This window comes from Halalkalibacter alkalisediminis, from assembly GCF_028610705.1.
GTDB classification, from domain to species: domain Bacteria; phylum Bacillota; class Bacilli; order Bacillales; family Bacillaceae_D; genus Halalkalibacter; species Halalkalibacter alkalisediminis.
Genome location: NZ_JAQQWT010000005.1, coordinates 102,631 through 160,301 on the forward strand (window position 1 = coordinate 102,631; position 57,671 = coordinate 160,301).

A 57,671-nucleotide genomic window follows, 5' to 3' on the forward strand; every position below is an offset into this window, starting at 1 on the left:
GGCAGTGGCTCCACTCGTTGCGCGCCTTTTTGAGAAGACCGCTCAAAATGGCTTAAAAGATGGCAACGGCTCCGCTCGCACTTCCCGTAATAGCAAAAAAGGGAAAGGGCAAACTCTTGGCCTGCTCTTTACCTTAATCTCCTGTGACGCGATATGCGGTGGCAGTGGCTCCACTCGTTGCGCGCCTTTTTGAGAAGACCGCTCAAAATGGCTTAAAAGATGGCAACGGCTCCGCTCACTGCTTCGTTGATATACAAAAAGGTAAAAAGCGACCTTTTTGTATATCAACTACACCAAATTCGATTTCAATGGAGCTGGTGCGTCGAGGTTTTCAATTTCTTCGTCAACCTGTTCTTCTACACGTTCTACATCTGCTCCTAGAGCTTGGAGTTTTTTTGCTAAATCGACGTATCCACGGTCGATGTGTTTTAATTCTGTGACGCGAGTGATTCCGTCTGCGACAAGTCCTGCTAGGATGAGGGCAGCGCCTGCTCGTAAGTCAGTTGCCGCTACTTCTGCTCCTTGGAGCTTATTAGGACCTGAAACAATCGCTGAACGTCCTTCAATTTTAATGTTGGAGTTCATGCGACGGAATTCTTCGACATGCATATAGCGGTTTTCAAAGACTGTTTCAGTGATCACACCTGTTCCATGCGCTTGCAGGAGTAGGGCCATCATTTGTGCTTGCATGTCGGTTGGGAAGCCTGGATGTGGCATCGTTTTGATGTCGACTGGCTTTAACTTTTTTGGGCCGACTACGCGTAATCCATTTTCCACTTCTTCAATATGAACGCCCATTTCACCCATTTTGGCAATTAAAGGACGTAAGTGTTCAGGTGTTGCACCTTCTACTACAATGTCACCTTGAGTCATTGCCGCAGCTACCATAAAGGTTCCTGCTTCAATGCGGTCAGGGATGACTGTATGCTCCGCACCAATTAATTCTTTCACACCTTCAATACGAATTTCACCCGTACCTGCACCACGAACTTTTGCTCCCATTGCGTTCAAATAGTTCGCTACGCAGACGATTTCTGGCTCTTCTGCAGCATTTTCAATGATTGTCGTTCCTTCAGCCAAAGTAGCGGCCATCATGATATTCTCCGTTGCACCAACACTTGGGAAGTCTAGATAAATTTTTGCACCTTGTAAACGTCCATCGATGCGTGCTTCAATAAATCCATTTCCGATCTCAACAGTTGCTCCCATTGCTTCGAAGCCTTTAAGGTGCTGATCAATTGGACGTGACCCAATCGCGCAGCCTCCAGGTAATGCGATTCTTGCTTTTCCTACACGAGCAAGAAGTGGTCCCATGACAAGAAAAGAAGCTCTCATCTTGCGAACATATTCAAATGGTGCTTCTGTCTTTAACGTGTCACAAGCATTCACATGAAAGGCTCCGTCTTTATAGTCAACTTTAATATTCAAGTTTTTAAGAACTTCCTTCATTGTGTATACATCTGCCAATTTTGGCACATCATATATGTGGCTTGTGCCGCGGCCTGCTAGGATTGATGCAGCAATAACAGGCAGGACCGCGTTCTTAGCGCCCTCTACCTTAACTGTGCCGCGTAGCTGATTGCCACCCCGGACAATAATTTTTTCCAACGTATTCCCCTCCGCGTCTAAATTATAGTCTCTTCTCTATCATCAATATTCAGTGGTAATAATAGGCGTTCCTATTGTCACCGTTGTCCCAGCGCCCAATCCTTGATTTCCTCTAATCGCAACCTGGATATTCATTCTCGTCCCGTTCGTTTCAATGTAAGGTGTCCAATCAGGATTATAAGCGGAATAAGAGACAAACAACTCTTCATTTAGTGCTTCTACCGTTTCTGCACCTAGATGCTGAATCCAAGTTTTCGCCCTTTTTTCTATATCTTTTGAACTCGACCTGTCGTTTGCTTGAATCTGAACATAGGTTGTTGGGCTATCCATTTGAAGTTCCTGGATTCGCTCTTCAACTAATTCACCTACTATATTAGATTCAATGACAGATCCATTTGTTCCAAACACCTCATAAGTGACTAGGTGAGTAGATCCATTCTGGTTTGGTGTTGGATATGCGAAAAATTGTAGAGATTCAGTTAGTCCATTTGGTCCTACATATGTAAAGTGCGCCTTCCATTCCGACCCCTCTGTTAAAAGAGACGTATTTTCCCAACCATTCCTTTCAAACGAAGCAACTTCTTCCATAAAATCCTCTTCAGTAGAAAGCCTTGCTTGAACTCGCTCATCTCTAAGACGAATTCTCCACTCATTAAGTTTCATGTCTTCGTTGTTTTCCACCAGTTGATAAAACTCGTTTAATGGTTGTTGATACGTCGGAACATCATTTGCCCCTTGAACATGTGCATACCCTACTATTGAAAAAACTAAACCAAATACAACTAACCGCCATGCAACCATTTATGTTCTCCTCCCCAAGAAAACGTTTATTACTATCATTTTTACCAAGAGGAGGTTTGCCATACATGGAAGTTGTAGTCATTCCTCGACAAAACCCTATTCAAACAAAAACCTGAGCATTTGCGATGAATGCAGGTAGTCAAGAAAAAATGAGCTGAGCAACTGGGCAATGGCAATCGTAACGATTATCATTAATACCTTTGCCTTCGGACTATTTGGTTCTTTGACAAATAGATCAAATCGAAAAGATTGTAATGCCCACCATGTAACAGCCAAGAAAAAGACACTTGCAACAATATGTACAATTGCTTGTTGTCCAAATCCGTCGAACATTGTCATTACTCCCTACCGCTGATCAGCTTTTAATTAGGCTAAAATCTTTTTCTATTGTTTTTCAGAAATCAGCCCATTTTCCATCATAACTGATACAAAATAAAAAATCTATAGGAGAAATATGTGTTTTTGTAGTTGTTCGGACCTATTTTTTCTCAGAAAACGCTTACTTTTTTTAAAAGGGCAAAACAAAAAAATAAGACACTGTCCTTGTGTCTTATCATTTGTTAAGCGCACAAGAATTATGTCTTATTTTGTCGTTATTTATTTACCCGCAACATCTAAGCGATTCATCGCTTTTTTCAACGAAAGTTCAGCACGTTTGAAGTCAATCTCATCAGCACGAGCTGAATCAATTCGCTTTTGTGCTCTTTCTTTCGCTTCACGAGCGCGGTCTACATCAATACCTGAAGGCAATTCAGCAGCCTCTGCTAAAATCGTCACTTTGTCAGGACGGACTTCTACAAATCCACCACTAACCGCTACTTTTTCCACAGTGGTGCCTTTTTTTAAGCGTACGGCTCCTACTGTTAATGGAGCCACTAACGGAATGTGATAAGGCAAAATACCTAGTTCGCCCTCAACAGTACGAACACTGACCATATCAACATCGCCGTCATACACCTTGCCATCAGGAGTTACAACACTTACTTGAATTGTCGGCATTGGAAAACCCTCCTTAATAGAGGTTGTTCAAAAAGGAATCATACCCACCTTTTTGAACAATCTCGAAGCAATGAGCGGAGCCGCTACTCGAGGCGCAAGAAGCACTCACGCCTAAAGAGCGAAGCCATTGCCTAGCTAAGATAAAGAGAATGTCTCTCTTATCTTAACTAGCAATTACGCCATTTGTTTTGCTTTTTCAACTACTTCTTCGATACGACCAACAAGGCGGAATGCATCTTCAGGAAGGTCATCATACTTACCTGAAAGAATTTCTTTAAAGCCTTTTAGTGTTTCTTTTACCGGTACGTAAGACCCAGCTTGACCAGTGAACTGCTCAGCTACGTGGAAGTTTTGAGATAAGAAGAATTGGATACGACGTGCACGAGCAACAACCAATTTATCTTCCTCAGATAACTCATCCATACCTAGGATTGCGATGATATCTTGTAATTCTTTGTACTTTTGAAGTGTAGATTGAACTTGACGAGCTACTTGGTAATGCTCTTCTCCAACAATCTCAGGAGATAGGGCACGTGAAGTAGAGGCAAGTGGATCCACGGCAGGGTAGATACCCATTTCAGAAAGTTTACGCTCAAGGTTCGTCGTTGCATCTAAGTGAGCAAACGTCGTTGCAGGAGCTGGATCTGTATAGTCATCGGCAGGTACATAGATGGCTTGAATCGATGTAACCGAACCAACTTTAGTTGATGTGATACGCTCTTGTAATTGACCCATTTCCGTTGCAAGTGTTGGTTGGTAACCAACGGCAGAAGGCATACGTCCTAATAAGGCTGAAACCTCTGAACCTGCTTGTGTGAAACGGAAGATGTTATCGATGAATAGAAGTACATCTTGTCCATCGCGATCACGGAAATGCTCAGCCATAGTCAAACCAGAAAGAGCAACACGCATACGCGCTCCAGGCGGCTCGTTCATTTGACCGAATACCATGGCCGTTTTCTTAATAACGCCTGAATCTGTCATCTCGTGGAAAAGGTCATTTCCTTCACGAGTACGCTCACCAACACCAGCAAATACCGAGATACCGCCGTGCTCTTGAGCGATGTTGTTAATAAGTTCTTGGATTAGAACCGTTTTACCTACACCGGCTCCTCCAAATAGACCGATCTTACCACCCTTGATGTATGGTGCAAGAAGGTCAACAACCTTAATTCCTGTTTCAAGAATTTCTGTTTTCGTAGAAAGTTCTTCAAACTTAGGCGCTTGACGGTGAATCGGATCACGCTTTACGCTAGCTGGAATTGGGTCATTTAAATCAATTGCTTCACCAAGAACGTTGAATACACGTCCAAGTGTAGCTTCACCAACAGGCACAGAGATTGGTGCGCCTGTATCTACTGCGGCAGTTCCACGAACAAGACCATCCGTTGAATCCATCGCAACAGTACGAACTGTATTGTCACCAAGGTGCAAGGCAACTTCAAGCGTTACGTTAACATCAACAGCATTAATTTCAGAGCCAACTTGCTCAACTGTTAATGCATTGTTGATTTCAGGAAGGTTTCCGTTATCGAACTTAACATCGACAACCGGACCCATTACCTGAGTAATGCGACCTTTATTCATTTTTCTGTCCCTCCATTCAGGTACTAATGCCGTTTGCATTATATGTCCAAGCTTAGAAGACTTATCTATTAAGCCTTCTTAAGCTACAAAAAATCTTCTATTCAAGCGCCGCTGCGCCACCAACGATCTCCGTAATTTCTTGCGTGATCGCCGCTTGACGAGCGCGGTTGTAGACTAACGTTAAATCATCAATAAGAGCGGTAGCATTGTCTGTTGCCGCGCTCATTGCCGTCATACGTGCACCAAATTCACTTGCTTTTGCATCAAGCAACGCACCGAAAATCAGGCTTTCTGCGTATTGTGGCAATAAACGTTCTAAAATGGCTTGCTCTGATGGTTCATATTCGTACGTAGTAGTCGTTGTTCCTTCACCGATATCTGTTAAAGGTAATAGCTTCTGCTCGGTTACTTCCTGTGTCAATGGACTCACAAAATGGTTGTACCATACGTATAGCTCATCAAAAATACCGTCAGCAAACATCTCAACCGTTGTTCTTGCAATGTTTTTGATGTCGTTAAAATCTGGTTGGTCAGGAAGTCCAGTGATTTCTTGAATAACTGGAAGGTTACGTTTCTTAAATAAATCACGTCCGATACGCCCCATAACAACAATTCCGTACTCATCTGGTGATTTATGACGTTGTTCAATTGTTTTAAGAAGCGAACGCGTAAGACTGGCATTGTATCCTCCAGCTAACCCACGGTCAGACGTAATGACAATATAGCCCGTTTTCTTAACCGGACGCTCTTGTAGCATCGGATGAGTTGCTTCAGTCGAAGAAGAAGCAATACTTGCCACAACCTCACGAATTTTTTCCGTATAAGGTAGAAATGATTGTGCGTTTGATTGTGCACGATTCAATTTCGCAGCCGATACCATTTGCATCGCCTTTGTGATTTGTTTTGTCTTCTTCGTTGAGGTAATACGCGCCTTTATATCTCTCATTGAAGCCATTTATTTTCACCACCTTTTCGCAAAACTAAAACGAGTTACCCTGCATGAGAGGATTCGCCTGAATTGAAGCAAGTTCAATTCGGGGTAGCAGGCTAGAAGCCTGCTAGAATGCTCTATTAGTTACTAGGTACAAACCCTTTTTTAAACTCACTAATCGCAGCTTTGAACTCATCTTCGTCAGGAAGATTTCCAGTTGTGCGAATATGGTCAAGAATTTCTTTTTTGTTGTGATCAAAGTATGTGAATAACTCTGACTCAAAACGTAATACATCTTCAACCGGGATATCATCTAAGAAGCCTTTTGTTAAAGCATAGATAATCGTAACTTGGTACTCAACTGGTTGTGGTTTGTGAAGATCTTGTTTCAACACCTCAACCGTACGTTGTCCACGATTTAACTTCGCTTGCGTGGCACGGTCTAGATCCGATCCAAACTGAGCAAATGCTTCTAATTCACGGTATGCCGCTAAGTCTAGACGCAATGTACCAGCAACTTTTTTCATTGCTTTGATTTGCGCTGAACCCCCAACACGTGATACAGAAAGACCTGCGTTAACCGCTGGACGAACACCAGAGTAGAATAGATCTGATTGTAAGAAGATCTGTCCATCTGTGATCGAAATTACGTTTGTTGGAATGTATGCAGATACGTCACCAGCTTGTGTTTCGATGAAAGGTAGAGCAGTGATTGAACCTGCGCCTTTTGCATCACTTAACTTCGCTGCACGCTCTAATAAACGGGAGTGTAAATAGAATACATCCCCTGGGAATGCCTCACGACCTGGAGGACGACGTAGCAATAATGAAAGCTCACGGTAAGCAGAAGCTTGTTTCGTTAAATCATCATAAATGATTAACACGTGCTTGCCATCGTACATGAACTCCTCACCCATAGTTACCCCTGCATATGGAGCTAAGAATTGCATCGGTGCTGGATCAGATGCACTAGCAGATACAATGATTGTATAGTCAAGAGCACCACGCGCACGTAATGTATCAACTACACCTGCAACGGTTGTATCTTTTTGTCCGATTGCTACATAGATACAAATCATATCTTGATCTTTTTGGTTCAAGATCGTATCGATCGCAATCGCCGTTTTACCTGTTTGACGGTCACCGATGATTAACTCACGTTGACCACGACCAATTGGAACCATTGTGTCAATTGATTTAATACCTGTTTGAAGTGGCTCATGAACCGATTTACGATCCATAACACCTGGTGCTTTGTTTTCAATTGGACGTGATTTAGATGTAGAAATAGGACCTAAACCGTCGATTGGTTGTCCTAGTGCATTGACAACACGACCAAGTAATTCAGTACCTACAGGAACTTCCATGATGCGTCCAGTACGTTTTACTTCGTCCCCTTCACGGATTTCCGTGTAAGGTCCTAAGATAATGATACCGATGTTGTTCTCCTCAAGGTTCTGAGCCATCCCCATTACCCCGTTTGAGAATTCAAGAAGCTCACCAGCCATAACGTTCTCAAGGCCATGAGCAAGTGCGATACCGTCACCAACACGGATAACTGTACCAACGTCTTGTACTTGAACATCAGACTGAAAATTTTCAATCTGCTGTTTTATAAGAGAGCTAATTTCCTCTGGTTTGATGCTCATTTCTTTCACCCCTATCTTCTACTAGCGTGTTCCGGCCAAAAGCTTGCGCCCGATTTGATCAAGCTGCGCTTTTACCGTTCCGTCATATATGCGATCTCCAATACGGACCTTAATGCCTCCGATTAGATCTGAATCGACAATGTTTGTTACTTCAAGATGCGATTTCTTTGCCTTTTTCGCAAAAATTTCCGCAATATGATCTTGCTCTTTCTCAGATAGCGGCTTTGGCGAATACACTTTCGCTTCCGCTACGTCCTGAGCTTCATAAGCTAATTCTTTAAACTTATTAATCATTGGAACAAGAATATCCGTTCTTTTACGCTCAATAAGAAGCAATAGTGTATTTAATGTCATTTCACTTAAAGCTTTCGTGAAGTTCTCTTGAATAAACGCTTGCTTTTGTTGATTCGTTACTTTCGGATGACTTAAAAGCGAAACGAATTCAGGAGTTGATTCAACAACTGCCTTTACTGTTTGCAGCTCTTCGTTTACTTTCTTTAGGTCATTTTTTTCTTGTGCCAATTGAAACAAGGCGTAAGCATAACGATTCGCTACTGCTAGATTGCTCATAGCTTATCGCCTACTTCTTTTAGGTAATCTTGAACAAGCGCTTCTTGTGCTTTCTCATCAAGTTCTTTTTCAATCACTTTTGATGCGATTAAGACAGATAGACCTGCCACTTGCTCACGAAGAGCTGTAACAGCTTGCTCTTTTTCACGTTGAATTTCTGCTAAAGCAGAATCCTTTAAACGCTCTGCATTTACTCTTGCTTGCTCTAAAATATCTTGACCTTGTTGCTCGCTAAGCTTTTTAGCTTGTTGAATGATTTCTTGTGCTTCAAGTCTAGCTTTTTCTAACTCTTTACGTTGCTCTACTATAAAGTTCTCAGCCTCTTTACGATTCTTTTCAGCTGAGTCCAGGTTCTCATTTACGATTTGTTCACGCTTTTCCATTACACCCAATAAAGGCTTAAGTGCAAATTTACTAAGGAAAAAGAGTAGTGTAAGGAAGGCAACCAATTGATAAAGAATTGATCCCCAGTTAATATCAAAACCCACTTCGATTCACTCCTTTCTTGGATGTGAAAATAAACAATAATTTATTTAAGAACATTACTTTCATTCATTACATGACGATACATAAGGAATGGCGAAGGTCCGAGAACCGAACTGTCGCCATTCACAAGTTATCTTGCTCGTCCTAAAGAACGAGCTCACTTGAATTATTGGAATAATAGTAAGAAAGAGATAACGATCGCGATGATCGGAACAGCTTCCGCAAGAGGTACACCGATGAACATAAGTGTTTGTAGAGTACCTTTTAGTTCTGGTTGACGTGTTACACCTTCAAGTGTTGCTTTAACGATAAGTGCTACTGCGATTGATCCACCAATTGCTGCTAAACCTGCTGCAATTGCAGCTCCTAATAATGCCATGATTAAATTTCCTCCTTAGATTTATCTATGTTTTTTTATTATATAGAATGTCCTCGTAAAAGGACGGTTGTAACCTGATCTTAATGATGCTCAACTTTGTGAGCCATGTAAACCATTGCAAGCATCGCGAAGATATACGCTTGAAGCGTACCGATAAACATACCAAACGCCTGCCAGATTATCGTTGGAAGGAACCCTCCAAACAATCCTATTAAACCTGATGTCCCTAGTCCAACTAGTAGTACCATCAGAATTTCCTTTGCATATACGTTACCGAAAAGACGCATTCCAAGCGTTAACGTATTTGCAAATTCTTCAATGATTTTGAACGGTAAAAGGAAAGGTACCGGACGAACATAGTCCTTGATGTACTCTCCAAACCCTCTAATCTTAATTCCATAATAGTGCGTCATGATGATCACGAGCGCTGCCATCGTTAATGTAAGGGCAGGATCGGATGTTGGTGATTTCCACCAAACCTCATGCGTCGATTTATTATAGATTTCAAAAGGAATTCCTAGCATATTTGCCACAAAGACATAGAACAAGAGCGTGAAAGCGAGTGCGAGAAATTGACCGCCCACTTTCCATCCCATATTGGCTTTGATGATTCCGCGAACGAAATCAATCATCCACTCTAGGAAATTTTGCAAACCAGTCGGGCGCATTGCTAGTTGACGTGTTCCAATAAAACAGATTAAGAATACGATTAGACATGCAACAGTCGTCATTAAAACTGTAGACATATTGAAGGACAACCCAAAGTACTCCCTAATGGGTGATATATGATCCATTAAATTTTCACCTCTTTCTACCAGATTCAATAAGTATATCTGCCATAATAATGACATAAATCAGGGCGAACCCTGTAATGACTGAAATTAGATGGAGTTGATCTGGAAATTCAAGCGCTAGCCATACACACAATATCGCCAAACCAATTCGAATTAACACACCAAATGTGGAAATAAAATAACTGAACACAGTGAATTTCTTTAAGCCTGTGGCAACGGACCCAACAAACTTTGCTTTCCTAAAGGTTGTCCAAAGACTTAGAAAGCTAAAAATGAGTCCAATCGTAAGACCGAGGAATTGAGGTTTGAATGAACTAAGGACATAACCGGTCATAAAAATCAAGATTAATAAGGAGACCATTACTGTGTAGCGTTTCATTTTTCCTTCTAGTGACATCATTGCTATTTCCCGTCTCCTATAAAAGGTTCAATCGCTCTGTAAACTCCGTAGAACCCCGTGCCAAGTCCCAACAACAAAAAGGTAACGAGGAAAAACGGCTTGGCCCCAAACTGGTTTCCTAACCAGAGACCCATAAACACTCCACTGACAGTTCCACCTACAATATAAGATGAAATGATAGAAACAAGTACCATGGCACGCCAAGGGCTACGTTTACCACCTGTCATTAAGCGTCCTCCTCAAACTGTTGTTGCGCTTCATAAACCTTTATATGTAAACCTTCTCATTATACCCTTAGTAATCGTACAATAGTGAAAACCCTGTGTCAATGCGATTTGTCATTAATTCGACGGTTCATTTACCATGTTCACATAACTGTCAAAAAAGCTCACATTCAGTGGACAATGTGACCAATTTGACTAGACTTTTTTTCTTAGGCTCGTATACAGGGTGAGACTTGTAATACCATTGCTTCATTCGTCATTCATTGTTTTGACCTCACCTCAACAAATCCAGACCTCATCTTTTGTCAAGAAAAGGTCTGGATTTGTTATTTTTATTTATCTTCTAACACTTGCGCTCCGATGACAATCGTTGATTCAATCGTGTCTTCTTTTCCATCCTTACGCGCATAGACTAGAGCCTTATACACTCCATCTGGTAAGTCAAGCTCCTTCCACTCTTCCCCTACCATTCCCCGCCCAACATCTTTTTTCGTGTCAAGGAAGCGAATAAATTGGAAGGTATCTGGATCATATAACGCAATGCCCATCTCCTCGGCTCCTCCTGGTAAATAAAGCTCATAGCGATATTCACCTGGATGATCTCCGTGACCGAAGTTAAAAGCCATCGCTCGAGGATAGTTCGGTTCTTCTATAAAAAAGACATAAGGGACAATAATTGGATCTTCTCCACCTCCAATGACAATTTCGCCATGATGGATGCCTTCTGCAAGCACAGCTGGAAATAGATCTAGCTTTACGTCCACTTCCGTTTTGTCTCCAGGTTTGAGTGTTGTCGAAAAAGGAACTTCCCATTGCAAACCATCCGGAGCTTGAAATGGCGGTTTCACATGGTAGGTCCGGGTCTTATCATCATGATTTTCGATCGTGAAGGTAACCATTCGTTTCTCTCGCGGATCGTCCTTTGTGTATTTTCCAAAGGTTAGTGCCCCAGGATATGCAAGTGTTTTAGCTTGAACGGCTTTATCTACTTGCAGTCTCCCCGCTCCTTGCTCGTATGGGTAATACGGCTCGCCGTCTGCTTTTACTAATTGCTTGGCCGTATTCATCATCGCTGCTTTAATTTGCACAGGTGTCCAATCAGGGTGAGCTTGTTTAATAAGTGCTGCAGCCCCCGCCACATGAGGGGCTGACATGCTCGTTCCATTTAAGCCAAGATAGCCTTTTGGAACCGTACTATCGATCGAGACACCTGGCGCGACTAAATCAGGCTTGACTTCCCACGTTTGTGTGACCGGCCCTCTTGAGCTAAATGGTGCAATGAAATCTTCCTCGTTTCGATAAATCGTTCTAGCATATTGCTTATCTTTTTCGTTCTCTAGTTGTTCAAGAATCCAATCGCCATCTTCCTTTGAAATACTAACAACTGGAAGCTTGATCCCTTGTTCAACCGCGCCTACAAAAGCCCCTGGAAGGTTGTTGTATATGAGCACCGCCTTCGCTCCAGCCTTTTGCGCAGCCTTCGCTTTTTCTGCAAAAGGAATCATCCCTCTTTTGATAAGCACAATTTTATTTTCAGCCTCTACGTCTTCCCACTCATCCTCTAATCCATAACCAGCTTCAACAATTTCAAAGTCACGTTTTAACGTCCAAGGAAGTGTCCCACCGATCGGGTATAGCGTCACTTCTTTTTCTAATCCGGCTATGGTCACATAAGGTGTTTTTAAAGGAGGAGCTGAAGCCCCAACCGAGATCGCTTTTGTGGAAGTTCCCGGCGAGCCCACGGTCCACATATTCGGTCCACTGTTTCCGTTGGACGTGACGGCCACAATGCCTTCTTCCACTGCTTTATCGAGCGCAATACTCGTTGGCCAATCCGGTCCATTCACGGTATTACCAAGTGAGAGATTTAACACATCGACTTCATCGTCGATCGCTTTTTCAATCGCTTCAATGACTTGCTCCGTTGTCCCTTGCCCGCCTGGACCGAGAGCACGGTATGCATATAAATCTACTTCCGGCGCGACGCCTTTTAGTTGCCCATTAGCGCCAATGATCCCGGCGACATGCGTCCCATGTAAAGTCGGAGGTCCTTGTGAAGCAATCGTCTCCATCGGATCACGGTCATAATCAACAACATCATAACCACCCTTGTAATTAGCTTTTAAATCAGGGTGGTTGTAATCGATTCCTGTATCAATGACCGCTACTTTAATCCCTTTTCCGCTCAGGCGCTCTCCACTAGGATCAAGCATCCCACGCATTTCATTTCCACCGATAAAAGGCACACTGCCATCTAAATTCGCTTTGTATTCCACGACTTTATCTACACGTTCTATTTCATTAAACGACTGAAGCATGTCCACTTCACTTTCTAGTAGCTCAATGGAAAATCCGTTCAACGTTCGCTTAAATGTTTTTCGAATCTTGCTGTTCGGAAAAGCAGTTGATACAGCAGCAACCGCTTCCTCCACTTCCCCAGATGCCGTCACAATGACGACCACTTTTTCATCTGTATGCTCCTGTTCTCCCATATTTGGAATCTCAGGAAAAGTGGCAGCGAATCCGGTATTGATATTCATCGTAACTAATAGGATCGTTAACCAGCACATCAAAACATTTTTCATATCCTTAACCAGCTCCCCCACCGTTTTGCATATATGGTTTAGTATGAACAGAAAAAGAAAAAACATGTATGAGATGGTGGGATGTGGGTAGGAACGGCGACTTCCACAAGAATACGGCAACTTCTGACTAGTTTTCCGGCAACTTAATTCTGGAATTCAGCAACTTTTCTACCCTTTCCGACAACTAGACTCTCGCATTCGGCAACTCCTGGCCACATTCCGGCAACTCCAGCAAAAAAAGAGGCTGATTCCTCAGCCTCTTCGCGCACATATTTATTTTGTTCCAAATAAGCGGTCTCCCGCATCACCTAAGCCAGGAACGATGTAGCCGTGATCGTTTAGTTTCTCATCCATAGCCGCTAAGTAGATGTCCACATCAGGGTGCGCTTCTTTTACGATCTCAACACCTTCTGGAGCGGCTACTAAGCACATTAATTTAATGGTTCTAGCTCCGCGTTTTTTCAAGCTATTAATGGCCTCTACAGCAGAACCGCCTGTTGCGAGCATGGGATCGATTACGATGAATTCTCTTTCTTCAACGTCCGTTGGAAGCTTCACGTAGTACTCAACTGGTTGAAGCGTTTTGGGATCACGGTAAAGACCAACATGTCCGACTTTCGCTGCTGGAATCATGCGAAGAATTCCATCGACCATACCAAGACCTGCACGTAGGATCGGCACTAACCCTAGTTTTTTACCGGCAATTGTTTTGGAATTAGCTAGTCCAACCGGCGTTTCTACCGTAACATCTTGCGTCGGTAAGTCACGCGTAATTTCAAATGCCATCAAACCAGCAACTTCATCTACTAGCTCACGGAATTCTTTTGTGCCTGTTTTTTTATCACGAATATACGTTAGTTTATGCTGAATTAACGGGTGATCAAACACGAAAACTTTACTCATTAGCTTTTTAGCTCCTTTTACGATCTATTATCTCCTACAAAATTCTACATAAAAAGCCTGCGCCCTTCAAGTTTTACTGTGATAAATTCTTTATTTCATTAATTTGTAATGTTTAGACTACTTAAGCACTCATCAAAATCTCCTGACAGATCTTGTGAATTAGACGTCGATAGAGATGCTTTTCTTCATAAACCCGTTCGCTGTATAGGAACGATTGTCCAGATCTATCTAACGTTTCGCCATTTAAACCATCCACCAGATTTACTCACAACAGGCACACAAAAATAAAGCCGGACCTCTACAGGCCCAGCTTCACATTTCTTATAGATGCGTGTACATCGGGAATTTAGCTGTTAATTCAGCAACACGAGTACGTGCTTCTTCTAGTTTTTCTTCGTTCTCTACATTTTTCAATGTTAAAGCGATAAGAGAACCGATTTCATCCATTGCCTCTCCGTCAAGACCGCGCGATGTAACAGCTGCTGTTCCGATGCGGATACCACTTGTTACGAATGGGCTTTCTGGGTCGAATGGGATTGTGTTTTTGTTTGTAGTGATTCCCACTTCATCAAGTGCTTTTTCAGCTACTTTTCCTGTAAGGCCTAACGAGCGTAAGTCTAGAAGAAGAAGGTGATTGTCCGTTCCACCTGATACAAGGTTAATGCCTTCACTCTTCAATTTTTCACCTAAGCGTTTTGCGTTGTCAATGATTGCTTGACCGTAAAATTTGAACTCAGGAGTCAACGCTTCACCGAAAGACACAGCCTTCGCTGCAATCACGTGCATGAGCGGGCCACCTTGAATTCCTGGGAAGATCGATTTATCGATTTTCTTACCGAATTCTTCTTTACATAAAATCATTCCACCACGAGGACCGCGAAGTGTTTTATGTGTAGTCGTTGTTACAAAATGTGCGTGAGGAACAGGATTTGGGTGCAAGCCTGTTGCCACAAGACCAGCGATATGCGCCATATCGACCATTAAATAGGCGCCTACTTCGTCAGCGATCTCACGGAATTTTGCAAAATCAATCTCGCGTGGATATGCACTTGCCCCTGCAACGATCAACTTCGGCTTATGCTCTAGTGCTAACTCGCGAACTACATCGTAATCAATGTACTGAGTTTCTTTATCGACACCATACTCAACGAAGTTATAAAGAACTCCACTGAAGTTAACTGGGCTACCGTGAGTTAAGTGACCACCATGAGAAAGATTCATACCAAGAACGGTGTCACCAGGCTCTAAGATTGTAAAGTAAACGGCCATGTTCGCTTGTGCACCTGAGTGCGGCTGAACGTTTACGTACTCAGCACCAAAGATTTCCTTTGCGCGATCGCGAGCTAAATCCTCAACGATATCAACATACTCACAACCGCCATAATAACGACGGCCAGGGTAACCCTCTGCGTACTTGTTTGTTAAAACTGAACCTTGTGCTTCCATAACAGCAGCACTTACGAAGTTCTCTGATGCAATGAGCTCAATTTTATCGCGTTGGCGACCTAGCTCCTGTTGTACAGCTTCAAATACTTTTGAATCTTGATTTTGTAACGTATCTTGTTTCATCTCTATTCCCCTTCCAACTCTATATCTTTCGGTTTTCAAACAAACACAACATCAATTCGCTTCTATATTAACATAAATCACGCGTTATTTCCGTACGAATTTAATAAAAAATTAAATTTTATTCATGTTCCTCTGTTCTTTCATAGACAGCACGGATGCCACCGATGAGTTTTGGTCTTGTAACAGCCATTGTCACATGCGCTTCTCCGACGGTTTTGACCTTGCTTCGAAGGGGGACTGCGACTTTTTTTAAGTGCATGCCAATCAACGTGTTACCAATATCCATTCCAACATCAGCCTGAATCGACTCCACTAACACCGGGTCTTTCATTTTTCGAAATGCATATGTAGCCATCGCTCCACCCGCTTTACGAATTGGAAAAGCCTGAACAATCTCATACCCACGTGATAGAGCGGTATCTCGTTCGACCACTAGCGCTCGGTTTAAATGTTCACAGCATTGAAAGGCAAGCTGAACCCCTGTTTTTTCATGAGCTTCCATGAACGCAGCAAATAAGGCCTCGGCAATTTCATAGGAACCATTTGAACCAATATGCTCTCCGGCGACCTCACTCGTGCTTGTCCCAATTACGAGAAGGGTATCAGCCGTCAGTTCATAAGCTTGATTCAAGTCCTCTATTAATGTGTTCACTTGATTCGTTTCAAATGACAAGTCCATCCCCCCTGCCTCCTTCAGATGGTTTTGCTTTTCTAAAAAAACACTCATAGCAAGTATTTTTCCCTTCATTACGCTTCGTAATTCGTAATTTTACTAACACGATTCGCGTGACGTCCACCTTCAAATTCTGTTTCAAGCCAAACACGGGCAATTTCCCGCGCAAGACCAGGACCAATGACACGCTCTCCCATCGCAAGCACATTTGTATCATTATGTTCACGAGTGGCTTTCGCACTGAAAACATCGTGAACAAGCGCACACCGAATTCCTTTTACTTTATTAGCGGCAATCGACATCCCAATGCCTGTCCCACAAATAAGAATACCTCGGTCATATTCTCCGTTTGCTACTTTTTCAGCAACCGGTAAGGCGTAATCTGGGTAATCAACCGATGTTGCACATTCACAACCAAAGTCTTCGTAGGCAATATTCATTTCATCCATTAATTGTTTGAGCTCCTCACGGATGTTCATTCCGCCATGATCTGATGCAATCGCAATTTTCATTGTTCTGCCCCTCCTTTTAGTTACCTGTCTTTTTTCGTCAGTCTTACGTAGTAAATCGCTCGATTGTTGCCTTTAAATTTTTTGCTTGATTAGATAAGTCATGAGCCATTTGCTCCATCTCGTTGATGGAAGTCCCTTGCTGTTCCGTCATTGCTGAGATTTCAACGGAACCAGCTGACGTCTCTTCTGCAATCGCCGCAACTTCTTGCGATTGATGAGTCGTCGTTTGAATGGATTCCATTTGACGATTAATCATCTTGGAAATGTCTGTGATAAACGAATCGACTTCGTTGACTGACTTTTCCACTTCACAAATAGCTTGATTGGTTGCCGTTCCCTGCTCAGATTGTATCATCGCCACTTGTACTTGATCGCCGATTTGCCGAGCCACATTTTTCACTTCAGTTTGGATATTGTGAATGAGATTGGTAATACCTTGGACTGCCTTAGCACTTTCATCCGCTAAATGACGAACTTCATCTGCAACAACAGCAAAGCCTTTGCCGTGTTCCCCAGCACGAGCTGCTTCAATGGATGCATTCAGCGCTAATAAATTGGTTTGACCGGCAATATCTCCAACTAGAGAGATAATTTCGCCTACTTCTTTTGCTTGTTTTTCTAAGCGTTCCACGGCAAGGAGTGATTTTTCGTTATCAGAAGCCAACTGACGGATTCCTTCTACAAGTGAATTCACAACCGTTCTACTCTCTGCTAACGTACTTACCATCCCTTCAGACGAAGTCTTTGATTCATTCGCTCGAGCCTGAACCAGCGTTGCAATCTCCGTAACTTCTTCCATTGATTCCGCCGTGTTTTGAATGGCATATGCAGTATTTTCTGCACCTTTAGCAATTTCATCCATCGTTTGGCCAATTTGAGTCGCTTTTGTTGCTGCAAGCTCGCTAGCAGCTGAGATCTCAGCCACCGTTTGATTGGTCCTATTAAAGTTTTGATCAATATCTTTGACCATGCTCCGCAAACTCGCTAACATTTCATTATAAGCCAGTCCTAACGCGCGAATCTCATCATCTGATTTTGAGACCATTATGTCCTCTTGAATATCACCCGCCGCTGCTCTTCTCGCCGCTTCTTCAACCTCACGAAGTGGTTTTGTCAAAAGCGGTGCCGCGATAAACCCTAAAAATCCACTCCAAAAAACACCTTTAATGAGTGTAAAAAGAACGATCACATTACTACTTAAGCCCAAAATTTCTTGTAAGGAATCAGCTAAAAAGAAAATGAAAATAGCACTAAATCCAAATGTGACGATAGCCAGTCCACTGATGCCGATCACGAGCTTCTTACGAATACTCGCCCTATACGATGTTTGTCCCCCTGCCACCTTGTTCCACCTCTTTAAGATTCCTCTTTTATTTTTCTCGTTAAACCATCTAAACTTGCTTCAATCTCTTTTGCAGTTTGTCTATACGCTTCTATTGGTCCACCGATTGGATCGGCAATATCAGGGTTAGGCGTATTGGGATCGACATATTCTTTTAACGTAAAGAGATATTCGCTTACTTGAGGAAAAAAAGTTTGAATCATTTGCTTATGCGAGCTCGTCATTGTTAGAACGAGGTCCGCCCACTCAAGCAACTCCTCCGTTACATGTTTGGAACGATGATTTTCAACGATTCCGAGTTCCGACAACACCGCTTTTGTTCCTTCAGAGGCTGGACTGTCTGGAAATGCCTGTACCCCTGCAGATTTCACCTCGATGTCTTCCCCTACGCGTGAACGCAGCAGCACTTCAGCCATCGGACTTCGGCATGTATTACCGGTACAGACAAAAAGCACTTTCTTCATGTTGTAAAACACGTCCTTCCTTTACGTCAAATACGTTTTTCCTTATCAAACAAAGCCTACAATGATGACAAATGACATTGCCAAAGTACCAATCCCCTTTTATCATTTGCTACAAATGTAGTCATTGCTTTTTGTTCCCCATTGATTAAATTTATCTTATCATACCGCCCTTCAAAACGGTATACAAGGCCTCTTTTGAAAAGTCGTTTTATGACAGTTACAATATTAACTTTAGCCCAAAACCGATCAAGATAAAACCACCAAGTAACTCACCATAGGTCCCTATGTATTTGTGAAACCTAGATCCTATCATTAATCCAACCCATGATAAAACCATACTAACGAAACCAATCATGATAACCGTTAAAGCCGTTTTAGCGCCTAAAATTCCAAAGCTTAGACCGGCTGAAAAGCTATCCAAACTTACACTTAACGCAAATAAGATAAGCCCTAAACCAATCGGTTGCATCAATCGTTCGTCCTCATCGGATTTAAACGTTGCCATAACCATTTGTAAGCCTATAATAAGTAGAAGTCCTCCACCAATATACGTCGCGATCATCCCAAAATAATTCGATAACAGCTTTCCTGTTACCATTCCAAGCAGTGGCATCAAAACGTGAAACAGACCGATCGTCACTCCTATATGAAAAATCTGACGCAAACGTAAACCAAGCATGCCCATACCGAGTGCGACTGAAAAGGCATCCATTCCCAATGCACTTGCCATTATAAAAAGTGTAAACATTTCGCTCATCTCTCCCCACTCCCCGAACATGCTATTTCAATGTATGCACGTCCAAAAAGAAATAGACAACCTATCTTGAAATTGGTTGTCTAAGAGATCAAAATTATTTATTTTTCACCATTTATATTGGCACTTCATTCATCTGTTCTACTCCCTTTTTTCTTTGTAATCTTACAACGTTTTTCCGTCTAAATGACTTTTCCACCTGCCGCTTTTTCTAAGCGATTCATAATCGCTATGCCTATGTTTTCAGCTGGAAACGTCTCTGAAAAGATGATTTCAGCCTTTTCTTCGTCAAATGTTCGCAAGCTTTCATAGAGTTGATTGGCCACCGTAGCTAAGTCTTGTCTGCTCCCACAGCTTACAATGACATCAGCCGTATACGACCCTTGATTATCTTTTGTCGTTAAAACCCCCGTTCGCTTCCCTTCCGCTTTCGCTTCAGCTAATAAGCTTGGAATCTGCTTTCGGTCGCGGACAAGAATCAACGTTCCATTTGGCGCGTAATGGGTGTATTTCATCCCGGGTGAGAGCGGGGCTTCATCTGTTGATTTTAAAGAAGGGTCGACTTTGATTTCTCCAACTAACGCTTCGATGTCTTCGATTGTCACGCCACCAGGACGATATAAAATCGGAATCCCCTTGGAGCAATCAATGACCGTTGATTCAAGACCAACACCCGTTTGACCTCCATCTAAGATCCCTGCAATTCTCCCTTTTAAATCATGAAACACGTGCTCCCCACTCGTCGGACTCGGTTTCCCAGAAAGATTTGCACTTGGTGCGGCTACGGGCACATTGGCTTGCTTAAGCAATTCAATCGCTACCGGATGATCTGGAATTCGAATTGCAACCGTGTCTAAGCCGGCCGTTACACTTGTGGCGACCGATTCTTTCTTTTTTAAAATGATGGTTAAAGGACCTGGCCAAAAATGATCCATTAATTTTTTCGCTAAAGGCGGAATATCTGTCACAAGCTCGTCCAACTGTTTTACACTAGCAATATGGACAATTAACGGGTTGTCACTTGGTCTGCCCTTCGCCTCAAAGATTTTTTTAACAGCTGTTTCCTCTAAAGCGTTGGCACCAAGACCATAAACCGTTTCTGTCGGAAAAGCGACCACTTCCCCTTTTGTTATCCACATAGCTGCTTCCTTTATATGTTCACTGTGTTGACGCTCATTTAAAAAGTTGTCCACAGCCCAAAAAAAAGTTTGTTTATAACTCACGTTTCATCGCTCCTATCTCTTCCATTTTGCAAGTGTTGTCAAACGATGTCAATAAAAGAGCAAAAAATCGACATAAACCCTTGTTATTTAAAGCTTTTAGCTAGTATATCCAATCAAAACGATACGCCATTCGACAAATTTCGAAGACGCGAACCAAAAAAAGTTGTCCACACCTGTGGGCAACTTGTGTATAACTATGGTTATTTATCCAGTTATCAACATCTTATTCCAATAATGAACAGGCCCAAACTTTCACATCAGCCTTTGCATTTCTCTTGAAATGTGGAGAACGACTAATTTGTTCCGGAACCTCCTCTTTTTCAATTTCCCTGAACCCAAGTTGATGAAAAAGGGCATTAGTTCCTTTTGCACAAAGATAAATGGTTTCCATATTTTGCTCTTCTGCATATTTTAATGTTAATTGTAAAAATTCTAAGCTCAGCTGAGCGGTCCAGATCGGCGAGTCTAAGACAAGAGAACGTAAAAGACCTTCTGTTTCATACTGCTCAACCCCGACTGTTCCAATTAAGTTTTGATCCTCATCTTCGACAACAAGGAAACTCTCTATATATTGCTCAATTCCTTCATCACGTAATCCTGCTTTTGCCACCAATCTTTGTATTGGTAGCATGTCCTTCTCTTTCGCTTTACGAACGACAATTCCCATAAGCTCCACCCTTTCACAGTACCTTACTTCATCTGTATGCGGAGCTTGTACCGATTATGCCTTTTCTGAAGAAAAGATTCGATCCATAATACTAGAAAACAATTCGACTACGAAAAACGCGACCTCAACCTCTTCTTCTGATTCATCTACTTCAACTGGCTCTTCTGCACTAACCTTCCCCGTTTCCGTCGCTTCTCCATTAGCCATATCTAGAAAACATAAGGGCGGAAACAACACACACCACCAGTTCTCCCCGTTTCCTTCACCTAGCGTAATCAACACAGCATCATACAAACCAGCTGGATACACGATGTTTCCATACAACTTCGTCGGAAATTGAACCTCTGAAAAACTCACTTCATACGATTGATTCAGCCCCATATTAGCTAACTCTTGTTCCACAATCTCTTCAATCATTACTAGATTGTCTTCAATCGTCGTTTTCGCTTCATCTAAATCTTGTATATCGAAGACCATTTCTGTAATCGCTTCATTTACACGATCACGAATATCACGCTTTAACGCTTGATCTCGAATCGCATCACTATTAGCTAAAATCCGTAATCGAATCGCCTCTTCTTGACTCACTTCCTGATGCAAAGACGCCACCGCTACAGCATTTTCAGATTCCCAACTAATTAATAGAACAAACAAAGAGAATAATAGATATATAATAACATTTGGTTTCAATTTAACGCACCGCCCTTTCACAAACCATTGTGGTCAGGAAGGCGTTTCTTTAAACCTATGATTCTAGATTTTTAATAAAAGGTTGAACTTTACCTTTTATTAAAGATTCTATGCAATGAGCGGAGCCGCTGCCCATGTTTTAAGCCTTCTGAGCGGGCTTCTCAGAAAGCGCGCAGCGTACGGAGCCATTGCCACCGATCGAAGGGGGTTTTTTCATACATTCTGAAGCGAGAAATAAAGTTGATTGAAACTTAACGGACATACGTTCCGCTATTTGCGAAAAAAGGGCTATTTTCATAGGACAAGCGGACACCAGGGCCGCTATTTACCAATATCCCTATCAAAATAGCCTCTAATATGTTAAATAAGGTCTCTCATGTCCGCTAAACTAAAAAAACACCCGTTTTCGTGCAAATAACGGCTCTCATGTCCGCCAAACTTCTCTTCCTTATTTTTCCACCCTCATATCCCCATAAGCAAACACCATACGTTCTTTTCCATTTATATCGTGTTTCACTTCCGTTTCGGCTAAAGGGAATATTGCAGCTAACATCTCTCGAACGACTTCTGCTTGTCCCACACCGACCTCAAAGGCCACAATGCCTTTTTCATTTATACAAAGCGGCAATTCACTCATGAAGCGACGATATAAATCAAGTCCGTCCTCGCCACCGAATAAAGCAAGATGCGGTTCATGCTCTCGTACATGGATCGCTAAGCTTTCGGCGTCACTTAACGGGATGTAGGGAGGATTGGACACTACGATATCCATTTTCGTTTTTGCCGCAAGTAACGGTTCGAGCAAGTCCCCTTGTAAAAAACTCACCTTTGCGTGTAGCGATTGTGCATTGCCTCTCGCAACGGTTAACGCATTTTCTGAAATATCGATTGCTTGAACATGTAGCGATGGGTCTTCAAGCGCTAATGTAACCGAAATCGCTCCGCTTCCTGCCCCAACATCGACTAGTTGTACCTGTTCATTTTCAAAAAATTGCTTTTTCAAGTCCAATACAGCAACGACGAGTTCCTCTGTTTCAGGTCGTGGAATTAGCACATGCTCACTCACTTGAAAACGTCTACCGAAAAACTCTTCGTAGCCGATGATGTGTTGAACCGGAACACCACTTGCATAGCGTTCAAGATCTATTTTTAATTGCGTAAAATATTGGTCCTCAAACGGATCCTGCAGCCTCATCAACAGCTCCGTTCGGTTGACTTGTAAGTAATGACGAATGAGCCAATCTGCAACGGGCTGCTCCAATTCGCGTTCAGCTAAAAAAGAAGAAGCCCAACGAAGGGCCTCCTGAATTGTGATAGGTTTCATCTTAATCTTCAGCCCTTTGCATCGCTTCTGCTTGCTCTTCTAAAATGAGGGCATCAATGATTTCATCAAGCTTACCTTGTAAAATTTGCTCAAGCTTTTGAATCGTTAACCCGATACGGTGATCGGTTACACGGCTTTGCGGGAAATTATACGTACGAATACGCTCAGAACGGTCACCGGTCCCAACCGCTAGCTTACGATTTTGATCGTACTCCGCTTGCACTTCGCGGTTGATTTTATCATACACACGAGCACGAAGAACTTTCATCGCTTTTTCTTTGTTCTTGATTTGTGATTTTTCATCCTGACATGATACAACTGTATTTGTCGGCACGTGCGTTAAACGAACCGCTGACATCGTCGTATTAACACTTTGTCCACCAGGTCCACTTGAAGCAAATGTATCCACGCGAATATCTTTATCATGGATTTCCACTTCAACTTCTTCTGCCTCAGGTAAAACCGCTACCGTAGCTGTCGACGTATGAATACGTCCACCTGATTCTGTTGTCGGAACACGTTGAACACGATGCGCTCCATTTTCATACTTAAGCTTCGAGTACGCTCCAGCACCATTCACACTAAAGATGATCTCTTTAAAACCACCAAGTTCAGTCGTCGTTGATTCGATCACATCGACCTTCCATCCTTGCGCTTCCGCAAAACGGCTGTACATTTTGTAAAGATCTCCAGCAAACAGCTGCGCTTCATCTCCACCCGCAGCTCCGCGAATCTCAACAATAACGTTCTTATCATCATTAGGGTCTTTCGGTAAAAGGAGAATTCTCAAGCGAGCCTCAAGCTCTTCTTTACGAGTGGATAATTCATCAATTTCTTCTTTTACCATCGCATACATTTCATCATCTAGCTTTTCTTCAAGCATCGCTCTCGCATCTTTATGTTGCTCGTTTGCTTCTTTATATTCACGATACGTTTCGACCGTTTCCTGAAGGTCGGATTGTTCCTTTGAATACTCCCTTAGTCGTTTTGAATCATTTATAACATCCGGGTCACTAAGCAATTCGTTTAGTCGATCATAACGATCTTCCAATGATTGTAATCGGTCTAACACGGCTATTCACCTCATTAAAATTTCCAGTCTATAACAGTCTAATTATAGTATACAGAAGGGGTTGGGTCAATGTGAGTCGAAACTGATCTTATGAATAGTCTCCCCCAATTTTGCTTATCTAGAACGAAAATGGGGTATTGTACTAATAAAAGGAGTGAGTCTTTATGAAATATGTCATTATTGGCGGTGACGCAGCTGGGATGAGTGCCGCTATGCAAATTGTTCGAGCAGACGATGAGGCCGAAGTCACCACGCTTGAGATGGGCGCCGTCTATTCATATGCACAATGCGGCTTGCCCTATGTGGTTGGCGGCGTCATCGACTCATTTGATTCTTTGATTGCACGTGATGTCGAGACGTTTCGAGAAAAATATGGAATTGATGCACGGGTCAATCATGAAGTCACTTCGGTTGATATGGAGAAACAAACGGTTTCCGGCGATGGATTTGAGCTAGAATACGACAAATTACTCATTGCTACAGGCGCAAGTCCCGTTATGCCTCCATGGGATGGCACCGACCTAGATGGCATACATACGGTCAAAACCATCCCTGACACAAAAGCAATTGTAGAAGAGTTGGATCACATATCTCGCGTGGTCATCGTTGGTGGTGGTTACATCGGACTTGAGATGGCTGAGAACTTTGTTGAGATCGGAAAAGAAGTAACCATGATCGAGCGCGGGCCACGGTTAGCAAAAATTTTTGACGAAGAATTATCCGAGAACATTCACGCGGAAGCCCGGAAGCATGGGATTACGCTAAAATTTAATGAGTCAGTTGAATCTTTTGAAGGTGAACAGCGTGTTCAGCGTGTGATCACCGACAAGGGAGTCATTGATGCCGATCTTGTTGTGGTGGCAGTTGGCGTGCGTCCCAATACGAGCTTCTTAGACGGAACGGGTATTCACCTGTTTGGCAATGGTGCAATTAAAGTAAATGCCTTCATGCAGACAAATGTTGAGAATGTCTATGCAGCAGGCGATTGCGCGACGCAATATCACCGGGTAAAGGAGCGCGATGATTACATCCCTCTTGGCACACACGCCAACAAGCAAGGTCGTTTAGCCGGACGTGCGATGGTCGGAAACCCTCGATCGTTTCAAGGCATTGTCGGGACATCGATCATTAAATTTTTTGATCTGACTTTAGGACGAACAGGATTGGCTGAATCTGAGATAAAAGAGATGGGCTATCCTTTTAAGACAATCGCAGCCTCAGTCCGTCATATCGCTGGCTATTATCCAGATTCTAAGAAAATGGACATTCGTCTTAGCTATCATGAAGAAACGGAGCAGCTGCTCGGAGGTCAAATTATCGGGGAAGCCGGTGTCGATAAACGGATTGATGTGCTTGCGACCGCCCTCTTTCACCGCATGCGCGTGTCAGAGCTTGAAGATCTAGATTTGGCGTACGCACCTCCTTATAATGGAGTTTGGGATCCGCTTCAGCAAGTAGCACGGAGGAAATAGTGTTTGTTCTTGAGGCGCGAATTTCCTACACTAACACTAAGATAGAGTCAGTAATATGATCAGAGAAAGAGCCAAACTCCTGTGTTTGGCTCTTTCCTTTGCCTATTTACCCCCAAATGCTGTCTCTTGTATCCATAAAAATGATCAAACAAGGAGGAGTTTACTTGCCAGATTCAAATGAACACAATTTAGCTTTGCTAATTTATGTTTCGAACTTCATTTTTCCCGATTGTAGCACCTAAAGGAAATGACTCATAAAAAATAAATTAGCCGAGATCCCTGTTAGCTCCTTAGTCATCATCAGCAATTCCAAAGCCATTATCCGCACATCCCCTAGCAATTACACTACTCCTAAAAAGGTCCTACATCGTAAATTTCTCCCCTCGTGAGTTCTTGAAGTACCGGTACAAACAAAGGACGCACGTACTTGTTAATTGAAGAGTAAAAAGAACATTATTTCCCGGGACAGAATTTCGACAATAACCGTCATTCAAGAAAGAACGAAAAAAGAAACGCCCATTAGGCGTTCCTTTCACTAACATGAACTTGGTAGCGCGGGACTTCCTGAAGAAGAGCTCGCTTAAGTTTCCCCATCTCTTTTTTCTTATCCTCATCGCTTAAATCTTCAGGTGGTGTTACATTAACGAAAGCGTGACTTCCGGCAATGATTACCATCCCCGCCTCCATTCCATATTCATCTTCAATAATATGGTGAATCAGCGCTTGATCGTTCTCTAGTGTAGGTCGCTCACTTTGCGGAGTAATGTAACTGGCCCCTTTATGAAATTCGCCCATTCTGTCATATGTCGCTCTTTGGCGGTTATAACTTAAATAATTCATCGGACCAACCCCAAACACACCGTGAACAGCGCCATCAATAAAATTGGGTTGATTTTGATTTGTTGTATTCATCGTGTTCATATTCCCTTGTGCTTGTGGTGGCTGGGGATCATTACAGCCAGTGACAAGCAGCATCCCAACAGCTAAACAGCTTAACCATTTTTTGTTCATACCAGAGCACCTCCATGCTACAAAAATGGGGTTGCACTCGTAGTATGTCCAAACAGAAGCGTTCGTTCACTGTTAGTTTTGACCAGACCACAAGTAGTCATGAAGCGCATAGTTCCCATCTAAAGTCGCATAATAAAAAAAAGCCTCTTAACAAGAGATTCCCATTGATTCACTTTACTTGAATCCTGAAGAAACTCGATAATCGGTCTCTTGATAAAAAAGATCGCGGCTACAATCAACCAACCAAATGATAAGTAAAACCATCGTTTTAAAAATAGCTCACTATAGATATACCCAGTTGTAAACATAATACCTGGCCAAATGACAACTAATACTAATGCTAATGCTAAACCAATGGCCCAACGCGTACACAATTTTGTATCTTTAAATTAACTGTTTTTCATCCATAAAAAATGACTTCCTTTTGAAATAACTTAAGCGACTTTATCATCAAAGCTTTTAAATTTATCTTTTCATGACTCAAAATCAAATTCCTGTGAAGATACCAAACCGTGTCCAATTGAGATCACACCGCTCACAAGAAAGACGGTTACATTTCCAAACAACATCGAATGAAGCTGACCTAATGACTTTATATTAATTTGACCATGCATGAGTTTACGCTGATAGATTCCAAGCAAATACACCACTTATCATTCCACACAAAGCACCATAAAACGCCCCTGTGTTTGTTGCTTTTTTCCACATTAAACCTAGTGTAACTGGAATTACCGCCCCACTAACGAAAATCCCCATCGCCATATATATATACAAATCCAAGTCCAATTCCAACAGAGAAAAGCAAAATCGATAAGACTCCCATTCCTAAACGCTCTTTGGCCGGGCATATTCTAAAGATAACATTCTCTCTAGAAGTCATTTTGTCACAAAACTGTCACTTATGTAAAAATTTTTAGGCCTATATAATTACATTTATTCTCTAGAAGAAAGGATGTTTTTATTTGCCTAGTAATAAAAAAGAAGGAATCATTTTTGGGCTTTTTATGTGTTTTGGAATGGTTCTGATTATGTCCGTTTACAACACAGCTTTGCACGGATTTTCATCGTTTACAGTAGGGGGGGCAATCATTCAATTTGTCATAACCTTTATCGTCGCTTTTATCGCAGAGTCATTAGTTGAACCGAAAGCGCGTAAATTTGCATTATCACTACCTTATGATAAATCGAAAGAAACCCACTTTATTGTGGTCCTTGCTTTTTGTATGGTCCCTATGATGGTTCTGATTATGTCTGTATACGGAGTGATTTTAACAACGTTCATGACAGGAATTGAAGGTTCCCTTTTCACAGCATACCTTAAAACGGTTGGTCTAAACTTTATCGTAGCGCTCCCAGCGCAGCTACTAATGGTTGGACCAATCTCACGTAGGCTATTAGTTAAATACATTAAACCATCGACACAAAAGCCAAGATTAGTCGTGTAAAAAAAGCAAGCTACTTTTGGGTAACTTGCTTTTTAGGTAGAACTTCTAAAAGGGTTACAATGTCTTTTCCTTTTACGGCGGTAGCTTTTTGCCCCGTTTATTCAAAATAATAAGCTAGCCTCTCTGATTTGATAAGGCTGGTTGTCAGGGGGTTTGCATTGGCTCCACACGCTGCACGCCTTCTGAGAAGTTCGCTCAGAAGGCTTAAGAGATGGCAGCGGCTACTCTTTGCCTGAGTTATTTAAAAAGGTAAGACAGCCTCTCTGATTAGATAAGACTGTCTGCCGGGGAGTTTGCATTGGCTCCACACGCTGCACGCCTTCTGAGAAGTTCGCTCAGAAGGCTTAAGAGATGGCAGCGGCTACGCTCAATGCTTCGAGATAGTACAAAAAGGGAAGATCGCCCTTTTTGTACTATCTCTCATACACTCAAATAATGACTAACTTCCGATTCAATCAATTCCTCTCCTTCATACACAATTCTCCCCTTATCAATGATATAAAAGTAATCGGCTACGCTTTTGGCGAAGTCAAAGCTTTGTTCGATGAGGAGGATGGAGATGTTTTCGTTTTGCTTTTTGATGTCGCGGATGACATTTTGGATGTCTTGCACAATATTTGGTTGGATTCCTTCTGTTGGTTCGTCGAGAAGCAAGCATTCTGGTTCGGAGACAAGTGCACGGGCTATGGCTAGTTGCTGTTGTTGGCCTCCGCTTAGATCACCGCCTCGGCGGTCTTTCATTTCTTTTAGGACAGGAAAGTACTCATAGATTTTTTCATCGATGCTTTTCTTGGAATTGGATCTGGCTTCTAAGCCGAGCATGATGTTTTCATAAACCGTCAATTGCGGGAAGATTTCTCTTCCTTGTGGCACATAACTAATGCCTTGTCTTGCACGGAAGGTCGGTGTTTTATGAGTCATTTCCTCCGCTCCGTAGGTAATGACCCCTTTTTTCGCTTTGAGTAAGCCCATAATTGATTTAATCAATGTCGTTTTACCGACACCATTTCTTCCCATTAGACAGACAATCTGCCCAGGTCGAACTTCCAATGTAATATCTCTGATCACTGTACTTTCATCATAAGCGACTTCAAGCTGTTGTAGTTGTAGCACTTGACTCAACTCCTTTTCTTCCCAAATACACTTCCATTACCTTTTCATTTGATTGAACCTTTTCCATTGGGCCATCACATAGCCATTTTCCTTCATGCATGACGGTTACTTTTTCAGCAAACTTGCGAACAAAATCCATGTCATGTTCAACGACAATCATCGTGCATTGCTGTTTCAGTTTTAATAGGAGTTCACCTGTTTTCTCTTCTTCTTCTTCGGTCATCCCGGCGATCGGTTCATCGAGTAAGAGCAAATCAGGCTTTTGCATCATCACCATGCCAATTTCAAGCCATTGCTTCTGTCCATGTGAAAGAATTCGCGCTTGTAAGTCGCGCTGTTCTGATAGTCCAATCAACTCGAGTTGTTTTACGATCTCATCGTTTTGCTGCTTAGTTGTTTTCGCTAGCAGTATCGACCAGATTCGCTTATCTTGCTTCATCGCAATTTCTAGGTTTTCATAGACGGTTAAGTTCGGAAAAATCGATGGCGCTTGAAATTTTCTACCAATTCCTTTGCGCACGATTTCGAACTCTTTATATTTAGTTAAATCATCTTTTCCCTTAAACAACACATCGCCTTCAGTCGTTTTTGTTTTTCCACATAAGACGTCGAGAAACGTCGTTTTCCCTGCGCCGTTCGGTCCGATTAGAAAATGAAGCTCCCCACGTTCAATTGAAAAAGAGAAATGATTGATCGCGACAAATCCACCAAAACGAACGACGACATCGTTACACTGCAGTACGTTTTCTCTCTCCATCTTCCGAGATTGATTTCGTTTCATCTGATTGTCCTCCTTTTTTCTTTCCTCGCAATTTATTAAACAAACTCATTAATCCACCAGGTAGAAATAAAACAACGATGACAAAGACAGACCCTAAGAAGAACAACCAGATATCAGGGTAATTTTCACTGAAGAAGGTTTTCGCCAAATTGGTGACAATCGCTCCTATCACTGGTCCAATCAACGTTCCTCGACCACCTATGGCTACCCAAAGAATCATTTCGATTGAAGGTACGATTCCAATTGTTGTTGGGGAGATCATTCCGACTTGTAAAACAAACAACATTCCCGCTAGTCCTGCGATTCCAGCAGAGATCGCGAATACGAATACCTTAAACAACGATGTATCGTAACCAGAGAAACGAAGACGATTCTCACCGTCACGGATGGCAATTAACGTTTTTCCGAACCGACTATGAACCAATCTGTAACAGAGAAAGAAGATAGCTGCTAAGCAGGCAACTGTCACAAAATAAATGATTTTCTGTGTAGAAGGTGCCATTAACGGTTGACCGAAGATCGTCGAAAAACCCGTAATCCCATTTGTTCCTCCAGTCAATTCCTGTTTACTAATAATGAGCGTAACGGTTACGATGACGAGCGCTTGAGTCAGAATCGTAAAGTACACATCTTTAATGCGGTTGCGGAAAATAAAGAAACCTAAAACTCCAGCGATGAGTGCGGGCAAAATAATAGCGAGCGGGATAGCAGCAAACGGGCTTTTAAAAATAGCCCAAAACCAAGGCAGCTCCGTAATTCCGTTCCACATCATAAAGTCGGGAACCGTGCCAGATGCTTCAAGCTTTAGGTAAATCGCCATAATATAAGCGCCTACTCCAAAGAAGATCCCGTGTCCAAGACTTAATACGCCTGAATATCCCCAAAGGAGATCAAGGCCAATGACAAGAATGGCAAAAGCCAAAAAACGTCCTAATAAATTTAAGCGAAAGTCGGATAAAAAAAGCGGACACAGGACTAAAACAAGTAATAAAGCAACAAACATCCACCTTCTATCAAACATATATTTCGTTACTGAAAATGGCATTTTTTTCATTCTCCTTTTTATTAATCTAATGAACGAGTACGAAGAGAGAATAAACCGGATGGTCTCCACTGTAAAAACAATATGATCAAAGCAAACACAAGCACTTTCCCCATCGAAGCATTCGTCCAAAATTCAAAGATCGTATTAAACACACCGATACCAAGTGCCCCAATAACGGTACCCGCTAGCATTCCAACACCACCGACAACGACGACCATAAACGCATCAATAATGTAATTCTGACCAATGGTAGGGCCAATTGGGCCAATTAACGTTAGCGCCGAACCAGCAATTCCAGCAAAACCCGATCCGATGGCAAATGTAAGGGAGTCTACTTTTCTAGAGGAGATTCCAAGACAAGTAGCCATATTTCTGTTTTGCATAACCGCTCGAATCCGTCTTCCACCTGTTGTTTTATATAAGTAAAAGAAAAGTCCTAAGAAACAAACCATGACGAGTCCAATAATAAATAACCTTGTATATGGAAGGGTTACAGACATCACTTGTACCCCGCCTCTTAGAAAAGATGGTGCCTCGACGCCTACATTAGGCGCTCCGAAAATAGATCTTGCTGTTTGTTGCAGGATCAGTCCTACACCAAATGTAGCTAGTAAACTATCAAGCGGTCTTCCATATAAATGCCTGATAACGGAGAACTCCAATAACATTCCGATTAATGCAGCTACTATAAATGCAAAAGGTATAGCTAGGATGAAATACCAATTGAAATATTCTGCCGGCACATAATTTTTAAATAATAGCTGGATGACATAAGTAGCATAAGCTCCAATCATAATTAGTTCGCCATGAGCCATATTAATGACTTTCATTAATCCAAATGTTATTGCTAGACCCAATGCAATGAGTAACAAAATAGAACCTAAGCTGATTCCGTTAAAGCCTTGAACAAGCATTCCTTCCATGTTTAACCCCACCCTTTTCCAATACATGCAATGGCTCCTGAGGTTTATCTCGCAACCTCCCTTGCAAGTTCTATTATTTTTTAAAAACAGAGGATGACCACTCTTAAGTGAGTCATCCTCCATTAACCCCTTCCTTATTGAACGCTAGAGGAAATGGCGCTTGCCCACTCATACCCTTCTAAGAATGGATCTGGTTTAATTGGCTCACCTGAATTCCAAACTTCTTTAAACTGACCATCTGCTTGCACTTCACCAATACGAACCGTTTTCCAAACGTGTTGGTTGTCGCCGTCAAAGATCACTTTTCCACCCGGAGCGTCCAATTCAATTCCTGGTGCCGCTGCTTTAACCGCATCTACATCAAATGATCCCGCTTCTTCAACCGCTTTTGCCCATAAATGAACCATGAAGTAAGCAGCTTCGATTGGGTCACCTGTTACACGCTCATCGCCAAGCATTTCTTTGTAGCTCTCTACGAAGCTTGCATTCTCTTTAGTATCTGTTGTTTGGTAATAGTTCCAGCTTGCATAATGTCCTTCTAATACATCTGCCCCAATTCCACGAATTTCTTCTTCTGCCACACTCACAGATAAGATCGTTACGTCAGCAGAAGTAATTCCTGCATCGGCTAGTTGCTTGAAGAAGGCAACATTACTATCGCCATTTAATGTATTGAAGATGACTTCTGGCTTGCTTTCACGAATACGCGAAATGATCGTGCTGTAATCGGTATGACCTAGTGGGGTGTATTGCTCGTCAACTGTTGTACCGTCACTTGCTTCTAATTGAGCTTTTATAATTTGGTTTGCTAGTCTTGGGAATACGTAATCGGAACCTAATAAGAAAAATTCAGATCCTTTGTTTTCTAGTAACCACTCTACTGCAGGGACGATTTGTTGGTTAGGGGCAGCACCTGCATAAAAGATATTAGGAGATGCTTCCATCCCTTCATACTGAACTGGGTAATAAAGAAGTCCGTTGTTCTCTTCGAAAACGGGCAGCATTGCTTTGCGGCTTGCAGAAGTCCAACCACCGAATACAACAGCCACATCATCTTGTTGCAAAAGCTTTGTTGCTCGTTCGGAGAAAACAGATGGTTCTGATGCACCATCTTCAATAACCGGAACAATCTTTTTGCCTAACACGCCGCCAGCTTCATTGATTTCTTCAATTGCTAATAATTCAGCGTCTTTTACCGATGTTTCACTCATCGCCATCGTTCCACTTAACGAGTGTAAAATCCCAACTTTGACTTCTTCTCCCTCTGTTGCTTCTTCGGTCGGTTCCGCACCTGTCTCTCCATCTGTTTCCCCTGTTGTTTCACTTCCTCCACAAGCGCTTAACGCTAGGATCGCTGACATCGCCATTCCTAGAAGAATGGATTTACTTCTTAAAAACTTTTTCATAATGGATCCTCCCTGTTTATGTATGTTTTTGTCTACGCGCTTTACGATACCAAGATTTTCTAAAACGAACAGCAGATACGGTAGAATATCTGACAGCCATTTTTTAAAAAATTCCAACAATTTATCTTTGGGAGCGCTTTCTGATTGGTCTCTACTCTATCAAAGGGTTGAATACACAAGAAAAGCACGCCTCCACTAAAAACGGAGCGTGCTTTTCTTGATTTTTATTCACTCTACGTCAAAAAACATAACAGACAGCAAGGCTAAACTTCACTAGCTTTCAACCAAGCTTTCACTGATCATCGCCGCTATTATTGCCTGAGAAATGTATGACTCGATCACATAACCGGTTGATAAGAGGTTGCTCATGGCTAATAACGAGGATGCCGATGTTACGTTTTCTAGCAACATCAAGAACCGCATGCCAAATTTGCGCTTGTGTAATCGCATCAAGCATCGTCGTCATTTCATCGGCAATCAGAAATTGCGTGTGAGCTCCAAGTGCTCTCGCCACACAAAAGCGTTGAAGTTCTCCACCTGATAACTCATTGGGCCAGCGTCTAAGCCATTCTTTTTTGATGCCGATTAACTCGAGCCATTCGTCATCAAACTTGCCACCCTCGGTTAAGATCTTCTTCATTCGCCACTTAGGATTAACTGCTTTTTCAGGATGTTGAAAGACGAGTTGAACCGGTTGATACCCCTTTTTCGGGAGTGGAGCATTGTTTAATAAAACTTGTCCTTCAAATGGTTGCATGTACCCCGCAAGCATGCGCGCAAACGTCGTTTTTCCACAGCCACTCGGTCCGATTAACCCGACGACTTCGCCCGATGAAAGAGAGAGATTTCGATTGCGAAAAATCCAGCTCTCTTTATCGTACCGAAAGCCGATGTTTTTAGCTTCAAGTTGCATGGATACACCTCACCATCCCAGAGCGAACGTCTCTTGCTACCGGTATTTGTTTCGAACAATCCTCAGTGGCATATGAACAGCGTGGTTCAAATAAACAGCCTTTAGGCAGTGCATTTGCCTGAGGTTGTGACCCTGGTATTGGCAAAAACTCATTTTGCGGAAGGGCTCTCCATAGCGCTTTTGTATACGGATGTCTTAACCGTTCCCCTTTTCCACTAAAATCTTGAACGGGTGCGATTTCAACCGTTGTTCCTGCATAAAAAACGGCAATTTTATCGGCAATTTTCAAGGCAGCATCAATATCATGAGTGATGAGCATGACGGCACTTCCATTGTCCGCTAATTCCCTAAACGAGGCGAGAGCCTCATTCATGACAGCTTGATCAAGTCCAGGGGTTGGCTCATCGGCAATAATAAGCTCCGCTTCACTCAAAACTGCTGTTGAGACGAGAATGCGGCGAGTCATTCCCCCCGATAACTGAAACGGAAAGAGTTTTTCCACACCGGCTTTTAATTTAAATTTTTCAAAGACGTTTCGTTGAGCGGTCACGGCGTCTTCCTGTCTCACAGAAGTTCTTACCTGGGCGCCTACTTTCATGAGTGGATCTAAATAGGTAACCGATTGCGGGACAAGAGCGATCTCACGCCCTCGTAAATCTGCTTGTTTTTCCGGTGAGAGCTCCATACCATCATACGAAATCGTACCCGTTACCGTAGCATTGGCAGGTAAAATCCCCAAGATTGCATGTGCTAACAAGCTTTTTCCTGAACCACTCGAACCGACAACCGCGACAATTTCACCTTTATCGATCGAAAGACTTAAGCGATTCATCACGTAAGAGGTGTCTTGCTTAAATCCTTTTGCATACTGAGTAAAAGCGACTGATAAATGATCTACTTCAAGAAGAGGCATCCTTAATCGCCCCCTTAATTTTTATTTTTTCTATTCATGAGCGCGATGAGGATCGAAGAGAATCCGCAAGCGTTCGCCTATCATATCAAAGGTCCGGACAACGAGTAACAAGCAAACTCCAGGGAAAAAGGCGAGCCACCACATTCCTGTCGATAAATAACGCATCGACTCCGAAAGAATGATGCCAATGGCCGGCTGATGCGGCGATAATCCCATTCCTAAAAAGGTGACCGCAGCCTCATGTAAGATGGCGTGTGGAAAGAGTAAAAATAGACCCACTAAAAACTGCGGGACAAGATGTGGCAGGATGTGTTTTCTCGCAATAAACCAGCGTGATTTTCCTAGCCGTCTCGAAATTTGCACATATTCCGCCGATCTTAATTGTAGTACCTCCGCTCGAATCACTCGAGTCAAGCTCGGCCAATGGGTCAAAGCAAGACCAATTAGAACTCCTTTGACTCCTCCACCCATCGTAAAGGCAATTATTATAAGGATGACTAAATGTGGGACACTCAAAAATAAGTCAACCAACCATGAAATGATGCTATCCACGACTTTTCCCATCGTAGCCGCCATCATTCCAAGAATGAGGGCAATGGTCACACTGGCCGTTGCGGCAAGGAGACCGACACCCATACTTAACGTCAGTCCTTTTAAAGTACGAGTAAACATATCCCGTCCTAACCAATCTGTCCCAAACGGATGAGCAAGCGAAGGTCCCAGATTACGTAATGCTAGATTGGTTGCCATTCGATCATCACTCAGAAGCCATCCACCAAGAAGAACGCTAAGTAGGAAAAGAGCGGCCGTGACCGTTACGACAACGGTCTTTTGGCGTTCATTTCCTTTCAACGATAATAGGCTCATAGCGATCTCCCCTCCTTCATCCTTGGATCGACCATTCGGTAGATGAGATCAGCTAGTAGATTTCCTGCAAAAACAAACAAAGCACTGAAAATGACTAACCCTAAAAGAAGAGGAACATCGCCACGCAGTCCCGCTTCAACCGTCGCTTGCCCCAAACCAGGATAGGAAAAAACTTGTTCAGCAAGCACCGCTCCTCCAAACAATTCACCAAACGCAGCAAATTGGAGGGTAATCGCAGGCAGGGCGATATTGCGCAAACCATGTCTCCATAGCAACGTAAACCCCTTCTCCCCTCTAGCTCTTGCAAATAAAATATAATCACTTGAGAGCACTTCGATTAACTTTTGTCTCGTGTGTAATGCCACATTTGCGACACCGACTATACTCAAAGTTAACGCAGGTAAAATGAGATGTTTGATCCGATCCACTAACGTGACGTGTTCAGCTAGCACACCTGCTGGCACACCCATTCCAACTGGTAACCATTCTAACCAAACCGCAAAAATCAAAAGGAAAACAAGCCCCATCCAAAACGTAGGAGTGGAAGCCAATGTGTAACAATACCATTTGATGACGCGATCAATCCATGTATCCTTTTTCATCGCAGCGATAATCCCCATGACAAATCCGATCAATCCTGATAAAACCCACGCTGCAAGCATCAACGCTAACGAGTTATAAAAGCGTTCATGAATCACTTCTGAAACGGGACGTCTATAAATCATCGATGTCCCTAAATCCCCTTGTACAACCGAAGAGCCCCAACGAACAAATTGCTGAGCAGGAGGCTCATTAAGTCCCCAATTTTCAGCAATTTGTTCGCGCTGCTCTGGTCCCACTCTCATCATATCTGCACCAATATAAGCTTGAATCGGATCAACAGGTGATTGACTAATGAGCAAAAAGGAAAAGAGACAGACCGCGAACAAAAGAGAGAGCAATCTAACTGTTTTCTTCAGTAAGAATGACATTTAATTTTCTTTCCATTTCCAGTCAACCAAGTTATCCGTGATCGGCCAGCCATGACCATGTGGTTGAATTCGTTGTTCCCCGATATCTAGGTTTTCATCTACTAGATAGATGTGATCAATATTGACAAGCCATGCCCAAGGCGCATCTCCTTTAGCACTAAAGCCTGCTTGACCATCCCACTGTGCTTTTTTCCAATATTCAATCGCCTCCTCCTCTGTTGTAGCAGCAAGAGCACTCTCTAAATAGTCATCGACCGTTTCATTATGGTAATAACCGCTATTGAACCATTCCACTCCAGCATTTTTGCCACTATAAACATGATAGATTTCTAGAGGATCGTGACTTCCCCACCCCATTAACACAGCATTTGAATGCATCTGTGCTTGGATGTCATCCCAACTTTTGCCTTCAACAATGATCGTAATACCTAAAGGTTTTATCATATCGGCCACTGCGATCGCCAATGACTGTCTCGTTACATCACTTGCAGGGTAAAGCAGCTTGAATTCCGCTTTTAGACCATCTTTTTCAAGTACGCCATCCCCGCTTTCATCCACCCAACCAGCGTTTGCTACTATCTCTTGTGCAGCAGTAAAATCATTATCGGTAATCACCGTCTCTTCATTCCACCAAGGAAGACGGTCAGCTACCGAATAAGCAGGTGTCCCAAATCCTTCTAAAATACCATCCACTAGTCCTTGTCTATCAACAGCTAGATTAATGGCTTGGCGTATGGCTAGGTCAGAAGTGACGTCATTTCCCACTTCTAACCCCTCTTCTGTTTTTTCTCCTGAGGCTACATATGGAAACATAATTCCTCGGTTATCCACACTGTGGATAGACTCAATACGCATCCCTGGCACTTCTTGTGTACTGAACGCCGCTGGGATATAGGCCATGTCAGCTTGTCCTGCTTTGGCCGCTGCAAAAGCTGCATCCTCATTTAAGAATAAGAAAGTAATCTTTTGAAAAAATGGAGCCTTCTCATAGTAATCTAGATTCGCTTCCACGATCATTTGTTGTCCTTTGTCCCACTGCACGAGCTTAAACGGCCCAGAACCAATTGGGCTTTCAGCGTACTGGTCATCATACGCATGTTCAGGGACAATTCCGAGTGTTAGTAGTGTTTGAATAAAGGTAGATTGCGGTTCTTTTAAATGAAACACAACCGTATATTCGTCATGAATCTCAACTCTATCAAGGACAGTGAGGTCTAAAATAGACCCACTCGTTTGTGCCTTATCAAACGTAAACTTTACATCAGTAGCAGTTAGCGCTTCTCCATCGGTAAAAAAAGCATCCTCGCGAAGGTTCACTGTCCACACGCGTCCATCTTCACTCACTTCGTAATTCGTAGCGAGATCATAGGCAATCTCTAAATCTTTATCTCTCTTAAGCAATGTACTTTGAAAAAGTGGAGAGCCATATCGTCCCCATCCTGTCGTAGGATCAAATCCTGTATCAGGTTCAGAACCAACTGATAGAATGAGCTCATCTTTCTCTAAATGTACTGTTGTTTCTATATTTGATCCGGCTGCTTCAGAACAACCCGAAAGAAAAACGATAAAACTTACTCCGATCAACATGATAAGTAAAGACTTCCATCTCAAAACCATTCACCCCTTGATTCATTTCAGTTAAAAAATATTATAGCATAGTAAGCTCTCATTCTGAGAAATCACTAGTTTAATTATGCTTTTGATTAATTGTAAAACTTACCTTATTTTTACTTATTTCGCTCTACTCTTTTACAATGGCTTAATGAACTCTACCACTATATTCAACTTGTATTTAACAATTTATTGAACTTTTACCAATAAGAAAAGAAAAGTTTGTTACATTTTCTGACATGGAAATTGTGTGCATTAAAACGAAACCTTACAATTGAGATTAGTTTGAATTTACAGAATATCTAATAAAAAGCTCACATCTCATGTAAGGTGGTGAAAACATTTGAAACTAACACCCGTCGAACAAGAAAAATTACTTATTTATGTTGCCGGTGAACTTGCTCTGAAACGAAAGGCAAAAGGAATAAAGCTAAACTATCCGGAATCCGTGGCGATCATTACATGCTTTGTAATGGAAGGTGCCCGGGAAGGAAAGACAGTCTCTCAGTTAATGAGTGAAGGAAAACATGTACTCACTTCTGAAGATGTAATGGAAGGAATTCCAGAAATGGTGCATGACATTCAAGTGGAAGCTACATTTCCAGATGGTGTCAAACTTGTGACGATTCATGATCCGATCCAGTAACAAAGGAGGAATTTGATGATACCTGGTGAAATTCGGGTTGCAAAAGGCTCCATTCATTGCAATCAAAACCGAAAGACATTAAAAATAAAAGTTTCTAATATCGGCGACAGACCGATTCAAGTAGGATCCCATTTTCATTTTATTGAAGTCAATCGCTTTCTCGCCTTCGACCGCGTGGCAGCGATTGGCATGCGTCTTAATATTGCAGCTGGTACGGCTGTACGCTTCGAACCCGGTGAAGAAAAAGAAGTGGAGCTCGTTGAAGTTGGAGGCAACCGCGTCATTCACGGCTTAAATGGTTTAACGAATGGTTCTATCGACTCAAGGAAAGCTATCGAATGGACTTTAAAAGAAAAAGGATTTTCCGGAGGTGAGAACTAAGTGGAACTATCTAGACGACAATACGCAAATTTATTCGGTCCTACTGTAGGTGACCAAGTTCGCCTTGCCGATACTGATTTATGGATTGAAATTGAAAAAGATTACACGACCTACGGCGACGAATGTAAGTTCGGCGGAGGAAAAGTCCTTCGAGATGGAATGGGTCAAGACGGCGTTCGCACTCGGAACGAAGGGGTTCTCGATCTTATTATTACAAACGCAGTCATTGTTGACCATTCCGGAATTTACAAGGCAGACATCGGCATTAAAGACGGCAGAATTAGCGGGATCGGCAAAGGGGGAAATCCAGACATTATGGATGGCGTTGACCCTAACATGATTGTCGGGGCGAGTACAGAAGCCATTGCAGCTGAAGGTATGATTGTAACAGCTGGAGGCATCGATGCTCATATTCATTTTATTAGCCCACAGCAAATTGACACCGCGATTGCTTCTGGTGTTACAACGATGATTGGTGGTGGGACAGGCCCTGCTACTGGTACGAAAGCAACTACTTGTACACCAGGAGCTTGGAACATAGAACGGATGCTTGAAGCGGCTGAAGAGTTTCCGGTTAACCTTGGTTTCCTCGGAAAAGGCAATGCCTCCGCTGTTGAACCACTCATCGAGCAAGTGGAAGCTGGAGCTATCGGCTTAAAGCTCCATGAGGACTGGGGCACAACTCCACAGACGATAGACATGTCTTTACGTGTAGCCGATCAATTAGATGTTCAAGTGGCTATACATAGCGATACCCTTAACGAAGCTGGTTTTGTCGAGGATACGATTGCAGCTATCAATGGTCGCGTCATTCATACGTACCATACAGAGGGCGCTGGTGGCGGACATGCTCCAGATATTATGAAGATTGCCGGACACCCGAATGTGCTACCTTCTTCAACCAACCCAACACGCCCTTTTACGGTTAATACGATTGAAGAACACTTAGATATGTTAATGGTCTGTCATCATCTGGATCCCGAAGTACCAGAAGATGTCGCTTTTGCGGATTCAAGAATTCGCCCTGAAACCATTGCAGCAGAGGATATCCTGCATGACTTAGGCGTCATCAGCATTATTTCATCGGATTCACAAGCGATGGGCCGGGTCGGTGAAGTGATCATCCGTACATGGCAATCGGCCGATAAAATGAAAAAACAATTAGGATTTTTAGAGGAAGATGCTTCAAATGAAAATGACAATACACGAGTGAAACGATACGTGTCTAAGTACACGATTAATCCTGCGATTGCACACGGGGTCAGCCATGAAATTGGTTCGGTTGAAGTCGGAAAACTGGCTGACTTGGTTATTTGGGACCCGATGTTTTTTGGGGTTAAACCAGAAACCATCTTAAAAGGCGGATTAATCGCTTATGCTCAAATGGGCGATCCCAATGCTTCTATCCCAACACCACAACCGGTGTTTCAACGCCCGATGTTCGGAAGCTTCGGCCGCGCCAAATACTCAACATCAATCACATTTGTCTCACAGTCCGCTTATGACAATAAAGTACACGAAAAACTAAAACTCAATAAAATCATCTCACCTGTCAAAAACTGTCGCAACATCGGCAAAAAAGACATGAAATGGAACGACGGCACCCCCACCATCGACATCAACCCAGAAACCTACGAAGTCAAAGTCGATGGAAAAGCAATCGAATGCGAACCATTTGAGACCGTTTCACTAGCACAAAGGTATTTTTTATTTTAGAGATTTTAAAAAAGGCACGAACTTCGCCTTTTTTAAAATCTCTAAGCCATGAGCGCAGCCGCTGCCTGCTCTTAAGACCGGTCTGAGCGGGTTTCTCAGAACGGGCGCGCAGCGTGCGGAGCCATGGCCTTCTCCGAATCATCCCAAGAAGGTCTTAAAGATTTTAAAAAGGCACGAACTTCGCCTTTTTTAAAATCTCTAAGCCATGAGCAGAGCCGCTGCCTGCTCTTAAGACCGGTCTGAGCGGGTTTCTCAGAACGGGCGCGCAGCGTGTGGAGCCATGGCCTTCTCCGAATCATCCCAAGAAGATCTTTAAAGTTTTTGGGTCTTAAAAAAAGGCACGAACTTCGCCTTTTAAAAATTCTATAAGCCACGAGCAGAGCCGCTACCATTTTTTAAACTCGTTCTGAGCAGGTTTCCAAGAGCGAGCGCACAGCGTGCGGAGCCATGGCCATCTCTAATTCAACCCGAGAAGGTCTTCCTTCTCAGAAATACTTATTTACTTACTTTCACTAACCACCACACACACAAACCAGGAGGTATCCACATGATCGTACAAACCATCATCGGCAATGTTAAAAAACAACAAGTAGACACTGAAAAATTAGAATGGATTGAATTAGACTGGGAAGAGTTGAACAAACGGATTTTAAGAAAGCACACCGATAAAGGAAGAGAGATCGCGATCTCACTCAATGATGATACTCACTTACACTTCGGCGATATCGTCTACCAAGATGACACAGCTGTTATTGCCGTTCGGACAAAACTGGAGCCAGCCTATGTGATTACACCGAAGTCATTGAAAGAAATGGGAAAAGTCAGTTGGGAATTAGGAAACCGTCATACACCGTGCCTTGTTTCAGAAACTGAAATCGTTGTTCGTTTTGATGAAACATTAGAGGCTATTTTTGAAAAAGTTCAAGTGGCTTATGAGAAGACCGAGCGCCGTTTTGAAACACCATTTAAATACAAAGGACACCACCACCATTAAAACGTCTTTGTTACATTTTATGCAAATTCATGACTCGGCTTTCCCTATTGGTTCGTACACTCATTCGTTTGGAATGGAGACATATATTCAAGCAGGGAAAGTAACGGATAAGCAGAGTCTCTTACATTTTTGTCACACTTATCTTTTTACAAACTTAGTTTACGGTGACGGCCTTTTTGTAAAAGTTGCGTATAAGCTTGCTCAAAATGAGAACTTCGACGAATTAATAAAGCTTGATCAACTTTGCCATGCGATGAAAATAGCGGCTGAATCAAGACAAGGTAGTATGAAAATGGGAAAACAATTTATCGAGACGACCCTCCCTCTGATTGACTCTGCCATGATGACTACATGGCGGCAACATATTAAATCAAAAAACATTAACGGTCATTATGCTGTGACTTATGGGATGTATGCGGCACAATGTGAGTTTGAACTCGACGATGTCTTAGCAGCTTTTCTCTATTCATCAACAAGTTCGCTGATTCATAACGCTGTCCGAGCGATTCCTCTCGGTCAAAGCGCTGGTGTACAAGCCATTTACAGTTTACTAGACCCAATAAATGAAGCCGTTGAACTTTTGAAAAATAAAACCATTGATGATCTTAGCAATTCATCTGTTGGCATCGAACTCGCTTCGATGGAACATGAACATTTACATTCACGACTTTTTATATCTTAAAACAAGGAGAGATTGCTATGAAAAGACCTATACGCATTGGAATTGGAGGTCCTGTCGGATCTGGAAAAACAGCTCTTACGGAACGATTGACAAGAGCGATGCACAAAGACTACAACTTAGCCGTTATCACAAACGATATTTATACGAAAGAAGATGCTCAATTTTTAACGACAAACGGTGTGTTGCCCCCTGATCGTATTATTGGTGTTGAAACGGGTGGTTGTCCACATACAGCCATCCGTGAAGATGCTTCGATGAACTTTGAAGCGATTGATGAGTTAACGGATCGTTTTGATGATTTAGATATTATTTTCATCGAAAGTGGTGGCGATAATTTATCGGCTACTTTTAGTCCAGAACTCGTGGATGGGTTCATTTATGTGATTGATGTGGCAGAAGGACAAGATATCCCACGTAAAGGTGGACCGGGTGTGACACGCTCAGATTTACTCGTCATTAATAAAATCGACTTAGCTCCTTATGTAGAGGTTGACTTGGATATCATGAAAGAGGATGCTACGAAGGCACGAGAAGGACGTCCATTCATCTTTACCAATCAGAAAAAAGACATCGGCATCGATGAGGTCATTTCGTGGATTAAGTATCAACTATTATTAGAGGATCTTTATGCAGAAGCAGCTACTAGCGAAACCAACTAAGAAACTCAACAAAATGCAAGGAGAACTCGGCCTGACGTTTGAAAAAAAGGGTGCTCTCACTAGGCTCACCAAAAGCCATCACTCCTCTCCTCTAAAAGCGAGCAAAGCTCTTTATCTTGATGAGACGGGTTCGGCAACGGTCTACTTGATGGAGACATCAGGGGGGATGGTCGAGGGGGATGTCAATAAATACCGCATTACTATAGGAAACGACAGCCATGTTTCGTTGATCCCACAATCCTCAACAAAGATCTACCCATCAAGACTAGATTTACCTTGCCGGCAGTCCGTTGATCTAATGGTTGGTGAGAACGCTTCGGTAAGATGGCTACCAGAAACGACGATCCCTTTTGAAGATTCTATTTTTCTAGCTGATACGAAGATTGACCTAGAACCGAACTCATCACTCATCTTTAGTGAGATCTTCTCATCGGGCCGTCAGAAAAGTGCTGAGAGCTTTGCGTTTGATCGTTTCTCCTCAAAGACACAGATTCTCATCGAGGGTAAACTGATCGCCTTTGATCATTTAAATCTAGTCCAGAAGGAATCGCCTTATTTCCATATTGGAATGTTTGAAGATTGTACGTATATGGGCACCATTTGGTATGTCGATCCAGCTGCTGCCAATCAAAACTTCGAAACATTTTTAACTGATTTCCACCAAGCTAAGAACCACCGTTTTGGCTTCTCCAGACTTGACCATTACGGTGTTCATTTTCGTTGGCTATCGAATGATCTTTGCTTGTTGAAGGAACAAATGAATGAATTGATCCAAAACCTTTAGATTTTAACCAGCTATGAATCATAGCTGGTTTTTCTGATTTTTGAGCCGTTTCTTGCTGTTGCAGAGCATAAAAACGTCATTTTTCTATTAAACTTATCAAGATGATTTTAAGCTTTCTACCTCCTTCCCATTTGTTTGGCTTGAGTGCATGACCATTGCCCTCTTGAATTTTATTGCGACATTTGATTTTTTTATCCCATTTTTCATTTTATTAGCGAGTTCTTCATTTATCAGCGAACCTACTAGATTAGCGGTTTTTCATGCTATTTTAGCGAACGACAGAACTTACCAGCGAAAATGAACCCGTCTGAAGTCTTTCAACAAAAAAGCCTGTCGCTCAACCATCCTCTATACAGGAATCGATCAGGCTACAGGCTGTATCAAAAATATCGTATCTCTAAATTCTATATTTCAACGGATTGAATCGCTACTTTCAGTTTAGGACGGTTCGGTACTTCATGACAATGACGGCAGCGTGGTTCATAGGATTCAGATGCTCCAACTAAAATAATTGGATCGGTATAAGAAGCTGGTTTGCCATCAATTAACCTCTGTGTGCGGCTAGCTGGTGAGCCACAACAAGGACAAACGGCTTGTAGCTTTGTCACTTCTTCTGCTAAAGCCATCAACGGCTGAATAGGTCCGAAGGGTTCGCCGCGGAAGTCTTGATCCAAGCCAGCACAGATGACGCGAATGCCTCGGTTAGCAAGCTCGTCCACAACGGGAATAATCTCTTCATCAAAAAATTGAACCTCATCAACAGCGACCACTTGTGTATCGGCTTTGATCAAATCCAATATATCAACAGACCTTTTGACTGGAGTCGCCATGACCTTCGTTCCATTATGTGAGACCACTTCCTCTTCACTATAACGATTGTCGAGTTCTGGCTTAAACACTTGTACGTTTAGTTTTCCAAAGCTCACCCGACGAACTCTTCTGATCAGCTCTTCAGATTTACCCGAAAACATACTCCCACAAATGATTTCAATCCAGCCTTCTTGTTTCATGACATGCATCTTCATTCCCCCACACAACAGATTATTCATTATATATAAATGGCTCTAACACCAGTTCGTTTTTACTATTTTCCCAACACATCTGAGTACTATGAGCAAAAAAAACAGGCAAGAGCTTCGCGCTTGCCTGTTCACTATACAGTTTTACTTCATGTTGTATTTCTTCTTGAACTTATCAACACGTCCGCCAACATCGTTAAGCTTCTGCTTACCAGTGTAGAACGGGTGAGAGTCTGCACTAATCTCAACTTTAAGAAGTGGGTATGTGTTACCATCTTCCCATTCAATTGTTTCAGCAGATCCTTTAGTTGAACCTGTTAAGAACTTGAAACCTGTGCTTGTATCCTGAAATACCACTTTTTGGTAATTTGGGTGAATACCTTGTTTCATTTGTTTCATCTCCTTTTGCCCTGAATCTTTTCGAAACAGAATTATCTAAATCACACATGTCGAAATTATATCAAGCTAGGCTTGAAAAAGCAACTCCATTTTCAACCAGTTTGATGTTTACATGCTTGAAAGTATAGAACAAATGGCTTGGCCTCTTGCTATAAGCACATTCGTACGATTGTTAATTTTTTATCGTTTTTTATTTCGGTTCATTTCTTCTTCCATCGCTTCGAAGAAATCAACATTTGTTTTCGTTTCTTTTACGCGCTTAATGAAGTGATCAACAAATTCAGGTGAATCACTCATTGTCTTACGAATGGCCCATAGTTTATCAAGCTGACTCTTAGGCATAAGCAGTTCTTCTTTTCTCGTACCAGAGCGGCGAATATCGATCGACGGGAAGATACGGCGTTCAGCCAACTTACGGTCAAGGTGCAGTTCCATGTTTCCTGTCCCTTTAAATTCTTCGTAAATGACATCATCCATACGAGAGCCGGTTTCAACTAATGCTGTCGCTAAAATCGTTAAGCTACCGCCTTCTTCAATATTACGAGCGGCACCAAAGAACCGTTTTGGACGGTGAAAAGCAGCTGGGTCTATACCACCAGAAAGGGTTCGACCACTTGGTGGGATAACTAAGTTATAAGCTCTCGCTAAACGAGTAATACTATCCATCAAAATTACGACGTCTTTTTTATGTTCAACTAAACGCATAGCGCGTTCTAGCACAAGCTCTGCTACTTTAATATGATTTTCTGGAACTTCATCAAACGTCGAGCTTACCACTTCCGCCTTAACCGAGCGTTCAATGTCGGTTACTTCCTCTGGACGCTCATCAATGAGAAGCACAATGAGATCAACATCTGGATGGTTTTCAGCAATGCTATTTGCGACTTCTTTCATCAAAGAGGTTTTACCCGCTTTTGGTGGAGCGACGATTAAACCACGTTGTCCAAAACCAACTGGTGAAATCATATCAATGATTCGAGATGACACACGACCAGGTGCTGTTTCAAGATTGATTTTTTGTTCAGGGTATAGTGGTGTTAAAGCTGGAAAGTGAGGACGCTCTCTTGATGTTTCAGGGGCAGCACCATTTACGGCTTCCACATGCAACAAACCATGGTAACGTTCATTTTCTTTAGGCGGTCTTACCTTACCTGAAACTTTATCGCCATTTCTTAAGTCAAAACGGCGGATTTGCGAAGCTGAAATATAAATATCTTCAGAACTAGGCATGTAATTAATCGGTCTTAAGAAACCAAACCCTTCAGTCGAAATGATCTCTAAAACACCTTCCATAAACATTAATCCATCTTGTTCTGCTTGTCCTTTTAAAATCGCAAAAATTAATTCTTTTTTTGTTAGTTTACTGTAATAGGAAACTTTGTATTCTTTAGCAAGTTCATAGAGTTCTTTAAGCTTCATATTCCCTAGATCTGCAATATTGACTCCCATTGTTACACCACGCTTCTTCATTTATAAATTAGACTTTTGTTGGAATTCTCATTCTTGTTTACCGGATTAAAACTTTAAGGAAACTGTTTTTCATAAAGTGTGTAAAAATCGAATGGAGAGTTCTGGAGATAAAATCGGTGAAAAGTGTATCTTAAAACGAACATATATACTATTTTAACCACAAATACAAACATTATTCAAGCTTTCCTACTTAACCTTACCCAATTAGTCACAAACATAAACAAAGGAAAGCTAGAAATTTTAAAAATTCCAGCTTTCCTCTGGATCATGATTAACGAATAACTAGGTCTGGCTTCTTTTTCATACTATGCTTTCCGTCTACGAAACGAACGGTTCCTGACTTTGCTCGCATAACTAATGATTGTGTCGATGCAGAATTTCCGTGATAACGAACTCCTTTTAAAAGTTCCCCGTCTGTTACACCTGTAGCAGCAAAAATACAATCATCCCCTGATACAAGGTCGTCCATTTGAAGTACTTTATTAACATCAGTAATGCCCATTTTCATGCAACGCTCAAGTTCTTCATCGTTTGCTGGTAGGAGTTTCCCTTGAAGCTCACCACCAAGACATTTCAACCCCGCAGCGGCAATAACGCCTTCAGGTGCTCCACCAGAACCTAGCATGATGTCTACGCCCGTGTCACCAAATGCTGTATTCAAAGCAGCGGCAACGTCACCATCAGACATGAGCTTAATTCGAGCTCCCGCTTGGCGAATCTCGTGAATCATTTTTTCGTGGCGTTCACGATATAAAATGGAGACAACTAAATCTTCAATATCTTTGTTTTTGGCTTTGGCGACAGCTCTTAAGTTATCAATAATAGGAGCATTAATGTCTACTTTCCCAACGGACTCCGGGCCTACTGCAATTTTATCCATGTACATATCCGGTGCATGCAAAAGATTTCCATGGTCGGCAATAGCAAGAACGGCTAAGGCATTCCACTGACCAGAAGCCACGATGTTTGTTCCTTCTAATGGGTCAACTGCCACATCGACACGAGAGCCATATCCGTTTCCTAGCTTTTCGCCAATGTAAAGCATAGGAGCCTCGTCCATTTCTCCCTCACCAATGACAACCGTTCCCTTCATCGGAATCGTGTCAAATACGTCACGCATTGCCTCTGTAGCGGCACGATCTGCCTCATCCTTATTTCCTCGTCCCATCCAACGTCCAGATGCTAGTGCCGCAGCTTCCGTCACACGTACTAACTCCATTGATAAACTTCTTTCCATGAGTCTCCCCCTTTTGTTATATCACTCACTCATCATCGCGTCCTCTTCGCTGTTTGCGTGACATAGGTTGTCCATTGGAGTAAGCGGCTACAATTGTTGCTATATAAGTAAACATGTTCTCATTGCTTGTCTATTTTAGAGGTAAAACAGATATTGTTTTACGCTTACTATCTATTTTTGTGGTGGTAGAAAAAGAGAAAAAAGTGCTTCAGCTATAGAAAAAGGGAAGATCGCCCTTTTGCCTTAAGCATAGTTAAACCGTGGCGATGGCTCCGCTCGTTGCGCGCCTTCTGAGAAAACCGCTCAGAAGGCTTAAGAGATGGCAACGGCTGCGCTCATCGCTTCGAGTTAATGAAAAAAGGTAAAGTTCAACCTTTTTTCATTAACTCTTCACCTGTTCTAATTCTTCTTCTGTCATTTTTTCTCGCCAGATTTTGGCGCCGAGGCCGATTAGTTTTTCTTCGAGGTTGGCGTAGCCTCGGTCAATATGTTCGAGACCGGTAATTTCGGTGATTCCATCAGCTACTAGGCCAGCTACAACTAAGGCTGCTCCTGCGCGGAGGTCGCTTGCTTTCACTTTCGCTCCTTGTAACTTGGATTTTCCGTTTATAATGGCAGAACGTCCTTCGACTTTTACGTTTGCGCCCATTCTTCTAAGCTCGTCAATATGCTTGAAACGTGCGTTGTAAATGGTATCTGTGACGATACTCGTACCTTCTGCTTGTGTGAGTAAACTTGAAAATGGCTGTTGTAAATCGGTTGGAAAACCTGGATAAACGAGTGTTTTGATATCAACACCTTTTTTATCCTTACTGTTATGTATCAACAATTGGTCATCGCTCACTTCGATTGTGACGCCCATTTCTCTCAGTTTAGCAATCAATGACTCGACATGGTATGGAATGATGTTATCGATTAGCACCTTTTGTCCCATCGTTGCGGCTAGAATCATATACGTTCCTGCTTCGATTCGGTCTGGAATAATCGAGTGTCTACACCCCGACAAAGAATCAACTCCATCGATTCGGATGACATTGGTTCCGGCCCCTTTGATTCTCGCTCCCATACTAGTAAGCAAGGTCGCTACATCGATAATCTCAGGTTCCTTTGCCGCATTTTCAATAATCGTTTGTCCTTTAGCTTTTACAGCAGCAAGCATAATATTGATCGTTGCACCCACACTAACGACATCTAGGTAAATACGTGCACCTCGTAATTCATCGGCACGTAAATAGATAGCCCCTTGTTCGTTCGTTACTTTTGCGCCAAGTGCTTCAAATCCTTTTATATGTTGATCAATGGGTCTTGGCCCTAGATTACAACCACCAGGTAAGCCAATGACCGCTTTTTTAAATTTACCGAGCATCGCGCCCATTAAATAATAGGAAGCGCGCAGTTTTTTCACCCGTCCATTTGGCAATGGCATGGCAATCATATTCGCAGGATTAATCGTAATCTCATGCTTACTAAGTTCCACTTCTCCACCAATTTCCTGCAAGAGTTCAGCAAGTAAATGAACATCCGAAATTTCTGGTAGATTGTCAATGGTTACGTGTGAGTCTGCTAATATGGCAGCAGGAATTAACGCGACTGCACTATTTTTAGCCCCACTTATCTGTACTGTTCCTTCTAGAGGATATCCGCCTTCAATCATTAATTTATCCATAACCGCATCCCTTCCATTGGTGCTTTCTCTAATGACACAATATTTTATTCTCTATATTTCCATTATAACCATATCAATGAAAATGTAACGAGTTATTCTGTCTTAGATTGTAACGGAAATGGGGAGAAAATTCCATACACGGCAAAAGGACTAGGTCTTAACGATTGTTCCAATCTGCTAGAAATTTTTCAATTCCTTGATCAGTAAGAGGATGCTTAGAAAGTTGTTGAATTACTTTAAATGGAATGGTAGCAATATGAGCGCCTAAACGTGCTGATTCTGTCACATGAATAGGGTGACGCACAGAAGCCGCGATAATTTGTGTTGGAATTTTATGTGTGTCAAAAATCTCCACAATCTCAGAGATTAACTCTAACCCATTTTGACCCATATCATCAAGTCTACCAAGGAATGGTGACACATATGTTGCTCCAGCTCTAGCAGCTAGCAATGCTTGAACTCCTGAAAAAACTAAAGTTACATTTGTTGTAATACCTAACTCAGAAAAGGCATGTACGGCTTTTAATCCCTCTGTCGTCATGGGTACTTTTACCGTAATGTTTGGAGCGATCGCTGCAAGTTCTTTTCCTTCTGCAATCATTCCTTCAGCATCTAGCGCAATGACCTCTGCACTAACAGATTCTTCTGTTACGATACTTGTAATCTCTCTTAGACGATCGTGAAAATCAACGCCTTCTTTTGCCACAAGCGATGGATTTGTTGTTACTCCACCGAGAATTCCTAATGCTTTTGCTTCTTTAATTTCCTCAACATTTGCTGTATCAATAAAAAATTTCATGAACGTTTCCCCCAACGATATGTTTTTTTGTCGAAATAAATCAAAGCGTTTACATTATTCTTTATTCTGAAATATCAACGTACTTAAATGCCATTAAAAGCAGCTCAGATGAACTGCTTTTAATGGTTATTCTATTTATGCTTTGTTTGAAGAACCAAATTCACGCATTTTACCTTTAACCGTTTCTTTAATCGCATCACGAGCAGGTCCTAAGTATTTACGAGGATCATATTCGTTCGGCTTAGCAGCAAGAGTTTCACGAACTGCAGCTGCAGAAGAAATTTGGCTTTCCGTATTTACGTTGATTTTAGCATGTCCAAACTCAATCGCTTTTTTAATGTCAGCAGTCGGGATACCCGTACCACCGTGAAGTACTAACGGAATACCAACTAATTGATCAATTTCATTCATGCGGTCAAAGCCAAGATTCGGCTCGCCTTTGTAAGGTCCATGAACAGAACCAAGCGCTGGAGCAAAGCAATCTACACCAGTTGCTTCAACTAACTCTTTACACTCAGCAGGGATTGCATAAGCAGCATCAGCGTCATCAACGATTAAATCGTCTTCTTGACCACCAATACGGCCAAGCTCAGCTTCTACAGATACTCCAAGAGCATGTGCAACAGCTACTACTTGCTTTGTGATCGCAATGTTTTCTTCTAAAGGATGGTGTGATCCATCAATCATAACAGATGTGAAACCTGCATGGATCGCTTCCACACACTTCTCAAAGCTTGAACCATGGTCTAAATGTATCGCAACAGGAACTGTTACGTTATATTCTTCCATTAGTGCTTCAACCATTTTTACAACGAGTTTAAATCCACCCATGTAACGTGCTGCACCTTCAGATACACCACAAATTACTGGAGATTTTTCTTCCTCTGCTGCTTGTAAAATTGCTTGAGTAAACTCAAGGTTATTTAAGTTGAATTGACCAACTGCATAACCTTCTGCCTTTGCTTTATTAAGCATGTCTTTCATTGATACTAAAGGCATTCTTCATCCTCCTCCATTTTTAGAGCCAATCTCAGATAACGAACAGATTATACATTTGATCAGTCGTCGCATCTATTTAACAAGGTACCCGATTGCACCGATAAATATCCACCAGAACTATGTAAAAAAGGAAATTGCCAAATAAATGCAAATCTTTAAAAAGCTCTACTATTGAACGAGTTCATTATAGCATATTTGCTTGAAATTACACGCTTTTCTAGAGACTTTATCAAAGTTTTTCAAAGTAAGCGTTTTAATTCTGACAATGATGTGATTAAGATACAACTAAGCTATTTTTAATCACTTCACGAATGTCATCAATATCAAATGGCTTAGCAAAGTGAGTAATCGCTCCTAAGCTCATTGCTTCATTAATGAGGTTTAATTCTCCATAAGCGGTCATCATGATGACATCGACTTGAGGGTTGTCTTCTTTAATGCGTTTCAAAATTTCCAAACCGTCCATTCCTGGAATTTTCATATCCAAAAGGACAAGATCTGGTTGTTCTTGATCAACAATTTTCAACGCTTGTACTCCATTCGCTGCATCAAACATTTTGTAACCATCTTTTTGAAGAATCTCACAAAGCAAAACTCGAATACCGTATTGATCGTCTACTACTAATATTTTCTTCATAACAGGTCACTCCTTTCAATTTTGGCGTACAATTAAATGGTCAGTTTAAATACTTCACACACTCCAACAACTTCTAACTTATTCGTCATATTCTTTTGAAATCCTGCACTCTTTTTTTCGTAACCCTATAAATCGTCCGACAAACAGTGTCTAACACTGTCAGAAAATGAGACTTTTGTTTTTTATTGAGCCAAGAGTACGGTATAATGCTCCTGATTAGTTTGTCTAAGGAGGCTGATTCATTTGCAAAAAATTTTCACGACCCAATTAATTGGTTTAATGAAGGATACGCTAGATGAGGATATGATGGAAGACGCGGCTCGATTGCTGAGTCAAGCTCTTATTGGAGATGGAAACGTCTATATTTACGGTAAAGACGAAATGGTCGCAGTGGCAGCCGAAGCGCTTTACGGAAAGGAAAAGCTTGAACATGTAAAACCGCTTTTCGAAAAAGGTGTAATGGCTGAGCTCGATCCTGCTGATCGTGTCCTGCTGATCTCAAGAAATGCCTATGATGAGGAAATGATTGATGTAGTTGAGCAAGTTTCTGCAAATGGCATTCTGATCGTCGGTATGAGCGCCGTACAAAATGATTTAAAAAAACAATGGATTGACTGGACCGATGTTCATCTTAATTTAAATGTACATAACAGTCTTGTCCCAACTGATAGCGGTGAACGAATTGGCTATCCTGCATCATTAATGGCTCTTTATACATACTTTTGCTTACATTTATTAATTACCGACTTTTTGAGCGAGTATGAGTGATAAAAAGGGTCGTCACTAGACGTCAATTCCATGCCCAAAAAAGCTGTTGAGATCCTCTCAACAGCTTTTTTCAATCGTTATTCAAACGTTCTTTTCTATTATTTCTTCAAAGATGCTCCAATAAACTCTCTGAACAATGGTTGTGGACGAGTGGGTCTTGAGCGGAATTCTGGATGGAATTGCGATGCGATGAAGTAAGGGTGATCCTCGATTTCAATCACTTCCACTAATCTTCCATCAGGACTTGTCCCAGAGAAGATGAATCCTGCCTTTTCCATTTGTTCACGGTACTCATTATTGAACTCATAACGGTGACGGTGACGCTCGTACACAATTTCCTCGTTGTATGTTGCATGTGCCACTGAACCTGCTGTTAGCTTACAAGGGAATAAACCAAGGCGAAGCGTTCCACCCATATCTTCTACATCCTTTTGCTCTGGAAGTAAGTCAATGATTGGGTGTGGTGTTTCTGGGTTTAATTCAGCTGAGTGCGCCCCTTCTAGACCAAGCACATTACGAGCATATTCAATCGATGCTAGCTGCATACCAAGGCAGATACCTAGGAAAGGAACTTTGTTTTCACGAGCGTAGCGAATCGCTGAAATTTTACCCTCTACTCCACGGTCACCGAAGCCACCTGGAACTAAGATTCCATCAGCCGATCCGACTAATTCAGCTACATTCTCATCTGTTACCTTTTCAGCATCAATCCACTGGATGTCAATATCCGCATCATAGGCATAACCAGCGTGACGAAGCGATTCAGCAACTGAAAGATAGGCATCTTGTAACGATACGTATTTACCAACAAGGGCGATTGATACTTTTTCAGATAAGTTCTGTACCTTTTCAACTAATGCCGTCCACTCGGTCATATCAGCTGTACGACATTCAAGATTCAAATGCTTACAAACAATATCATCAAACTTTTGTGCTTGAAGATCTAGTGGCACTTGATAAAGAGTGTCTGCATCACGAGCTTCGATGACCGCATTTTTATCAATGTCACAGAATAACGCAATTTTCTCTTTCATGTCTTGAGGAACTGGCATTTCTGTACGAACAACGATGACATTTGGTTGGATTCCAAGGCTACGAAGTTCTTTTACACTGTGTTGAGTTGGCTTTGACTTCATTTCACCCGCTGCTTTTAAGTAAGGAATCAGTGTACAGTGAACATACATCACGTTGTTAAAACCTACATCACTCTTGATTTGACGAATGGCTTCAAGGAAAGGCAAGCTCTCGATGTCTCCAACCGTTCCACCAATCTCTGTAATGACGACATCTGCGCCCGTTTCGCGTCCTGCTCTGAAGACACGCTCTTTGATTTCATTTGTTACGTGAGGAATAACTTGAACCGTTCCTCCTAAATAATCTCCACGGCGTTCTTTCTTTAGAACCGTCGAATAGACTCTTCCTGTTGTTACATTGCTGTTTTGACTTAGGTTGATATCAATAAAACGCTCATAGTGACCAAGATCTAAGTCTGTCTCCGCGCCATCATCCGTAACGAAAACCTCTCCATGTTGATATGGACTCATCGTTCCAGGGTCAACGTTAATATACGGATCGAATTTTTGGATCGTTACTTTTAATCCGCGGTTTTTTAGTAAACGTCCTAAAGATGCTGCTGTAATACCTTTTCCAAGTGATGACACCACGCCACCTGTTACAAAAATATACTTAGTTGTCGCCATTTTTTCGTCTCCCTTGCTTCTGTATAAAAGATTCTCCTGCTTAGGGTATGCTATATAAAATAAAAAAAACAAAAGTGACAACTCTCCCAAAAAAGGGGGCGCACTTTTGTTTTTGCTTTAACTAATCGTATAGATTTCTTAAGCCCTAAATGATTCTACCTAGATTAGGTAAAGAAGTCAAGAGGATCAGACTAGATAAATCGACTTAAATCGACTTGTTATTTTAAATCGTCATCCTCTAAATCCTCGTCTGCATCTTCCTCATCATCTGCATCAATACCATCGAGGTCTTCTTTATCGTCAAAATCATCTTCATCTTCATCAAGATCGTCTTCATCATTAGAAAGTTCATCAAGCTCGTCTTCTAAATCTTCATACTCATCTTCATAATCTTCGAAATCATCATCCAATGTATCAACATCATCAAGCTCTGCCTTCGCCTTTTTCTTAGGTTTAACAGGTGTTGTGATCTCTTCTTCAGATTGCTCTAGTGGATACCAGCTCTTCAAGCCCCAACGGTTATCTCCTAAAGAGTGGAATCTGCCATCGATATTCATATCGGTATATAAATAGGCAATCCGCTCATTTAATTGCTCTTCAGACATTTGCTTCATCGCTGCCACTTGTTTCACTAGGTCGTAGTAGTCAAAAGGTTGCTTTGACTCCTTCATTATTTCATACGCAATTTCAACCATTGACATTTCTAGCAATTCTTCTTGATCCATTGCTTGTAAGCTCACGGGCCGCACGTCCTTTCAATCAATCTTCTATGTAGTAGTCCTAACTTGTAATAAGCATACTTTTCATTATAAACACATTTCCAATGATTATGCTAGTTGTGGAAGATAAAACATGTAAGAGATTTATTAATCTATTGATAAGAGTTGCTGAATGTGCCATTCACTCTTTCTTAAATCGACTAATTCTTGATCCAAACGAACGAGCGGATTGAAGGGCTCATCTGCAAAAATAAAGACGACTTCGGCCACACGTCCATTGCTTAAAATGGCTTTATTGCCAATCGAGAGCTCCATTAATTTTTGAATAAACGTCGACACATAAGTAGGTTCTAGCTTACCAAATGCCTCTTCTTTCATTTGCCTTAACACATCATAAAGCGCCATTCCTTTTCGGTAGACACGGTCCGATGTCATCGCATGGAACACATCCGCAATCGCAATAATTTTAGAATAACGATGAATCTCATCGGCCGTTTTCTGGTCAGGATAACCAGAACCATCCTCTCGTTCATGGTGCTCTAAGGCCATTAAGCAAATCTCTTTAGAGTACATCGAATGATTACATAAAATTTGGTAACCAAATAATGCATGTTCTTTTATCGCTTCGTATTCCTCTGTTGTTAACTTCCCTGGTTTCGTTAAAATATAATCGTCAATGTAGAGCTTGCCAACATCATGTAAAAGACCACCAAGGGTAATAAATTGAATCTCACCCTCTGAAAAGCGGAGCCAACGTGCTAGCATCGAAGATAAAATGGCGACGCCAATATTATGCCGATATGTATAATCATCTTTGCCAAGTATGCCTTCTAAAAGGATCGAAAGCTTTTGTTCCTGCGCTAACTCTTCAACCGTTGGCAATATACTTAACTCAATCTGATTGATTTCCTGTTTGTTTGATTGGATCTTCCGAAAAATATCTCGTATCTCATTTGTGGTTCCAGTGATGAGGCGCTGATAACCTTGCCTCGTCGACGAGTTCTGGGTAACCATTTCAATCTTTTCAATTCCAACTTTCAACTTTGAAAGGATGGATTCAGTCAAAATAGACCCCTTCTTTAAAAGCAACGTTCCATCGCTATCAATGAGATCTCTTTTTATCTGACGGTTCATATACCGTTGATAAAGCTCTCTCTCCATCATCTCGTCTACACCTACCTGCTATTACATCTTTCCTATATTATACAATAACGATTTTGCTTCGGAAGTACAAATCCTGTCCTTTCAGTTGCTAAAGTCCTATTTTTATAGGAAAAGAGGTTGGTTAAAAGGTAGATATGTCCCCTTTTAGCCAACCTCACTCCATCTTCTACATATTGCGGCGGTACTGACCTCCAACCTCATATAACGCTGAGGTAATTTGTCCAAGACTCGCCGTTTTGACCGTATCCATTAATTCAGCAAAAATATTTCCACCAGCCATTGCCACCTCTTGTAGGGAAGTTAAAGCTTCTTTAGCGGTTGCCTCATGTTGCTTTTGGAACTCCCGAAGATTGGCGATTTGCTGTTCCTTTTCTTCTTTTGTAGCACGAGCCAATTCTAGCTCAAAGCCTTCTTCCTCTTCCTGGTTCGGATTGAGGTAAGTGTTCACCCCAATAATCGGTAGCTCACCTGTATGTTTTTTCATCTCGTAAAACATCGATTCTTCTTGGATTTTTGAGCGTTGGTATTGTGTTTCCATTGCGCCAAGTACTCCAC

The 57,671-nt window shown here is 42.0% G+C and carries 63 protein-coding genes (1 of these 63 running past the window's edge); 11 read left to right on the forward strand and 52 right to left on the reverse strand.

From position 1 onward, the window contains the following. A partial coding sequence (locus PQ474_RS09465) for a hypothetical protein (RefSeq protein WP_273842328.1) occupies positions 1–193 on the forward strand: 193 nt, incomplete at its 5' end. A gap of 95 nt (positions 194–288) precedes the next feature. Here PQ474_RS09465 and murA read toward each other — a convergent pair. The 27 genes from murA to prfA form a co-directional block, all read right to left on the reverse strand. Further along, complete coding sequence (gene murA, locus PQ474_RS09470) at positions 289–1,608, reverse strand: UDP-N-acetylglucosamine 1-carboxyvinyltransferase (protein WP_273842330.1); 1,320 nt, start codon at positions 1,606–1,608, stop codon at positions 289–291. 42 nt (positions 1,609–1,650) lie between these two features. After that, the gene (locus tag PQ474_RS09475) at positions 1,651–2,409 is read right to left on the reverse strand and encodes a YwmB family TATA-box binding protein (protein WP_273842332.1); all 759 of its coding nucleotides are present in this window, start codon (positions 2,407–2,409) and stop codon (positions 1,651–1,653) included. A gap of 96 nt (positions 2,410–2,505) precedes the next feature. Further along, the gene (locus PQ474_RS09480; RefSeq protein WP_273842334.1) at positions 2,506–2,742 is read right to left on the reverse strand and encodes a DUF1146 family protein; all 237 of its coding nucleotides are present in this window, start codon (positions 2,740–2,742) and stop codon (positions 2,506–2,508) included. Between the two features lie 264 nt (positions 2,743–3,006). Then, positions 3,007–3,408 carry a F0F1 ATP synthase subunit epsilon gene (locus PQ474_RS09485; protein WP_273842336.1) on the reverse strand — a complete coding sequence of 134 codons (402 nt, stop codon included), beginning with the start codon at positions 3,406–3,408 and terminating at the stop codon, positions 3,007–3,009. Between the two features lie 174 nt (positions 3,409–3,582). Beyond that, positions 3,583–4,995 (reverse strand): F0F1 ATP synthase subunit beta, encoded by a 1,413-nt coding sequence (gene atpD, locus PQ474_RS09490; RefSeq protein ID WP_273842339.1) that lies wholly within the window; start codon positions 4,993–4,995, stop codon positions 3,583–3,585. Between the two features lie 97 nt (positions 4,996–5,092). Further along, positions 5,093–5,950: an ATP synthase F1 subunit gamma gene (atpG, locus tag PQ474_RS09495; protein WP_273842341.1), complete on the reverse strand. Its 858-nt coding sequence runs from the start codon at positions 5,948–5,950 to the stop codon at positions 5,093–5,095. A gap of 116 nt (positions 5,951–6,066) precedes the next feature. Further along, the gene (atpA, locus tag PQ474_RS09500) at positions 6,067–7,575 is read right to left on the reverse strand and encodes a F0F1 ATP synthase subunit alpha (protein WP_273842343.1); all 1,509 of its coding nucleotides are present in this window, start codon (positions 7,573–7,575) and stop codon (positions 6,067–6,069) included. Positions 7,576–7,596: 21 nt separating this feature from the next. Further along, positions 7,597–8,145: a F0F1 ATP synthase subunit delta gene (locus PQ474_RS09505; protein WP_273842347.1), complete on the reverse strand. Its 549-nt coding sequence runs from the start codon at positions 8,143–8,145 to the stop codon at positions 7,597–7,599. After that, the gene (gene atpF, locus PQ474_RS09510; protein WP_273842349.1) at positions 8,142–8,633 is read right to left on the reverse strand and encodes a F0F1 ATP synthase subunit B; all 492 of its coding nucleotides are present in this window, start codon (positions 8,631–8,633) and stop codon (positions 8,142–8,144) included. The genes PQ474_RS09505 and atpF overlap by 4 nt, the downstream gene beginning before the upstream one ends. Positions 8,634–8,797: 164 nt before the next feature. Continuing rightward, the gene (atpE, locus tag PQ474_RS09515; protein WP_273842351.1) at positions 8,798–9,010 is read right to left on the reverse strand and encodes a F0F1 ATP synthase subunit C; all 213 of its coding nucleotides are present in this window, start codon (positions 9,008–9,010) and stop codon (positions 8,798–8,800) included. A gap of 80 nt (positions 9,011–9,090) precedes the next feature. After that, positions 9,091–9,804 (reverse strand): F0F1 ATP synthase subunit A, encoded by a 714-nt coding sequence (gene atpB, locus PQ474_RS09520; RefSeq protein WP_273842353.1) that lies wholly within the window; start codon positions 9,802–9,804, stop codon positions 9,091–9,093. Positions 9,805–9,811: 7 nt separating this feature from the next. Continuing rightward, positions 9,812–10,204: an ATP synthase subunit I gene (locus PQ474_RS09525; RefSeq protein ID WP_273842355.1), complete on the reverse strand. Its 393-nt coding sequence runs from the start codon at positions 10,202–10,204 to the stop codon at positions 9,812–9,814. 2 nt (positions 10,205–10,206) lie between these two features. Then, on the reverse strand, positions 10,207–10,431 hold the full coding sequence (locus PQ474_RS09530; protein WP_273842357.1) for an AtpZ/AtpI family protein: 225 nt from the start codon (positions 10,429–10,431) through the stop codon (positions 10,207–10,209). A gap of 329 nt (positions 10,432–10,760) precedes the next feature. After that, positions 10,761–13,013 carry a S8 family serine peptidase gene (locus PQ474_RS09535; protein WP_273842359.1) on the reverse strand — a complete coding sequence of 751 codons (2,253 nt, stop codon included), beginning with the start codon at positions 13,011–13,013 and terminating at the stop codon, positions 10,761–10,763. A 143-nt stretch (positions 13,014–13,156) separates the two neighbouring features. Beyond that, entirely contained in the window at positions 13,157–13,300 is a 144-nt protein-coding gene (locus PQ474_RS09540) for a hypothetical protein (protein ID WP_273842362.1), read from the reverse strand. Then, complete coding sequence (gene upp, locus PQ474_RS09545; RefSeq protein ID WP_273842364.1) at positions 13,287–13,916, reverse strand: uracil phosphoribosyltransferase; 630 nt, start codon at positions 13,914–13,916, stop codon at positions 13,287–13,289. Before upp ends, PQ474_RS09540 begins: the two co-directional genes overlap by 14 nt. A gap of 321 nt (positions 13,917–14,237) precedes the next feature. Further along, the gene (gene glyA, locus PQ474_RS09550; RefSeq protein WP_273842366.1) at positions 14,238–15,485 is read right to left on the reverse strand and encodes a serine hydroxymethyltransferase; all 1,248 of its coding nucleotides are present in this window, start codon (positions 15,483–15,485) and stop codon (positions 14,238–14,240) included. A gap of 118 nt (positions 15,486–15,603) precedes the next feature. Next, positions 15,604–16,164 (reverse strand): TIGR01440 family protein, encoded by a 561-nt coding sequence (locus PQ474_RS09555; RefSeq protein WP_273842369.1) that lies wholly within the window; start codon positions 16,162–16,164, stop codon positions 15,604–15,606. Positions 16,165–16,232: 68 nt separating this feature from the next. Continuing rightward, on the reverse strand, positions 16,233–16,670 hold the full coding sequence (rpiB, locus tag PQ474_RS09560; protein ID WP_273842370.1) for a ribose 5-phosphate isomerase B: 438 nt from the start codon (positions 16,668–16,670) through the stop codon (positions 16,233–16,235). A 43-nt stretch (positions 16,671–16,713) separates the two neighbouring features. Next, positions 16,714–18,012, reverse strand: a complete 1,299-nt coding sequence (locus tag PQ474_RS09565; RefSeq protein ID WP_273842372.1) for a methyl-accepting chemotaxis protein — start codon at positions 18,010–18,012, stop codon at positions 16,714–16,716. Between the two features lie 14 nt (positions 18,013–18,026). After that, a complete protein-coding gene (locus PQ474_RS09570) occupies positions 18,027–18,476 on the reverse strand; it encodes a low molecular weight protein arginine phosphatase (RefSeq protein WP_273842374.1) in 450 nt (149 codons plus the stop codon). 217 nt (positions 18,477–18,693) lie between these two features. Then, a complete protein-coding gene (locus tag PQ474_RS09575; RefSeq protein ID WP_273842375.1) occupies positions 18,694–19,233 on the reverse strand; it encodes a manganese efflux pump MntP in 540 nt (179 codons plus the stop codon). 179 nt (positions 19,234–19,412) lie between these two features. Then, positions 19,413–20,453 carry an L-threonylcarbamoyladenylate synthase gene (locus PQ474_RS09580; protein ID WP_273842378.1) on the reverse strand — a complete coding sequence of 347 codons (1,041 nt, stop codon included), beginning with the start codon at positions 20,451–20,453 and terminating at the stop codon, positions 19,413–19,415. Positions 20,454–20,676: 223 nt separating this feature from the next. Beyond that, a complete protein-coding gene (locus PQ474_RS09585; RefSeq protein WP_273842380.1) occupies positions 20,677–21,120 on the reverse strand; it encodes a GNAT family protein in 444 nt (147 codons plus the stop codon). 54 nt (positions 21,121–21,174) lie between these two features. Continuing rightward, complete coding sequence (spoIIR, locus tag PQ474_RS09590; protein ID WP_273842383.1) at positions 21,175–21,810, reverse strand: stage II sporulation protein R; 636 nt, start codon at positions 21,808–21,810, stop codon at positions 21,175–21,177. Positions 21,811–22,258: 448 nt separating this feature from the next. Continuing rightward, positions 22,259–23,134, reverse strand: a complete 876-nt coding sequence (prmC, locus tag PQ474_RS09595) for a peptide chain release factor N(5)-glutamine methyltransferase (RefSeq protein ID WP_273842386.1) — start codon at positions 23,132–23,134, stop codon at positions 22,259–22,261. Position 23,135: 1 nt separating this feature from the next. Next, positions 23,136–24,206, reverse strand: coding sequence for a peptide chain release factor 1 (prfA, locus tag PQ474_RS09600; RefSeq protein ID WP_273842389.1), 1,071 nt, complete (start codon positions 24,204–24,206; stop codon positions 23,136–23,138). A gap of 164 nt (positions 24,207–24,370) precedes the next feature. Between prfA and PQ474_RS09605 the strand changes: the two genes are divergently transcribed. After that, entirely contained in the window at positions 24,371–25,678 is a 1,308-nt protein-coding gene (locus PQ474_RS09605) for an FAD-dependent oxidoreductase (RefSeq protein WP_273842394.1), read from the forward strand. Positions 25,679–26,197: 519 nt separating this feature from the next. Here the strand turns inward: PQ474_RS09605 and PQ474_RS09610 are convergent. The 3 genes from PQ474_RS09610 to PQ474_RS09620 form a co-directional block, all read right to left on the reverse strand. Beyond that, positions 26,198–26,689: a hypothetical protein gene (locus PQ474_RS09610; protein WP_273842395.1), complete on the reverse strand. Its 492-nt coding sequence runs from the start codon at positions 26,687–26,689 to the stop codon at positions 26,198–26,200. Between the two features lie 119 nt (positions 26,690–26,808). Continuing rightward, entirely contained in the window at positions 26,809–27,063 is a 255-nt protein-coding gene (locus PQ474_RS09615; protein WP_273842399.1) for a hypothetical protein, read from the reverse strand. 244 nt (positions 27,064–27,307) lie between these two features. Then, the gene (locus PQ474_RS09620; protein WP_273842402.1) at positions 27,308–27,469 is read right to left on the reverse strand and encodes a hypothetical protein; all 162 of its coding nucleotides are present in this window, start codon (positions 27,467–27,469) and stop codon (positions 27,308–27,310) included. Between the two features lie 182 nt (positions 27,470–27,651). On the opposite strand from PQ474_RS09620, the gene PQ474_RS09625 reads away from it, so the two are divergent. Next, entirely contained in the window at positions 27,652–28,134 is a 483-nt protein-coding gene (locus PQ474_RS09625) for a DUF2798 domain-containing protein (RefSeq protein ID WP_273842404.1), read from the forward strand. A gap of 420 nt (positions 28,135–28,554) precedes the next feature. Here the strand turns inward: PQ474_RS09625 and urtE are convergent, their stop codons facing one another. The 10 genes from urtE to PQ474_RS09675 all read right to left on the reverse strand — a co-directional run bounded on the left by urtE (position 28,555) and on the right by PQ474_RS09675 (position 38,683). Further along, positions 28,555–29,247 carry an urea ABC transporter ATP-binding subunit UrtE gene (gene urtE / locus PQ474_RS09630; RefSeq protein ID WP_273842406.1) on the reverse strand — a complete coding sequence of 231 codons (693 nt, stop codon included), beginning with the start codon at positions 29,245–29,247 and terminating at the stop codon, positions 28,555–28,557. Beyond that, positions 29,225–30,028 (reverse strand): urea ABC transporter ATP-binding protein UrtD, encoded by an 804-nt coding sequence (gene urtD, locus PQ474_RS09635; RefSeq protein ID WP_273842408.1) that lies wholly within the window; start codon positions 30,026–30,028, stop codon positions 29,225–29,227. Before urtD ends, urtE begins: the two co-directional genes overlap by 23 nt. Further along, positions 29,976–31,073 (reverse strand): urea ABC transporter permease subunit UrtC, encoded by a 1,098-nt coding sequence (urtC, locus tag PQ474_RS09640; RefSeq protein WP_273842410.1) that lies wholly within the window; start codon positions 31,071–31,073, stop codon positions 29,976–29,978. Before urtC ends, urtD begins: the two co-directional genes overlap by 53 nt. A gap of 20 nt (positions 31,074–31,093) precedes the next feature. Then, complete coding sequence (gene urtB, locus PQ474_RS09645) at positions 31,094–31,996, reverse strand: urea ABC transporter permease subunit UrtB (RefSeq protein WP_273842412.1); 903 nt, start codon at positions 31,994–31,996, stop codon at positions 31,094–31,096. 134 nt (positions 31,997–32,130) lie between these two features. Beyond that, positions 32,131–33,402: an urea ABC transporter substrate-binding protein gene (gene urtA, locus PQ474_RS09650; RefSeq protein WP_390187088.1), complete on the reverse strand. Its 1,272-nt coding sequence runs from the start codon at positions 33,400–33,402 to the stop codon at positions 32,131–32,133. A gap of 292 nt (positions 33,403–33,694) precedes the next feature. Then, complete coding sequence (locus tag PQ474_RS09655; protein WP_273842413.1) at positions 33,695–34,315, reverse strand: ABC transporter ATP-binding protein; 621 nt, start codon at positions 34,313–34,315, stop codon at positions 33,695–33,697. Continuing rightward, the gene (locus PQ474_RS09660) at positions 34,305–35,228 is read right to left on the reverse strand and encodes an ABC transporter ATP-binding protein (protein ID WP_273842416.1); all 924 of its coding nucleotides are present in this window, start codon (positions 35,226–35,228) and stop codon (positions 34,305–34,307) included. The genes PQ474_RS09655 and PQ474_RS09660 overlap by 11 nt, the downstream gene beginning before the upstream one ends. A 30-nt stretch (positions 35,229–35,258) precedes the next feature. Further along, positions 35,259–36,095, reverse strand: a complete 837-nt coding sequence (locus PQ474_RS09665; RefSeq protein ID WP_273842418.1) for an ABC transporter permease — start codon at positions 36,093–36,095, stop codon at positions 35,259–35,261. Continuing rightward, positions 36,092–37,066 carry an ABC transporter permease gene (locus PQ474_RS09670; RefSeq protein WP_273842420.1) on the reverse strand — a complete coding sequence of 325 codons (975 nt, stop codon included), beginning with the start codon at positions 37,064–37,066 and terminating at the stop codon, positions 36,092–36,094. Before PQ474_RS09670 ends, PQ474_RS09665 begins: the two co-directional genes overlap by 4 nt. Further along, positions 37,067–38,683 (reverse strand): ABC transporter substrate-binding protein, encoded by a 1,617-nt coding sequence (locus PQ474_RS09675; protein WP_273842424.1) that lies wholly within the window; start codon positions 38,681–38,683, stop codon positions 37,067–37,069. A 337-nt stretch (positions 38,684–39,020) separates the two neighbouring features. On the opposite strand from PQ474_RS09675, the gene ureA reads away from it, so the two are divergent. The 7 genes from ureA (at position 39,021) to PQ474_RS09710 (ending at position 44,539) form a co-directional block, all read left to right on the forward strand. Next, complete coding sequence (gene ureA, locus PQ474_RS09680; RefSeq protein WP_273842427.1) at positions 39,021–39,323, forward strand: urease subunit gamma; 303 nt, start codon at positions 39,021–39,023, stop codon at positions 39,321–39,323. Between the two features lie 15 nt (positions 39,324–39,338). Further along, a complete protein-coding gene (locus tag PQ474_RS09685) occupies positions 39,339–39,704 on the forward strand; it encodes an urease subunit beta (protein ID WP_273842429.1) in 366 nt (121 codons plus the stop codon). Beyond that, positions 39,705–41,420 carry an urease subunit alpha gene (ureC, locus tag PQ474_RS09690; protein ID WP_273842431.1) on the forward strand — a complete coding sequence of 572 codons (1,716 nt, stop codon included), beginning with the start codon at positions 39,705–39,707 and terminating at the stop codon, positions 41,418–41,420. A 547-nt stretch (positions 41,421–41,967) separates the two neighbouring features. Then, positions 41,968–42,414: an urease accessory protein UreE gene (locus PQ474_RS09695; RefSeq protein ID WP_273842434.1), complete on the forward strand. Its 447-nt coding sequence runs from the start codon at positions 41,968–41,970 to the stop codon at positions 42,412–42,414. Then, positions 42,332–43,096, forward strand: coding sequence for an urease accessory protein UreF (locus tag PQ474_RS09700; protein WP_273842436.1), 765 nt, complete (start codon positions 42,332–42,334; stop codon positions 43,094–43,096). Before PQ474_RS09695 ends, PQ474_RS09700 begins: the two co-directional genes overlap by 83 nt. Before the next feature lie 17 nt (positions 43,097–43,113). Beyond that, positions 43,114–43,755 carry an urease accessory protein UreG gene (gene ureG, locus PQ474_RS09705; RefSeq protein WP_273842438.1) on the forward strand — a complete coding sequence of 214 codons (642 nt, stop codon included), beginning with the start codon at positions 43,114–43,116 and terminating at the stop codon, positions 43,753–43,755. Beyond that, entirely contained in the window at positions 43,724–44,539 is an 816-nt protein-coding gene (locus PQ474_RS09710) for an urease accessory protein UreD (RefSeq protein WP_273842440.1), read from the forward strand. Before ureG ends, PQ474_RS09710 begins: the two co-directional genes overlap by 32 nt. A gap of 404 nt (positions 44,540–44,943) precedes the next feature. Here PQ474_RS09710 and PQ474_RS09715 read toward each other — a convergent pair whose 3' ends face one another. From PQ474_RS09715 to PQ474_RS09750, 8 genes are all read right to left on the reverse strand, one after another. Continuing rightward, positions 44,944–45,558 (reverse strand): thymidine kinase, encoded by a 615-nt coding sequence (locus PQ474_RS09715; RefSeq protein WP_273842442.1) that lies wholly within the window; start codon positions 45,556–45,558, stop codon positions 44,944–44,946. Between the two features lie 144 nt (positions 45,559–45,702). Next, on the reverse strand, positions 45,703–45,948 hold the full coding sequence (locus PQ474_RS09720; protein ID WP_273842444.1) for a type B 50S ribosomal protein L31: 246 nt from the start codon (positions 45,946–45,948) through the stop codon (positions 45,703–45,705). Between the two features lie 189 nt (positions 45,949–46,137). After that, a complete protein-coding gene (rho, locus tag PQ474_RS09725) occupies positions 46,138–47,406 on the reverse strand; it encodes a transcription termination factor Rho (protein ID WP_273842446.1) in 1,269 nt (422 codons plus the stop codon). Positions 47,407–47,698: 292 nt separating this feature from the next. Then, positions 47,699–48,664 carry a class II fructose-bisphosphatase gene (gene glpX / locus PQ474_RS09730; protein ID WP_273842450.1) on the reverse strand — a complete coding sequence of 322 codons (966 nt, stop codon included), beginning with the start codon at positions 48,662–48,664 and terminating at the stop codon, positions 47,699–47,701. A gap of 382 nt (positions 48,665–49,046) precedes the next feature. After that, a complete protein-coding gene (locus PQ474_RS09735; RefSeq protein WP_273842451.1) occupies positions 49,047–50,330 on the reverse strand; it encodes a UDP-N-acetylglucosamine 1-carboxyvinyltransferase in 1,284 nt (427 codons plus the stop codon). A gap of 157 nt (positions 50,331–50,487) precedes the next feature. Continuing rightward, complete coding sequence (fsa, locus tag PQ474_RS09740) at positions 50,488–51,129, reverse strand: fructose-6-phosphate aldolase (RefSeq protein ID WP_273842454.1); 642 nt, start codon at positions 51,127–51,129, stop codon at positions 50,488–50,490. Positions 51,130–51,264: 135 nt separating this feature from the next. Further along, complete coding sequence (gene fba / locus PQ474_RS09745; RefSeq protein WP_273842458.1) at positions 51,265–52,128, reverse strand: class II fructose-1,6-bisphosphate aldolase; 864 nt, start codon at positions 52,126–52,128, stop codon at positions 51,265–51,267. A 274-nt stretch (positions 52,129–52,402) separates the two neighbouring features. Next, a complete protein-coding gene (locus tag PQ474_RS09750) occupies positions 52,403–52,765 on the reverse strand; it encodes a response regulator (RefSeq protein WP_273842461.1) in 363 nt (120 codons plus the stop codon). A 243-nt stretch (positions 52,766–53,008) separates the two neighbouring features. Here PQ474_RS09750 and PQ474_RS09755 point away from each other — a divergent pair, with 243 nt between their 5' ends. Further along, positions 53,009–53,533 (forward strand): DUF2529 family protein, encoded by a 525-nt coding sequence (locus PQ474_RS09755; RefSeq protein ID WP_273842463.1) that lies wholly within the window; start codon positions 53,009–53,011, stop codon positions 53,531–53,533. Between the two features lie 98 nt (positions 53,534–53,631). Here PQ474_RS09755 and PQ474_RS09760 read toward each other — a convergent pair whose 3' ends face one another. From PQ474_RS09760 to icmF, 4 genes are all read right to left on the reverse strand, one after another. Next, complete coding sequence (locus PQ474_RS09760; RefSeq protein WP_273842465.1) at positions 53,632–55,233, reverse strand: CTP synthase; 1,602 nt, start codon at positions 55,231–55,233, stop codon at positions 53,632–53,634. Positions 55,234–55,451: 218 nt separating this feature from the next. Beyond that, the gene (gene rpoE / locus PQ474_RS09765) at positions 55,452–55,973 is read right to left on the reverse strand and encodes a DNA-directed RNA polymerase subunit delta (RefSeq protein WP_273842467.1); all 522 of its coding nucleotides are present in this window, start codon (positions 55,971–55,973) and stop codon (positions 55,452–55,454) included. A 126-nt stretch (positions 55,974–56,099) separates the two neighbouring features. Then, positions 56,100–57,116 carry an HD-GYP domain-containing protein gene (locus PQ474_RS09770; protein WP_273842469.1) on the reverse strand — a complete coding sequence of 339 codons (1,017 nt, stop codon included), beginning with the start codon at positions 57,114–57,116 and terminating at the stop codon, positions 56,100–56,102. A 166-nt stretch (positions 57,117–57,282) separates the two neighbouring features. Then, positions 57,283–57,671: the final stretch of a fused isobutyryl-CoA mutase/GTPase IcmF gene (icmF, locus tag PQ474_RS09775; RefSeq protein ID WP_273842471.1), read on the reverse strand. Its footprint extends 2,872 nt past the window's final position; the window shows 389 of its 3,261 coding nt (coding positions 2,873–3,261); its start codon lies beyond the right edge, outside the window; it ends in the stop codon at positions 57,283–57,285.

What these genes read in the sequence shown, in the direction of transcription:
- PQ474_RS09475 (WP_273842332.1), bottom strand. Translation starts at nt 2,409, where the DNA reads ATGGTTGCATGGCGGTTAGTTGTATTTGGTTTAGTTTTTTCAATAGTA.
- PQ474_RS09480 (WP_273842334.1), bottom strand. Translation starts at nt 2,742, where the DNA reads ATGTTCGACGGATTTGGACAACAAGCAATTGTACATATTGTTGCAAGT.
- PQ474_RS09485 (WP_273842336.1), bottom strand. Translation starts at nt 3,408, where the DNA reads ATGCCGACAATTCAAGTAAGTGTTGTAACTCCTGATGGCAAGGTGTAT.
- atpD (WP_273842339.1), bottom strand. Translation starts at nt 4,995, where the DNA reads ATGAATAAAGGTCGCATTACTCAGGTAATGGGTCCGGTTGTCGATGTT.
- atpG (WP_273842341.1), bottom strand. Translation starts at nt 5,950, where the DNA reads ATGGCTTCAATGAGAGATATAAAGGCGCGTATTACCTCAACGAAGAAG.
- atpA (WP_273842343.1), bottom strand. Translation starts at nt 7,575, where the DNA reads ATGAGCATCAAACCAGAGGAAATTAGCTCTCTTATAAAACAGCAGATT.
- PQ474_RS09505 (WP_273842347.1), bottom strand. Translation starts at nt 8,145, where the DNA reads ATGAGCAATCTAGCAGTAGCGAATCGTTATGCTTACGCCTTGTTTCAA.
- atpE (WP_273842351.1), bottom strand. Translation starts at nt 9,010, where the DNA reads ATGGCATTATTAGGAGCTGCAATTGCAGCAGGTTTAGCAGCAATTGGT.
- atpB (WP_273842353.1), bottom strand. Translation starts at nt 9,804, where the DNA reads ATGGATCATATATCACCCATTAGGGAGTACTTTGGGTTGTCCTTCAAT.
- PQ474_RS09525 (WP_273842355.1), bottom strand. Translation starts at nt 10,204, where the DNA reads ATGATGTCACTAGAAGGAAAAATGAAACGCTACACAGTAATGGTCTCC.
- PQ474_RS09530 (WP_273842357.1), bottom strand. Translation starts at nt 10,431, where the DNA reads ATGACAGGTGGTAAACGTAGCCCTTGGCGTGCCATGGTACTTGTTTCT.
- PQ474_RS09535 (WP_273842359.1), bottom strand. Translation starts at nt 13,013, where the DNA reads ATGAAAAATGTTTTGATGTGCTGGTTAACGATCCTATTAGTTACGATG.
- upp (WP_273842364.1), bottom strand. Translation starts at nt 13,916, where the DNA reads ATGAGTAAAGTTTTCGTGTTTGATCACCCGTTAATTCAGCATAAACTA.
- glyA (WP_273842366.1), bottom strand. Translation starts at nt 15,485, where the DNA reads ATGAAACAAGATACGTTACAAAATCAAGATTCAAAAGTATTTGAAGCT.
- PQ474_RS09555 (WP_273842369.1), bottom strand. Translation starts at nt 16,164, where the DNA reads ATGGACTTGTCATTTGAAACGAATCAAGTGAACACATTAATAGAGGAC.
- rpiB (WP_273842370.1), bottom strand. Translation starts at nt 16,670, where the DNA reads ATGAAAATTGCGATTGCATCAGATCATGGCGGAATGAACATCCGTGAG.
- PQ474_RS09570 (WP_273842374.1), bottom strand. Translation starts at nt 18,476, where the DNA reads ATGAAGAAAGTGCTTTTTGTCTGTACCGGTAATACATGCCGAAGTCCG.
- PQ474_RS09575 (WP_273842375.1), bottom strand. Translation starts at nt 19,233, where the DNA reads ATGAGCGAAATGTTTACACTTTTTATAATGGCAAGTGCATTGGGAATG.
- PQ474_RS09585 (WP_273842380.1), bottom strand. Translation starts at nt 21,120, where the DNA reads ATGGGAATTGTCGTTCGTAAAGCGAAAGAGAAGGACATGCTACCAATA.
- prmC (WP_273842386.1), bottom strand. Translation starts at nt 23,134, where the DNA reads ATGAAACCTATCACAATTCAGGAGGCCCTTCGTTGGGCTTCTTCTTTT.
- PQ474_RS09605 (WP_273842394.1), top strand. Translation starts at nt 24,371, where the DNA reads ATGAAATATGTCATTATTGGCGGTGACGCAGCTGGGATGAGTGCCGCT.
- PQ474_RS09610 (WP_273842395.1), bottom strand. Translation starts at nt 26,689, where the DNA reads ATGAACAAAAAATGGTTAAGCTGTTTAGCTGTTGGGATGCTGCTTGTC.
- urtD (WP_273842408.1), bottom strand. Translation starts at nt 30,028, where the DNA reads ATGAAACGAAATCAATCTCGGAAGATGGAGAGAGAAAACGTACTGCAG.
- urtC (WP_273842410.1), bottom strand. Translation starts at nt 31,073, where the DNA reads ATGCCATTTTCAGTAACGAAATATATGTTTGATAGAAGGTGGATGTTT.
- urtB (WP_273842412.1), bottom strand. Translation starts at nt 31,996, where the DNA reads ATGGAAGGAATGCTTGTTCAAGGCTTTAACGGAATCAGCTTAGGTTCT.
- urtA (WP_390187088.1), bottom strand. Translation starts at nt 33,402, where the DNA reads ATGAAAAAGTTTTTAAGAAGTAAATCCATTCTTCTAGGAATGGCGATG.
- PQ474_RS09655 (WP_273842413.1), bottom strand. Translation starts at nt 34,315, where the DNA reads ATGCAACTTGAAGCTAAAAACATCGGCTTTCGGTACGATAAAGAGAGC.
- PQ474_RS09660 (WP_273842416.1), bottom strand. Translation starts at nt 35,228, where the DNA reads ATGCCTCTTCTTGAAGTAGATCATTTATCAGTCGCTTTTACTCAGTAT.
- PQ474_RS09665 (WP_273842418.1), bottom strand. Translation starts at nt 36,095, where the DNA reads ATGAGCCTATTATCGTTGAAAGGAAATGAACGCCAAAAGACCGTTGTC.
- PQ474_RS09670 (WP_273842420.1), bottom strand. Translation starts at nt 37,066, where the DNA reads ATGTCATTCTTACTGAAGAAAACAGTTAGATTGCTCTCTCTTTTGTTC.
- PQ474_RS09675 (WP_273842424.1), bottom strand. Translation starts at nt 38,683, where the DNA reads ATGGTTTTGAGATGGAAGTCTTTACTTATCATGTTGATCGGAGTAAGT.
- PQ474_RS09685 (WP_273842429.1), top strand. Translation starts at nt 39,339, where the DNA reads ATGATACCTGGTGAAATTCGGGTTGCAAAAGGCTCCATTCATTGCAAT.
- PQ474_RS09695 (WP_273842434.1), top strand. Translation starts at nt 41,968, where the DNA reads ATGATCGTACAAACCATCATCGGCAATGTTAAAAAACAACAAGTAGAC.
- ureG (WP_273842438.1), top strand. Translation starts at nt 43,114, where the DNA reads ATGAAAAGACCTATACGCATTGGAATTGGAGGTCCTGTCGGATCTGGA.
- PQ474_RS09710 (WP_273842440.1), top strand. Translation starts at nt 43,724, where the DNA reads ATGCAGAAGCAGCTACTAGCGAAACCAACTAAGAAACTCAACAAAATG.
- PQ474_RS09715 (WP_273842442.1), bottom strand. Translation starts at nt 45,558, where the DNA reads ATGCATGTCATGAAACAAGAAGGCTGGATTGAAATCATTTGTGGGAGT.
- PQ474_RS09720 (WP_273842444.1), bottom strand. Translation starts at nt 45,948, where the DNA reads ATGAAACAAGGTATTCACCCAAATTACCAAAAAGTGGTATTTCAGGAT.
- rho (WP_273842446.1), bottom strand. Translation starts at nt 47,406, where the DNA reads ATGGGAGTCAATATTGCAGATCTAGGGAATATGAAGCTTAAAGAACTC.
- glpX (WP_273842450.1), bottom strand. Translation starts at nt 48,664, where the DNA reads ATGGAAAGAAGTTTATCAATGGAGTTAGTACGTGTGACGGAAGCTGCG.
- PQ474_RS09735 (WP_273842451.1), bottom strand. Translation starts at nt 50,330, where the DNA reads ATGGATAAATTAATGATTGAAGGCGGATATCCTCTAGAAGGAACAGTA.
- fsa (WP_273842454.1), bottom strand. Translation starts at nt 51,129, where the DNA reads ATGAAATTTTTTATTGATACAGCAAATGTTGAGGAAATTAAAGAAGCA.
- fba (WP_273842458.1), bottom strand. Translation starts at nt 52,128, where the DNA reads ATGCCTTTAGTATCAATGAAAGACATGCTTAATAAAGCAAAGGCAGAA.
- PQ474_RS09750 (WP_273842461.1), bottom strand. Translation starts at nt 52,765, where the DNA reads ATGAAGAAAATATTAGTAGTAGACGATCAATACGGTATTCGAGTTTTG.
- PQ474_RS09760 (WP_273842465.1), bottom strand. Translation starts at nt 55,233, where the DNA reads ATGGCGACAACTAAGTATATTTTTGTAACAGGTGGCGTGGTGTCATCA.
- PQ474_RS09770 (WP_273842469.1), bottom strand. Translation starts at nt 57,116, where the DNA reads ATGATGGAGAGAGAGCTTTATCAACGGTATATGAACCGTCAGATAAAA.